A 56,247-nucleotide genomic window follows, 5' to 3' on the forward strand; every position below is an offset into this window, starting at 1 on the left:
CCCCGCCCGCCAGCGACGACCCCGCACACCCAGCGCCACCGAACGACCGTCACACCACCCGCGCCACCGAACGACCGTCACACCACCCGCGTCTCCGGGCGAGCGAGCGACGGTCCCGCCGGTCGGCATTGCGCCCCGCCGTGCTTCCGCCCGCATCGAGCCAGGCGCCACGTCACTCACCCTCATGCGGCACCGACACTGCGGATCCCGGCCCGGAAGGCGGGTCCGCTCTCCCGGCATCGGCCCGGCCCCGGTTCAGCGGCGAGCGGACGGAGCGATGTCCCGACCCATCGAGTGGGTACGGTCGTGGAGTGGGTGCGATGGACGAGACCAGTGACCTCTACCGCGACGCCGTACGGCAGGCTCATGACCTGCTGAGGTGGCGATCGCCGTTGCGGGCCGAACTGTGGGCGAGCCGGCTGGCCGCCGAATGGCACGACGACGAGGAGGCCGCGCGGGCGTTCGTGGAGCGCGCCGCCCACGAAGACACCCCCGAGGCGCGTCTGGTCCTCGCCGCGCTCGCCTCCATCGGCCAGCCCCCGGCCGCCGAGCCCGCCACTGAGGAGACGAGCACCGGGCCCGCGGAGGAGGGGACGAACGCTCGCGACACCTCCGCCGGCGAGCCGCGCGCCGACGATGAGACGAGCGCCGTCGAGGGGGCCGTGAGCGTTGAGACGCGCGTCGGCGAGACCCCCTCCAGCGATGAGACACGCATCGGCGAAACAACCGCGAACATGGAGGAACGCGTCGGCGAAGCGACCGCGAGGGTTGAGACGCGCGTCGGCGAGACCCCCTCCAGCGATGAGACGAGCGTCGGCGAGGCGACCGCCAACATGGAGGAACGCGTCGGCAAGACGACCGCGAGCGAGGGCCCTGCGGTTCGGTGGATGCGGCTCATGGGGCAGGCGCATCCCGAAGGCGCGTGGTACGGCACCGCCGACCCGTACGGCGAGCAGGCCCTCGCGGTCATCTCCTTCGTCTATCCCAACGGCAAGGAGCCCCACCTGGCGGTGGTCGGCATCGACCAGGCGAGCGGCGGGTTCGCCGTCGACGCGATGATCGAGGAGCCGAAGTTCCTCGACGATCTCGACGTCCGCCCGGCCGATCCCGTGAGGGTGGCGGGCCGGGTCATCGACGCGTTCGAGCTCACGGACGCCATCATGGGCGCGCCGGTCGCCGACACCTTCCCGAATGCTCGGGCGATCGTGCTGGCCCGTGCCCGCACCGCCGAGCGCTCCGCCGCTGGTGCAGGAGAAGCGGGGACGGGAGAAGCGGGGACGGGAGAACGAGAAGCGAGGGCGGGAGAAGCGAGAGCGAGGGCGGGAGAAGGGGCTGGCGTGGGAGGTCGGCCGTTCGAGGCAGAAGGTGCTGCGGGGCAGGGAGAGGACTCCTCAAGGGGTTCCGAGAGCCGGCGGCTGTCGCCGGACGACACCGTGGAACGCTTCGACGATCTCCCCGATGTGCCGGGCGCGAGTGAGGCGTTCGCCACTCTTGTGGAGTTCGTGGGCGACCGTCCGTCGTGGTGGAGTCCGGCGCGTGTCACCCAGTTCATCACCTCCTGGCTGCCCAGAGAGGCGATCATGAGCGAGGCCGCCATCGACGCGATGCCCCAGGTTCTGCGGGCCTGGACGCGCCACCTGGGAGATCATCCCGAGCTGCGCGCACGTGTCGAGGCCGACTCTCGGGACCTTCCGCTCCTCATGGCCGACGGGTTGCGGTTCAGTCTGGCCAAGCGGCTCAGGCTCGCCGAAAGGGAGCACCGGGGGACGGACCGCTGACCGGTGCGGCTATGCTGCGCAGTGACCTTTTCTGCGGCCCATTGAGGGAGAGCTACAGCATGTACAAGGAGTTCGCGGCCGAGGCTGTCGTCTGGGTGGTCCCGATCGTCGTCCTCATCGGCCTCGCCCTCATGATCACCGCCTGATCCAGGGTATTCGCTGATCCAGCCCGCGAGACGGCCCTTCCTACAGGAGCCGTCCGTGGGCTTTCGCTCGTTCCCGACACCGCGCTCAGCGGTTCGAGAGCGAGGCGGGCGGCCACCGGTTTCGCACATCGGGGCTCCGACCCGCGACCGAACCGACCCCGGTGGATGGCGGGCGCGGAGTGCCCGGCGAGGTAGACGGCGCTGGCGGGCCAAGAGCGCCGCTGAGGTGGACGGCGGGTGGCTGGCCAGAGTACCGCCGAGATGGACGGCGGGACCAAGAGTGCCGCCGAGATGGACGGGGCGGGTGGCGGGCCAAGAGCGCCCGGCGAGGTGGACGGCGGTGGCGGATGCGGGTGCCCCCCGAGGTGGGCGGGCTAGGACGCCCACGCCAGCAGGGGCCCGCCCTCGCGCAGCCGCCGCAGCGCCTGCCTCTCCAGCTGCCTGATGCGTTCCCTGGTCAGTCCGAGCGTGTCGGCGAGCTCCTGGTGGGTGAGCACCTTGCCGCCCGCCAGGCCGTACCGGCGTCTGATGATGAACGCCTCCCGCACCGGGAGCTCCCGCACCAGCCCGCGCAGTTCGGCGGCGAGGGCGCGCACCTCCGCGAGCTCCTGCACCTGCGGTATGTCGTCGTCGGCGATCAGGTCTCCGACGCTGGCCTCGCCGTTCTCGCCGACGGGGGTGTCGAGGCTGATCGTCTCCTGCGCGAGCCTGCGCAGCCCCGCGATCTGCTCGACGGTACGGCCGGCCGCGTCGGCCAGCTCGTCCTCCGCCGGCTCCCTGCCCAGGTCGGTGGACAGGCGCCGGGCGATTCTGGACAGGCGGGCGACCTCTTCAGCCACGTGGACGGGCAGCCGCACGGTCCTGCTCGTGTCGTTGATGCCGCGCTCGATCGCCTGCCTGATCCACCACATGCCGTAGGTGGAGAACTTGTATCCGCGCTTGTAGTCGAACTTCTCCACCGCTCTGATCAGCCCGAGGTTGCCTTCCTGGATGACGTCGAGCAGGGGAAGGCCCCGGTGGGCGTAGCGTTTGGCCGCGGAGACGACCAGACGCAGGTTCGCCCTGATCAGCCGGTCCCTGGCCCGTCTGCCGTCCCGCACGAGTGCCGGCAGCTCGGGCCGGTCGTCGCCGTGGGCGAGGAGATGCGCGGCGTAGAGACCCACTTCCACCCGCCGGGCGAGGTCGACCTCGTCCTCGGCGGCGAGCAGGGGGATTCTGCCGATCTCCTTGAGGTAGTCGCCTAACAGGTCAGCCATCCCGCCCGACTACCCGGCGAACGGCGGAGAATTCCCTGATTCGGAGAGTTCGGCGATGGCGAGTTCGGCGGTGTTCCTGATGTCGAAGAACTTGTCGAGGGCAGTGATCGCGAACAGGTGCTTGCAGCGTGCGTTGAGCCCCGACAGGAGCAGCCGCCCGCCGGAGGCGGTGACCGCCTTGTGGAGGTAGACCAGCACGGACAGTCCGGAGGAGTCGCAGACGCTGACGGCCTGCATGTCGATGACGATCATCGGAGGCTGGCTGAGATCGAGCGCCTTGGTGACTCGATCTCGCACCTCGGCCGCCGATCCGAAGTCGAAGTCTCCTGTGAGCCTCGCGATGACACAGGGACCTTGCAGTCCGAGGCTGATCGACAAGGCCTGCTCCGCAGTCACCCAGCTCCACCTACCCGTGTAGCACGCTTCGATCCCGCTACCTTACCGAAGGTCGCGGCGAACGCCTCGCCCACCCGGTGGCGCGTGGGCGGGCAGCGGGTCAGGAGAAGTAGCGGGCGGGGGTGCCGACCAGCATCTGATCGAGTTGCTCCTGGGTCACGCCGCGGGCCAGGAGCGCGGGGAGGACGTCGTCGTGGATGTGGTCGTAGCGCCAGTTCGGCGCCACCAGCGGCACCCCTTCGTCCCATTCGCCGGCGAAGTAGTCCATGAAGCAGGCCGCGTCGTGGCTGAGCACCATCCGGTCGGCGTAGCCTTGCTCGCACAGCGCGGCGATGGTGGCGACGCGCTGCCCGGTCGGGTTGTACATGTCGAGCCCGAACCGGTCCATGCCGAGGATGGCTCCGGTGTCGGCGAGCCTGCGCAGGTAGTCGAGATCGTTGCTGTCTCCGGCGTGTCCGACGACGACCTTGCGCAGGTCTACGCCTTCCTTGGCGAACAGGTCGAGCGCCTGCAGCCCGGATCGTGTGGCCGCGTCGGTGTGGACGGTGATGGGCGCGCCGGTGCGCACGTGCGCCTGCGAGGCGGCCCCGCACATGCGCTCGACGCCTTCGGTCAGGCCGCGCTTGTCGACGACGCACTTGATGAAGGCGGCCTTGACGCCGGTGTCGGCGATGCCCTCGGTGAGGTCGCGGACCATGTCGTCGACCATCGGGTCCGGCATGTCCATGAGCAGCCCAGGTCCGCGGTGCTCGTACGGGTGGGGCGGCAGGTCGTAGAAGTACAGTCCGGTGGCGACGATGATGTTGAGCTCGGGCACCTGCTCGGCGACGCGCTGGATGCGCGGGATGTAGCGCCCGAGCCCCCATACCGTCGGGTCGGCGATCGTCCGCACGCCCTTCGCCGCCACCGCCTTGAGCTTGCCGATCGCGTCGGCGACCCTGAACTCCTCGTCCCACCAGCCGCCCGCGCCATGGTTGTCCTTGTGCTCGGTCGAGAGGGCGAAGATGTGCTCGTGCATCAAGGTCTGGCCCAGGTCGCTGACGTCGACCTGGCCGCGGACGGTGGGAACGGTGGGCATGCGGAGCCTCCCATACCAACTGGTCTGTGCGCGCCAACCTACGTCAAAGGATCCGGGGGAACAACGGCGCGGGCGCGGGCAGCCGCTCCCCCTCCACCTGCGCCGCGACCTTCGCCGCCGCTCCCGGCACCAGATCCTCCAGATGGACGGCGAGCGCCCGGCACGCGTGGACGAGCGTCGCCAGCGCGACGTCAGGGTCGGGCTGCTTCCACGGCTGTTCGCGCTCGATGTACCTGTTGGCCTCCTCCACGATCGACCACACCGCCGCGGCGGCCGTCCTGAAGTCGAACTCCTCCAGCGCGGCGTGCACCCGCTTGCCGACGTCGGGCACGAGCGGCGCCACGTCGATGTCGGGCACGTGCCCGTCGCGGAACCTGTGGACCATGGTGACGACCCGCTTGACGAGGTTGCCGAGGCCGTTGGCCAGGTCCTCGTCGTGGCGGGCAGCCAGCCGGGCCTCGGTGAAGTCGGCGTCGCCGACGCGCGGCACCTCGCGCAGCAGCCACCAGCGCACCGCGTCGGTCCCGTAGCGGGCGACGAGCTCGGCGGGGTCGGCGGTCGCGCCGGACGACTTGGAGATCTTGCGGCCGTCGACGGTGAGGTAGTCGTGGACGTAGATCTCGGTCGGCAACGGCTGGCCCGCGGACAGCAGCATCGCGGGCCAGTAGACGGCGTGGAAGCGGATGACGCCCTTGCCCACCAGGTGGATCTTGCGGCCGTTCGACCACCAGCGGTCGTAGTCGTCCAGCGCGGTGACGTAGTTGGCCAGCGCGTCCCACCAGACGTAGACCACCTGCGTGGGGTCGTCAGGGACGGGGATGCCCCAGCCGCGGGCGCGATCCTGCGACCGGGAGATGCTGATGTCCTCCAGACCCGCCTCGATGAACGCCAGCACCTCGTTCCTGCGGGCGGCGGGCTCGATCCGCAGCCGGCCGTCGGCGATGAGCGCCTTCAGCTCGTCCTGGTAGCGGGACAGGCGGAAGAACCAGTTCTTCTCCGCGACCCTCTGCAGCGGGCCGCCGTGCTCGGGACAGGTGTCGTCGGTGGAGAAGGCCTCGCAGCCGACGCAGTACAGCCCGTCGTAGGAGCGCTCGTAGACGTCGTGCGCGGTGGCCCGCCACAGCCGCTCGACCCCCGCCCGGTGGGCGTGGTCGCGGCTGGTGCGGACGAAGGCGTCGAAGGACAGCGCCAGCGGCCCGCGCAGCGCCTCGAAAGCCTCGGCGTTGCGGTCGACGAACTCCTGGACCGGCACGTTCGCCGCCTCGGCCGCCAGGACGTTCTTGAGCGAGTTGTCGTCCGTCCCTGTCTGGAAGCGCACGGGTTCGCGCCTGCGGTAGTGCCTGGCCAGCACGTCCGCCTGGACGATCTCCAACGCGAAGCCCAGATGGGGACGGGCGTTGACGTAGGGGATGGTCGTCGTGATGTACATCGGAACCTCCAAAGGGGCCCCGGACATGCGAAGAGGCCCCGGTCATCAGGGCCTCTGCGAAGACGTCGGCGAGCCCCTAGGGGGCCATCATTCGCCGTGTCGTCATGGGCTCATGATAGCCCGGCGGCCCCGTGCGGCACCAGCGGACCGGCCCCCAGCCCCGCAGGGGCCCAGCGGACCGGCCCCGGCCCCGGCCCCGCGCCGGCTATCCGGGGGCGCGCACGTGGCGGCGCCACACCCACCACAGGCCGCCCAGCGCGAACACCACCAGGCCCGCCACCACCGACTCGGACGGCAGCGTGAACGCTAGCACCAGGCACAGCGCCAGCCCCACCAAGGGAACCGCCCTCGGCGGCGCCCCCTCGTCGGGCCCCAGCCTGAGGGCCGAGGCGTTGGCCACCGCGTAGTAGACGAGCACGCCGAACGACGAGAACCCGATCGCGCCCCGCAGGTCGACCGCCAGCACCAGCACGATCACCACAGCGGCCACCGCCGCCTCCGCCCGGTGCGGCACCCGTCTGACGGGATGGACGGCGTCGAGGAACCCCGGCAGATCCCGTTCCCTGGCCATCGCGAACGTGGTCCTGGACACTCCGAGGATCAGCGCGAGCAGCGCGCCCAGCGCCGCCACCGCCGCCCCCGCCCCGACCACGGGTGCGAGCCATCCCGCGCCCGCCCAGACCACGGTGTCGACGAGCGGGGCGGGCGACAGGCCGAGCCGTGCGGGGCCGAGCACCCGGAGCGTGGCCAGGGCGACGAGCGTGTAGACGGCGAGCGTGATGCCGAGGGCGAGCGGGATGGCCCTGGGGATGGTGCGTTCGGGATCGCGCACCTCCTCACCCAGCGTGGCGATGCGCGCGTATCCGGCGAAGGCGAAGAACAGCAGGCCCGCCGCCTGCAGGACGTCCCACAGGCCGGCGGGGTGGAGCTCGCCGGCGGTCGCCGTCGGCGCCTGGCCGCCGGTGAAGCCCGCGACCGCCACCGCCGCCAGCACGGCCAGGACGAGCGCCACGATGATGCGCGCCGCCATGGCCGAGCGCTGCACGCCGTACAGGTTGAGCACGGTCAGCGCGACGACCGCGCCGACCGCCAGCGGGACGGCCAGGCCGGGCGCGACGTAGGTGCCGAACGTCAGTGCCATCGCCGCGCACGACGCCGTCTTGCCGACCACGAATCCCCAACCGGCCAGGTATCCCCAGAACGGGCCGAGCCGCCGCCGGCCGTAGACGTAGGTGCCGCCGGACTCCGGATGGCGGGCGGCGAGCCTGGCCGAGGAGGTCGCGTTGCAGTAGGCGACGACGGCGGCCAGCGCGAGCGCCGCCGGCAGCCAACGGCCCGCGATGGAGGCGGCGGGCGCGAAGGCGGCGAAGACGCCCGCGCCGATCATCGCGCTGAGCCCCACGACGACGGCGTCGCCGGTGCCCAGCCGCCGCGCCAGACCTGACGCCATTCCGTCTTCCCTTCCGCAGAGCCAGAGATCCGAGAGAGAACCACTGTGCCCCATGGAGATGACATCCCCGGGTCTCCCACCGAAACCCTGGGGTGACACCACTCGGGTCCGCCCCCACGCCCCTGGAGTGGACACCTCGCTGGGTCCGCCGCACGAGACCCCGTCGACCCGCCCGCAGGCCGGGGCCCCGACTACTCCTCGGCTTTCTCGCCCTCCTTGGCCGGCACGATCAGCACGGGGCGTCCCGCGTGGTGCAACACCCGGTCGGACGTGCTCCCGAGCAGGAGCGACTTGACCCCGCCCATCCCCCTGGTCCCCGTCACGATCAATGTGGCGTCGAGCTCGTTCGCCACGTCGACGATCGTCGACCAGACCGCCGGCGAGTCGGACTCCCACCTGGGCGTGGCGTCCAGTCCCGCCTGTACGGCCAGCAGCGCCCCCTGCTCGGCCAGCTCCTTGGTGGCGGCCCGGACGGCCTCGTCCTCGGCCGTGGTGTCGACCGGCGCGATCATTCCCGCCGAGCCCCTGATCGAGGCGAGCGCCAGCCGCTCCCACACGCTGAGCACGACCGTCTCCTGACCCTTCAGCAGGGTTCCCGCATAGGCGATGGCCTCCTTGGCATCGTCCGAACCGTCGTACGCCACCAGAATGGTCATGTCGCTCTCCCCTGACGTCGTGATCTCCCCCCGCTTCTATCCCGCGACGTGCGTTTCATTCGTTTCGGACGCGCTCGGCGGGTAGGGCGAGACCTATGACCGTCACACAGTTCCGTGATCTCCCTCTCGCCGACCGCGACAGGGAGTGGGACGCCGCGGAGGCCGAGCGGCGCGTCCGGTCCTGGGCGAAGGCCGAGGACGCGCCCAACGCGAAGTACCGCGAAGCCCACATCTGGTACGACAGCGACAACGCCGACGAGTTCGGCGGCTACAAGCTGCCGATCGCCGACGTCGTCAACGGCACGCTCAAGGTCGTTCCCCGGGCGATCATGGCGGCGGGTGGCGTCGTGCAGGGCGCGAGGGGCGGGGTGAAGATACCGAAAGACGAGGTGGACCGGGTCAAGGCCCACCTCGCCAAGTACTACGCCAAGCTCGGGGAGACGCCCCCTTGGGAGCGTTGACCGCCTACGCGGCCAGCGACCGAGACGTCCGCACGGGAGCGTTCGCCGCTGGAGCGACGTGCTGGACGGACACCAGCCCGTGACCGCGGTGGGCCCTCCTGTGCGGTAGCCGTACCAGGTGGAGGCTCAGGAACAGCAGCAGCCCGAGCTCGGACACCACCACGAACCGCTGGGTGAGCCCCGCGGGGATGTCGGTGTTGCTCAGCGGGATCCCGAACATCCTGACCACGTAGGGGATCACAACCAGTACCAGCGCGGCCAGCGCGAAGCCGCTGAGCACCTTCATCGCCCGCGCGTAGCCGACCTTCGCCCTGGCCAGCAGCAGGCCCGCCACCGGCATCACCAGGAAGGCGACGAACCCGGCGTAGCGGTGGATGCCGCCCGACAGGGACAGCGGCAGTCCCGGCCTGTCGGTCGGGAAGACGCCGAGGAGGAACATGCACACCCCCCAGGCCGCCACCAGGGCCACGACCTTGCGGTCGGCGCCCGATCTGCGGAGCGCGGCGGCGATGAACGCCGCGCCGGCCGCGAACAGCGTCAGCGAGGCGGGCAGGAGCCACCCGATCGGGTGGAAGGCGTACTCGCTGATCAAGGTGTGCATCGGGTCGAGCCCGGCCTCCGTCTGCAGCGTGAGCATCGCGCCGGCACCCGTGCCGAGCGCCGCGAATCCACCGATGAGCAATCCCTTCATGCCCTCAACGCTCGTGGAACGCGGCGTTCCGGAGTATCGGAGATCGGCCCCACGCGCCCCCTGAACCGACCCTTACGACCTTGGTAGGACCATCCCCTGCGGCACCCCGATGACCTGGCGGAAGTCGACCCTTGGTGGGGCTGGCCCCCTCAGGGTGGGTACAGCCTGCTGCGGCTCCCGCGCCGGTCGACAGCGCCCCATTTGACTTCGAGTGCACTCTAAGGGCGACGCTGGAGACATGACGATCCAGGAGGCCGCGCGCCGGTCGGGGCTGAGCGCGCACACGCTGCGCTACTACGAGCGCATCGGGCTCATCCACTCCGTCGACAGGGATGGCAAGGGCCACCGTGACTACACGGAGCAGGACCTGACCTGGCTGGAGTTCCTGACCAGGCTCCGCAGCACCGGCATGCCGATCGCGGACATGTGCCGCTACGCCGACCTGCGGCGGCAGGGGCCGCACACCGCGCCCGAGCGCCAGCGGATGCTGGAGACCCACAGGGCCCGCGTGGCCGCCAGGATCGCCGAACTGGCACAGGACCTCGAGGTCCTGGACTACAAGATCAATTTCTACAAGGAGATGTCATGACCTCCAGGATCGGGCTCGGGTGCATGGGCATGTCCGAGTTCTACGGCGAAGCCAACGACGCCGAGTCGATTGCCGTCATTCACCGCGCCCTCGACCTTGGTGTGACTTTTCTAGATACCGCCGACATGTACGGCCTGGGGCGCAACGAGGAGCTCGTCGGCCGGGCCGTCAAGGGCCGCCGCGACGAGGTGTTCCTCGGCACCAAGTTCGGCATCAGGCGCGACGGCGGCGTCCGCAGCGTCGACAACGACCCCGCCTACATCCGCCAGGCCTGCGACGCCTCGCTCCAGCGCCTCGGCGTCGACCACATCGACCTCTACTACATGCACCGCCGCAACCCCGACGTCCCGATCGAGGAGTCGGTCGGCGCCATGGCCGAGCTGGTCGAGCAGGGCAAGGTCGGCCACCTCGGCCTGTCGGAGGTCTCGGCCGACACCTTGCGCAGGGCGCACGCCACCCACCCCATCCACGCACTGCAGAGCGAGTACTCCCTGTTCACCAGGGGCATCGAGAAGGAGATCCTGCCCGCGGCGCGGGAGCTGGGCGTCAAGCTGGTGGCCTACTCCCCCATCAGCCGCGGCCTGCTGAGCGGCGCGCTGCCGCCCGCCGACCAGTTGGCAGCCGACGACTTCCGCAGGGTCAACCCCAGGACCTCGGGCGAGGCGGGCGAGCACAACGCGGGGCTGGTCGCCCGCGTCGCCGAAGTCGCCGCCGAGGTGGGCTGCACGCCCGCGCAGCTCTCCCTGGCATGGCTGCTCGCCCAGGGCGAGGACATCGTGCCGATCCCCGGCACCAAGCGGCTGAAGTACCTGGAGGAGAACGCCGCCGCGGCAGGCTTCCCGCTGACCGCGGAGCAGCTGGCCACGCTGTCCGGCCTGGCTGACGCCGTTCAGGGTGCCCGCTATGCCGATATGTCGTCGATAGAGCAGTGATGTCCGTCTAGCGGGTGACTCGCGATCGCCTGGTCACGGCCTACAGTCGGACCCATGAGGCTCGACTGGGCGATCGCCGTGATCGTGGCCGTGTTCTCGCTGGCTGAGGAGATCGGCGGCCGCACCGGCGAGCCCGACCGCGCCCACCCGGCGTTGTGGATCGGGCTCGCCGTGGCGAGCGCCGCTCTGGTGGCCGTACGGCGGCGCGCACCGTTCGCCGTGCTGGCCGTCTACACCGTGTTCGGCGGCCTGGCGATCCCGCTGTCGGAGGAGACGCTGGGCGCATGGCAGTTCTACGTCGAACTGCTCCTGCTCTTCACGCTGATGGCGGAGGTCCCGCCGAGGAGCCGGCGGACGCCCGCGGGCCTGGCCCTCGCGCTCGGCTTCGTGGCCGTGATCGTCTTCACCGAAGCGCCCGTCGGGCCGGGCGACGTCGCCATCGCCCTGGTGATGACCGGCGTCGCGGCCGGCGCGGGCTTCGCCGTCCAGCGCTACAGGGAGGTCGCCGCCCAGGCGCAGGAGCGCGGCGCGCTGCTGGCCAGGGAGGCGGTCAACGAGGAGCGCAACAGGATCGCCCGCGAGCTGCACGACATCGTCGCCCACAGCGTCAGCGTCATGGTCATGCAGTCGGGCGCGGTGCGTCGCTGCCTGGACGAGGAGCAGGCACGCGAGCGGGAGGCGCTGACGGTCGTCGAGGAGGCGGGCCGCGAGGCCGTTCACGAGCTGCGGCGCATGCTGGGCGTGCTGAGATCGGGACACGAGCCGGGAGTCAACGTCCCCCAGCCCAGCCTGGCCCGCCTGGAGGAGCTGGTGGACCAGGTGCGCGTGGCAGGCCTCGACGTGAAGCTCGACGTGCGCGGCGAGCCCTCTCCGCTCTCGGCCGGCCTCGAGCTGTCGGCCTACCGGATCATCCAGGAGGCGCTGACCAACACGCTCAAGCACGCGGGACCGACCAGGGTGACGGTGACGGTGGCGCACCGGCACAGGGAGCTCTGCCTGGAGATCACCGACGAGGGCCCGGCGCCCGGCTCACCGAGCGGCCACGGGCCGCAGGAGCGGCGGGGTCAGGGCGGTCAGGGCCATGGCCTCATCGGCATGCGCGAGCGGGTGGCGCTGTTCGACGGGTGGCTGGAGGCGCGCCCCCTGCCCGGCGGCGGATTCACCGTGCGGGCCACGCTGCCCGCCTGATCAGCGTGGTCACCACCACCAGCGCGGCCACGATCACCGCGATGAGCGGGACGGCCGAAGGGGCGAGCGGGGCCAGGAGCACCAGGACGGCCGCGATGAGGAAAGCGGCGCTGTCGGCCCTGCCGTAGCCGTGCGGGCGGATGTGCAGCACCCACACCGCGACCAGGTAGACCGCGACGGGCACGGCCATCGCCAGTCCGGCCTGCGACCTGGTCAGCGCGCTCTCGCCGGTGACGAAGGCGACGACGACCTCGATGGCCGCGCCGACGGCTCCGATCGACGCGAAGATCACGTAGTGGCCGTACCCCCACGGTATCGCGGCCCTGTTGGAGGTGAGGATCTCGGGGGTCTCGGGTTCGAAGTAGATCCACCACAGCGAGAAGACGATCACCAGCGCGCCGACGGCCAGCACGATCAGCGAGGGCTTGGCGCCCTCGTCGGACAGCGCGCCCCGCACGGAGACGGTGGCGCCGAGGACGTTCTCGCCCATCATGATGATCGTGAACAGCCCGTAGCGCTCGGCGATGTGGTGCGGGTGCCAGGTGGTGGGCCTGCCACGCTCCGCCCACAGGGGCACGCACAGCTCGACCACCACACCCAGCGCGAACGCGGGCACCGCCAGCGGCTCGGGGACCACGAACAGGACCAGCCAGTAGACCATCGCCAGGCAGATGCCGAGCGCGTAGCGCCGCGCCACCCCCCGGTGCGCGGGATCGCTCGCGGCGGCCCGCAGCCACTGGAAGGCCATGGCGAACCGCATGATCAGGTAGCCGAACCAGAAGACCCGGTAGTCGTGGTGTTCGAAGGCCCTGGGCACCCCCGCCGCCAGCACGAGCACGCCCGACATCTGCACCAGTGTCATGACGCGGTAGACCCAGTCGTCGGTGTCGTAGGCGGAGGCGAACCAGGTGAAGTTCATCCACGCCCACCAGATGGCGAAGAACGTGGTGAGGTAGCCGACCAGCGCCTCTCCCAGGTGCCCGGCCGACAGCGCGTGAGCCAGCTGGCTGACCGCGAAGGAGACCGCGACGACGAAGAACAGGTCGAAGAACAGCTCCAGCGCGGTCGCGACGCGGTGCGGCTCGTCCCTCGCGCGCGCCCGCATCGAACGCAGCAGGGTCATGCCGCCGTCCTACCAGCTCATAGCGGCCGGTCGAAGTAGGCGCGCACCACCGTCGAACCCTCGCGCGTGTGGACGCGGACCAGGTCGCTGAGCAGGTTGACGATCAGCAGTCCCCGTGAGCCGGGGACGCGCGGGTCGACGGGGGACCTGCCGACGAGCGGGTCGGTGATGTGGCCGGCGTCGCTGACCTCGCAGACCAGGCGGCCCTCCTCGTACCACAGCCGCAGGACGCCCGAGCCGCCGCCGTGGTCGAGACTGTTGGCGCCCAGCTCGGAGACCGCCAGTTGCACGTCGTCGAGGCGGGTGCCGGTCATACCCGCGGCCATCGCCCACTCGTTGGCCAGGTGCCGTATCTGGGCGAGGTTGGCGCTGTCGAAGCGGAGCGCGACCGACGCGGGCGGCTCGTGGAGCGGCACGTTGTAGCCGTCGACCACCCTCATGGGGGCGTAGCGGACGCTGATCCGCTCGCCGCCGGAGTCCTGGAGGACGGGGTGGGTGAGTTCGGCGTCGTCGAGAACCTCGGGCTCGAGCCGCTTGGCGTCGTAGGGGCACATGATCGTGACATGGCGCCCGTCGAACGCCAGGTTGATCAGCGCCTCGTGCTGGGCGCAGGCGGGGTATTCGGTGCCGGTGCGGCCCGCCCAGACGGGCTCGCCGATCACCCGCACGTGGCGGTCGGGAAAGTGGTCGGCGAAGTCGCGCAGCACGCCGGGGATGATCCGGCCGGGGTTGCGGCCCACGACGGTCATGTCCAGCATCCGCACCTGCCCGGCCGCCTCGTCGAGCTCGTCTCTGATCAGCTCGAGATTGGGGCCAGGAACCGCCACCGCCACCGGTTCACCCGCCGCCAGTCCTGCGCGGATGAACGGGACGGTGCCCGAGAGGTAGTCCACGTCGTCCCTGTAGAAGAACGCCGGGTGCGCGAACGCCATATCAGTGAGGTTACCGCGACGGGGTGAGTTACACCTGATCATCGGGTATTACATAGGTACGTCCCACTGGAAGGATTCCTCTAGGTGAAGAAGCTCCAGCTGGTCCCCCGCCCCCGTCCCCCTCGCCGTCCCGTCCCCCTCGACCTGCGTACCCCCTCCGGCAGACCCCTCCCTTTCTGAGACCCCTTCCGAGACGCCGATGAATGATCGACGGATGCGCGTGTCCGACGCCGATCGCGAGCGGGCCGCGCAGCAGCTCCAGAAGGCCTTCGCCGAGGGCCGGCTGACTCCTGTGGAGCTGGACGAACGGCTGGAGCTGGCCTTCGCGGCCAAGACCTACGGCGATCTCACCGAGCCGCTGTCCGACCTGCCGGGCGCGGGCGCCTTCGTGCCCGCCGTCATCGCCGACGCGCACGCGGACGCGGTGGTGCTGGAGTCGAAGAGCGGCGACGTGAGCCGCTCGGGCGACTGGCTGGTGCCGCAGCGGCTGAAGATCGTGTCCAAGTACGGCAACGCCGGCCTCGACCTGTCGGAGGCGAGCGTCGAGCACCCGGTGGTCGACATCGAGTTCGACCTGAAGTACGGCTCAGCCAAGATCGTCCTGCCCGAGGGCGCCACCGCTAACACGGACGGCTATCAGGCGGGGTGGGGCGGCGAGGCCAAGGTGAGCGTGCCCTCGCGCCCCCGCCACGGCATCCTCCACGTGCGGATCACCGGCCGGATCAAGTACGGCGAGCTGAAGGTCCGCTATCCGAGGCGCTCGGTCGCCGACTGGTGGAGGGACGAGATGTGATCCGTGGCCGCCGCGGGCGGTACGGCGGCGGACGGGTTCAGTCCGGCGGGTTGATCTTGGTGATGTCGATCTCCTCGATGGGCCCGACGAAGATCCGGTTGATGAACCAGAGCACGACGCCGATGCCGACAAGGATCGCGGCCCGCAGGTAGACATCGCCCGAGCGGCCGGTGATCGGCAGAGTCAGGGTCAGGCAGACCACCGCACCGAGAGCGGGCATCCACGTGGGCGCGACGAAGTGCTCGTGGCGGACCCTGTCCTTGCGCAGCAACAGCACGCAGACGTTCACCAGCGCGAACACGAACAGCAGCAGGAGCACGGTCGTGTCGGCCAGCGGTCCGATGTCGCCCGTCGAGACCAGGACGGCGGCGATCGCCACCGTGAAGACGATCGCCACCCATGGCGTGGCCCTGGTGGGATGGACCGCCCCGAAGGCCGCGGGGATGATGCGCTGCCTGGCCATGCCGTACACGAGCCTGGAGGCCATCAGCATGTTGATCAGTGCCGTGTTGCCGACGGCGAGCAGCGCGATCAGCGCGAACAGTTTGGGCGGGAAGGCCAGGCCCGCCACCTTGACGACCTCCAGCAGCGGTCCCGTCGAGCCGACGAGGGTCCTGGTGTCGACCAGCATCGTGGCGGTGAAGGCGACCGCCAGGTAGATCAGCGCGGCGACCACGATCCCGCCGAACAGGGCGCGGGGGTAGTCCCGCTGCGGGTCCTTGGCCTCCTCCGCGAGGTTGACCGAGTCCTCGAAGCCGAGCAGTGCGTAGAACGCGAGCGCCGTGCCGCCGAGGACGCCGAGGAAGGCGCCGTTGGCCGGGTGGAACTCCAGGGCCCTGGCGGGCTCGCCCTGCCCGCTGAAGAGCGCGTAGATTCCGATGGCGACGATCACCAGTAGGCCGAAGGCCTCGATGATCGTCAGTACCACGTTGACCCTCACCGACTCGCTGATCCCCGCGAAGTTCACGACCGTGACCAGGCCGAGGAAGACGAACGCGCCGACGATCACCGGGAGTGTGACGAACTCCGCGAGATAGCGTCCGCCGAAGGCCCTGGCGGCGGTGCTGGCCGAGGTGATGCCGCTCATCATCACGGAGAAGGCCACGATGAACGTCACGAAGGGGATGTGAAACGCCTTGTTGGCGTAGAGGGCGGCGCCGGCGGCTTGGGGGTACTTGCCGACCAGCTCCGCGTAGGCGGTCGCGGTCAGCGCGGCCAGCAGGAAGGCGACGAGGAACGGCAGCCACAGCGCACCGCCGACGTACCCCGCCACCTTGCCCACCAGCGCGTAGATGCCCGCGCCGAGGATGTCGCCCACGACGAACAGAAGGAGCACTTTGCGCCCTATGACCCGTTTCAGCTCGTGACTCACCGTCATGCCATGACTCCTACCCGCGCATGTAACAGGTGATGTAAGCGGGATGTAAGTGAACATCAAGTCTGGCCCCATAATGTCCCTTCTGCTGGACATCCAACGAAGGGCACAGAATGCGTTTCCTCAAGCGGGCCATCACCGTCTCCGCGGCCACGCTGACTCTGGCCGGCCTCACCGCCTGCGGCGCCGTGGGCAACGCCGTCGACTGCAACGCGGTCGGCAACGAAGCCACGAAGATCATGACGGAGTGGTCGGGCAGCCTGTCCGCAGCCATGACCGACCCCGCCGCCATGGAGAAGGCCTCCAACACCGCCGCCGAGAAGTCCAAGGCCCTCGCGGCCAAGTACGACGGCGAGCTCGCCGCGGCCCTGAACGACCTGGCCGCCGGCTTCGAGAGCATCAAGGACCTCAAGGACGCCTCGAAGCTCACCGAGTTCACCGGCAAGATGCAGGGCTTCTCGACCAAGATCCAGAGCGCCTGCACCTGATGAACCGCCTGGCCGCCGCACCGCCTGTGGGGGGCAGCGCGGCGCGGCGGCCAGGGTCAGGCGCCCGGCTTGTCTACCCTTGTCCTCCGTGCGCCTGACGACCTCCCCCCGTCTGTGGGTCTACCTGCTGTCCCTCGCGGCGGCGTTCGCCTACGCCCTGCTCGGCCTGGTCAGGCTCGCCACCTTCCGCGCCACAACCTTCGACCTGGTCATCGTGGATCAGGCGGTGCGCGGCTACGCCCGTTTCGGCATGCCGTACATCCCTTCGGTGGGCGTCTTCCACGGCCGCGGCCTGGACTACCCGCAACTGGCCGATCACTTCTCGCCGATCTACGCGCTGCTCGCGCCGCTCTACTGGATCCATGACGGCCCCGCCACGCTGATCGTCGCCCAGGCCGCCCTGTTCGCGGCCGCCATCCCCTTCCTGTGGGTTCTCACCCGCAGGATCCTCGGTACGGCCCCCGCCTACCTCGTCGCCTTCGCCTACGCCGTGTCGTGGCCGATCTCCCAGGCCGCCGCGTTCGACGCGCACGAGGTGATGTTCGTCCCGCTGCTCACCGCCATCATGATCGAGCGCTACCAGGCGGGCCGCCCGCTGCCCGCGTTCCTGGCCATGCTCGCCCTCCTTCTCGTCAAGGAGGACATGGGTCTGATGGCCATCGGCGCGGGAGCCTGCCTCGTCGTGCTCGGCGACCGGCTGCGCGGCCTGCTGTGCGTCACGATCGGCCTGGCGTGGACCGTCCTGGTGCGCGGCGTGCTGATCAAGCTGGTCGGCGGCGACACCGGCGACTTCTGGGCCTACGGGCACCTCGGCGCGGACGTGCCGAGCGCGCTGCTCCACATGCTCGGCGACCCGCTCGGCACGCTCGCGCTGCCGTTCAGCGAGGAGGCCAAGGTCGACACGCTCTTCCTGCTGGTCTGGCCGACGCTGATGCTCTGCCTGCTGTCGCCTGTCTCGCTCATCGCGCTGCCGCACGTCCTCGAGCGCATGCTGTCCGACAGGTCGTCGTGGTGGCAGGCCGACTTCCAGTACAGCGCGTTCACGGTGGTCATCCTGTTCTGCGCGGGCGTCGACGGGCTCTCCAGGCTGCTGCGCCGGACCAAGGGCCCCAACTCGCTGAAGATCGCGTGGTCGGTCGGCGTCGCCGCCGTCGCCCTCACCCTGCTCCCCCGCTTCGCGCTGGACCAGCTCGCCCATCCCGCCTTCTACCGCGCCGACTCCGCCCGCACGCTGGCCGCGGCCGAGGCGGTCGCCAAGGTGCCCTCGGGTGTCGTCGTCGAGGCCGCCAACTCCGTGGGCCCCGCCCTGACCTCGCGCGCCACGGTGCTGCTGTGGGACCACCAGCCCCGCTACGCGCCGTGGGTCGTGGCCGACGTCGAGCGCTGGGAGTACCCGCACGGCTCGCCCGCCGCCCAGGCCGAGCGCGTCTCGCTGCTGCTGGCCTCGGGCTACGAGAAGGTCTTCGAGCGCAACGGCTACGTCGTGCTGCGCAAGACCGCCGACGGTCAGCCGATGGCCTCCAGGTAGCAGCGGTCGAAGCCCTCCAGGACCAGCGGCCACGAGCCGGCCGCCGGGGGCGTCGCGCGGTTGTGCTCGGCGATGGACTCGCGCAGCGCGGTGTCGGTCGACAGGCGGACCACGGCCGACACCAGGTCGTCGAACGAGCGGCCGAGCAGACCTTCCTTGCCGTGCTTGACGAAGTCGGCGACGCCGCTCTGGCTCCGGGCCACGACGGGCAGCCCCGCCGCGCGCGCCTCGAGAGCGGCGATCCCGAACGACTCGCGGGGCGCGGGGGCGACGAACACGTCGGCGGACGAGAGCACCTTGGCTATCTGCTCGCGGGTGTAGCGGCCCGGCAGCGAGACCCAGGTGGTCATGCCGTTCGCGGTGAGAAAGCGTTCCATCGAGCCGCGCGCGGGGCCGTCGCCGATGACGGTGGCCCGCATCGGGACGCCGGCGGGAACCTTCGCGCGCGCCTCCCGCAACAGCCTCAGCAGGCGGACAGGCTGCTTGCGCGGCGCGAACCTGCCGACCGCGACGATGTGCACCTCCCCGTCGGACGGCGGCTGGGCGCCCGACGGCCGCCAGCCCGAGACGTCGAGCCCGTTGCAGACCACGTGGACGGGCGTGCCCCGGCCCGCGACCGCCCGGATCGGGCCTGCCGCGGCGTTGCTGACCGTGGTGGCGACCAGCCCCCACGTGTGCCACTCGAACACCAGCCTGAGCGCGGTGTAGACCAGCCGGGTGATCGGGTCCCACATGCTGTGCACCGTCACCACGACGGGCAGCCCCGCCCTGACGGCGGCGCGCACCCCCATCCACGCGAACGGCGAGACGGCGCCCGCGTGGACGTGGACCACGTCGGGTCTGCTCAAGGTCATGAGTTTGGTGAGCTTGCCCACACCGCGGGGGTGGACGGGCAGGTCGAACGGCATCCTGGCGACGATCCTGTGGACGCCGGGAAGCGTCCCTCCCCTGGTCGCGGTGGCCACCTCGACGGTGTGGCCGGCCTCGCGCTGCATGCCGACGAGGTCCGCGACCTGCACCTCGATGCCCCCCAGCCGCGGAAGGTAACAGTCACTGACGTGAAGGATCCGCACCCGTCCCACACTAATCTGACCTTGTGCCACCACGTACCGCTGTGTTCTTCCACGCCCACCCCGACGACGAGGCCCTGCTGACGGCGGGCACGATGGCGATGCTCGCGGCCGAGGGCCACCGAGTGGTGCTCGTCGTGGCCACCGCGGGCGAACGCGGCCTGGCCGAGATGGAGAAGGGCGAGGCGCTCGGCGAGAGGCGGATGAGGGAGCTGTACGAGTCCGCAGCGGTGCTGGGCTGCGCGCGCGTGGTGTGTCTCGGGTACGGCGACTCCGGGCTGAGCCCGTCAGGCGGCATCGCCGAGGAGCGGCCCGACAACGCCTTCATCGACGCCGACTCCGAAGAGGCCGCCAAGGCGCTGGCGGCGGTGTTGGAGGAGGAGAAGGCCGACCTGCTGTCGATCTACGACCCGGCGGGCGGCTACGGCCATCCCGACCACGTGCAGGTGCACAGGGTGGGCAGGCGGGCCGCGCAGATCGCGGAGACGCCGATCGTGCTGGAGGCCACGGTCAACAGGGACCCGCTGATCAGGGCGTTGCGGCTGGCCGGCAAGGTCTACACCTTCCCTCCCGAGTTCGACCTCAGGACGTTCGAGAGCGCCTACACGGCGGGCGACCAGATCACCCACAGGATCAACGTCAGGAAGTACGCCAGGCAGAAACGGGCCAGCATGACCGCACACGTCTCCCAGGCCAGCGGTGGCGACGGCGACAGGACGCTGGCCGTCCTGCTGAAGATCCCCGGCCCGCTCTACCGCGTGGTCTTCGGCACCGAGTGGTACGTCCGGCGCGATCTGCCCCCGGGCACCCGCCTCAGGCACCCGTTCGATGAGGCGCCGTGAGTACCAGCCGCCGCCTCCTCCCTCAGGACGACGCTGAACACCCGCGAACCGGGGCAGGGTGGTACCGATGAAGAACAAATGGCTCCAGATCACGTTGTCGGTGGCCTCCCTCGGACTGGCGGTGACGCTCGTCGTCTACCTCCCGCAGATCGTCCAGGCACTCACCGGCAAGCAGGTCTCGTGGGTGGAGATCGGCGCGGTGTTCGCCACGCTGAGCCCCGGGACGATCGCGCTGATGACCGCGGTGTGGCTGAGCAGCCTGATCGCCTACACCTTCGTGTTGACCAACTCGATGCCCGGCCTGAACAACCTGCAGGCCCTCGCCCTCAACGCCGCGGGCAGCGCGGTCAGCAACCTGCTGCCGTTCGGCGGCGCCGCGGGTGTGGCGCTGACCTTCGCCATGGCGAGGAGCTGGGGCTTCACCAACCGCTCCATCGTGGTGATGACGCTGGTCAGCGGGGTGTGGAACACCTTGTTCAGGTTCATCCTGCCCGCCGTCGGCATCATCGCGCTGCTGATGGCTGGCGAGGTGCCCAACCCGACCGTGGCCAACGCCGGGTGGGTCGGCGCCGTCTCGATCCTCGCCCTCGTGGGCGTCGTGGCGGCCGCGCTCTACTGGGACCGCGCCGCCGCGCTGCTCGGCCGCGCCCTCGACGCGCTCGTCCGGCTGGCCCGCCTCAGGTTCTCCGCGTCCGAATCGTTGGAGAAACTCCGTAGAGACACCGTGGGGATCGTCAGAACCCGGTGGCTGGGCCTGTCCAGCAGCATGATCGCCTTCCTGGTGCTGCAGTGGCTGATCATGATCTGCTGTATGCAGGCGACCGGCGCGTATCCTGGTCTTGCACAATCGATCGCAGTCTTCGCCCTGTCCCGGGTGCTCACCGCGGTCCTGGTCACACCTAGTGGCGCGGGGCTCATGGAGGGTGGTGTCGTGTTGCTGCTGACCACCGCTTTCGGTGTGGACACCGCTGCCGCCACGGCCACGGCGTTGTTGTTCGGATTCTGGACCTACACTGTGGAGATCCCTTTCGGCGGGCTGGCTCTGGGCGCCTGGACGCTCCTGGGAAGAAATCGCAGGACTCGTCGCGAGAGCCCACACACGAACATGGAAACGCAGCCGTGACCATCGCGAACCTGACAAAGACCTTGTGCGTGCTTCGGAAGCGCGCATAGCGTGGCGGCTGACATGGTGGCGTTCCGGGTTCTGGGGCCAGTCGAGGCGTACGAAAGCAACAGCGACGACGAACTCGACCTCGGCGGGTTGCGGCAGCGAGCCGTGCTCGCCCGCCTTCTCGTGGCCAGAGGGCAGGTCGTGCCTGTTGACACCCTGCTCTACGACCTGTGGGATGACGACGCGGCCAAGGGCGCGCAGTCGGGCCTGCAGGTCTACATCTCCCGCCTGCGCAGGGTGCTCGAGCCCGGCAGACCGCGTGGCGGGCCCAACAGGCTGTTGGTGACCGTGGCCTCCGGCTACGCGCTGCGGGTCGCGCCCGACCAGGTCGACGCGCTGCGCTTCGAGCAGCTCGTCAGGGCGGCGGGCGAGCATCTCGACGGCGACGACCCGCAGTCGGCCAGGACCAGGCTGGGCAAGGCACTCGGGCTGTGGCGTGGCACGCCGTACTCCGACTTCGCCGACCAGCCATGGGCGGAGGCAGAGGTCAACAGGCTCACCGAGCTGCGGCTCGTGGCGCGCGAGCGCTACGCCGACACCGGGCTGCGCCTGGGAATGCACGCCGAGACGGTGCCCGACCTCGAGGCGATGACGGGCGAGAACCCGCTGCGCGAGGAGGGCTGGCGGCTGCTCGCCCTGGGCCTCTACCGGTGCGGGCGGCAGGGCGACGCGCTGGCCGCGCTGCGAAGGGCGCGCGGCATCCTCGCCGACGAGCTGGGCATCGACCCCGGCCCGGCCTTGCGCAAGCTCGAATCCGACATCCTGGCCCAGGCGCCCGAGCTCGAACTGACCGCGGCGCCGCGCCCGGCTCGCCAGCCCGCCCCGGTCGCCGACACCTGGCCGCCCAGGGCGACCACCCCCGTCGAGCCGCCGCCGCTGGAGCCCGAGCCGTTCATCGGCCGCGACGCCGAGCTGTCCAGGCTGACCGGCGCGGCCGCCAAGACCGCGCGCTTCGAGGTGGCGATCGTCACGGGCGACGCCGGCGCGGGCAAGACGACGCTGCTGCGCCAGCTGGAGGGCAAGCTCACCGCCGACGGCTGGATCGCCTCCTCCGGGGCCTGCCCCGACTCCAGCGCGACCCCGCCTGGCTGGGCCTGGGTGGGCATCCTGCGCACGCTGGTCGAGGTCACAGGCCCGGGCGAGTACGGCCAGCTCCTCGCCCCGCTGCTCGGCGACGGCGAATCCGACCCCGACGAGGACGAGGTGTCGGGCGGCTTCCGCCTGCACCGGGCGGTCGGCGGATACCTCGCGGGTGTGGCCCGCAGGGCGCCCGTCCTGCTCACGGTCGAGGACCTCCACTGGGCCGACGACCAGACGCTCGCGCTGCTGCGCGCGCTGCCCAGCCTGCTGGCCACCAGCAGGGTGCTGCTGGTGGTGACCTGCCGCGACAGCGAGCTCGACGACAGGCAGTCCGACGTTCTCGCCGCGCTGGCCAGGCTCGGGCCCGTCAGGGTGAACCTGTCAGGGCTCGACCCGAAGGCGGTGGCCGAGCTGGTGCGGGCCACCTGCGTGCGCGAGGTGGACGAGGACGCCGTCGAGTCGATCGTCGAGCGCACCAGGGGCAACCCGTTCTTCGTGCGCGAGACCGTGCGGCTGCTCGACGCCGAGGCGGTCGGCGAGCGCGCGACCGCCGCCGAGGTCGCCTCCCAGGTGCCCTCGGGCGTGCGCGACGTGCTGCGGCGGCGCATCTCGCGGCTGCCCGAGCGGGCCCAGCAGATCCTGCTGCAGGCCGCGGTGATCGGCCGCGACGTCGACGTCGACGTGCTCGTCGAGGTGGCGGGCGACGAGGACGCGGTCGTCGACGCGGTCGAGGCCGCCCTGCTGGCGGGCCTGGTGACCGAGCCTGGCCCTGGCCTGCTGCGCTTCGACCACGACCTGGTGCGCGACACGATCTACTCCGACGCCTCCAGGCTGCGCCGTACCAGGCTGCACGCGGCCGTGGCGAACGTCATCGAGCAGCGCAGACCGGCCGAGGTGGCGGCGCTCGCGCACCACTTCTTCGTCGCCGACGTCGCGGAGAAGGCCGTCCACTACGCGGGGCTCGCCGCCGAGCAGGCCGAGCGCCGCTTCGCCCACCGCGAGGCCGCCACGCTGTGGGAGCAGGCCATAGCCGCCTTCGACCGCACGGGCGGCGACACGGCCGAGCGGCTCAAGCTGATGCTCGCCCAGATCAAGGCGCTGGCACTGTGCGGCGACATGACGGCGGCCAGGCTGAGGCGGCGCGAGGCGATGGACCTGGCCCTGCCGCTGAACAGTCCTGTGCTGACCGCGCGGGTGGCCGCGGCGCTGGCCGTACCGCACAAGGGCATGGCCCGCGACTTCACCCAGACCGCGTGGGAGATCGTCGACGTCACCGAGCGGGCGCTGATCGAGCTGCCCGAGGGCGAGCAGACGCTGCGCGCGAGCCTGCTGACCACACTGGCTCTGGAGCTCGAGGGATCGTCCGCGCCCGAGCGTGGACGGCAGGCGTCGCTGGAGGCCCTCGAACTGGCCAGGCAGAGCGGCGACCCGACGCTGCTGGCCGCGGCGCTGAGCGGCAGGTTGCGCCAGTCCTACGACATCCCCGCCGTCGACACCCGCGAGAACATCGGCCGCGAGCTGCTGGACGTCGCCCAGCACTCGGGACAGATGGCGGTGCAGGCGCTGGCCCACCTGGTGCTCCTGGAGTGCGCGGCGGCGCGCGGCGAGTTCTCGGTCTCCGACGAGCACGCGCGAGCCGCCGAGCGGCTGGCCAAGCAGTATGACTTGTCGGCTCCCGCCGCGGTCGTCGCCTGGTACGAGGGGCAGCGGCTGATGATCGCCGGTGACTATTCCGGCGCCGAGCGGGCCTACCGCGAGGCGGCCAGGATGACGGCGAGGGCCGGCATGCTGGAGGGCCGCCAGGACCTGCCGCTGATCACGACGTTCTGCCTGCACTTGGTCGACGGCAGGGCGGCGCAGATGGTCGACCTGCTCGGTGAGGCCCACCAGCGCGGCGCCAAGTGGACTCTGGACGCCTACGCTCTGGCGCTGGCCTCGGCCGGTCACGTCAAGGACGCGAAGGCGGTGGCCGCGACCAGGCCTCCCGTACGGCCCGACTTCCTGTACGAGCTCGCCATGACGTGGCGGGCGCTGGCGGGCATGCTGCTCGACGACCGCGAGCGGATGGTCGACTGCTACGACAAGCTCAAGCCGTTCGCCGACCGCATCGCGGGCGCGGGCACCGGTGTGGTGGCGCTGTGGCCCGTGGCGCTGACCCTCGGCGACCTGGCGATCAGGCTCGACCAGCCCGACGCGGCCCGCGACCACTACCACAAGGCCCTGGAGGTGGCCAGGAGGGTCGGGGTGCCGCGATGGGTGGAGGCGGCTCAGCGGGCGGTCAGCAACTCACCAGGATCCGATCCGACCTGATGGGCTTCTTCGCCCCCTCGACGACCAGCTCGATCCGGTACCAACCGGGATTGTCCTGGATGCGCAGCTCCCACTTGACGTTCCTGCGCGCGCCGGCGAAGCCCGCGTACTCGCTCTGGTAGGTCTTCCACGACCGGCTGACCGAGCTCCATCGGGTCAGCCGCCAGTGGTACATGAGGGTGTCGCCCGCCTCGGGGTTGAGCACGACGGACCTGGCGACGAAGCTCTTGTCGCAGCCGGTGCCCCTGCCGGTGAGCGCGCTGACGGTGATGGTGCCCACGTCGGGCTCGGTCTGCTCGGTGATCGGCAGGATGGTGGCCGAGAGGTTCACGGTCGTCGTCTCCCGCGGAGTGGAGTTCGCGGTGCCGTAGGCCGAGACGCCGACGTAGGCGGCGGTGAAGGCGAGTGCGCCGACCAGCAACCTGGCGGCGGTGGAGGACCCGGTTCCCAGGACCGCCTTGCTTCTCGTCCCCATGATCAACACCCCTTCTCATCCACCCCATTTGTAGGGGTGGAGGGTTGAGGTCCACTTGATGGCGACTTGCAGGTCACGGCTCACCCTTGGCAGGTGGCGGAGCGACCCCCGGGTAGCGTGGGTGGCGAGTAGCGTGGCCGGTCGCGATGACCTAAGGTAAGCCTGGCCTAATATTCTGTTGGGGTGGTGATGTCTGTCATGCGGCACCTTGCGATCGCCATCCCCGACCCGACGCGCGCCTCACTGTTCGGCCTGCCGTACTGGCTGATCGTGGCGGTCGGAGCGGTCGCGCTGTTCGGCGCCTTCCAGGCCTACTACTGGATCGGATACAAGCTCGGCGACAAGCTCTACGAGTCGAAGTTCGGCAGGAAACTGCCCCGCGAACGCATCCGCTCGGTCGAGAGGGTCGTCGAGAAGTGGGGGGCGCTCGCCGTCTACGCATGCTTCTGGGTCCCCGTCCTGCGCCACACCCTGCCGTGGGTGGCGGGAGCGCTGCGCATCTCCTATCCCTGGTACGTCGTGGCCAGCGCGCTCGGCTGCCTGACCTGGGTGCCCGTGACCTCGTTCGCGCTCTATTCGGTGATCTGGGGCTGGCTGGAGCTGGCGGCGCATTCGCCCGTGGCCGCCGCCGTCGCAGCCGTGATCGCGGCGAGCGCCGTCACGGCCTTCGTGGTGTGGCGCAGGCGCCGCAAGAGCGAGAAGGTCCTCGCCGCCTGACGATTCCCGACGAGGACCCTGCCGCTCAGACGGCGGCCATCGTGGTGTCGTCTACCGTCGCGTCGGAAGCGTTCTTGCGGACAGACTCGATCCCGTTCACGCACGCCGCCTTGGTCGTGTAGCCCTCGCTCACCGCGAGAGTCTGACCGTTGCCCGCGACCAGCTTGAAGCGGAACTCTCCGCGCCTGTCCTTGGTAATGACGAACTTGCCTGCCATGTCGATCTCCCCCGATATGACGGTTCTAGGGATCATTTACCCGCGTCCCGGACGACGTTTTCCCGGCATAGGGTCAAGTTCCGCATATCAACGGTTGATCACCTGTCACCATGACTGACATGCGTATTGGGGGCATTCGACTACTAACTGGCATAGCGGCGCTCGCACTGGTCGTGGGGTTCTCCCCGCCGACCCAGGCGAAGACACACACGGCGAGAGCTCCCGAGGTGGGCGCGCGGATCGCGTACATCGTCGACTCGTCAGGGACGGTCCACTTCGGCAAGCGCGAGACCCGCAGAGTGCCGGTCGCCAGCCTCGTCAAGGTCATGACCGCCTACGTCGTCCTGCGCGAGGGCCGCCTCGGCGACGTCGTCACCATCACCAAGGCCGACGTACGGCACGCCGCCGACAACGGCGCCACCAGCGCGGCGCTGCGCACCGGCGAGAAGCTGACGGTCAGCGACCTGCTGTACGGGCTGATGCTCCCCTCAGGAGCCGACGCGGCCAACGCGCTGGCCCGCACCTACGGCCCCGGCAGGACCGCCTTCATCACCAAGATGAACGCCACCGCCCGCAAGCTCGGCCTGGCCGACACCCTCTACACCAACGCCGACGGCCTGCCCGCGCCCCGGCAGGGCGGCCACTCCACGGCCGTCGACCAGGCCAAGCTCGCACAGATCGCGCTGGAGGACCCGACGTTCAGGACCGTGGTGTCCACGAAGACCCACAAGGTCGCCAAGAGCGCCCTGCACCGGGCCCACACCTGGACCAACACCAACAAGCTGCTGGGCTCGTCGGACGGCGTGATCGGGGTGAAGACCGGGTTCACCAGCAAGGCGGGCTTCTGCCTGCTGTTCGCGGCCGACCGTAACGGCAGGCGCGTCATCGGCGTGCTGCTCGGCGACCAGGACTCCCGCCGGTTCACCACCGCCGGCAGGCTGCTCGACTTCGCCGACGAGCAGATCGCCGCCACCGAGCCCTGACGGCGCGCAACCACGTCGGATGTGCTGAAAGTGATTTCCGGGAATTCGCATGTGAGTCATCCTCGCGATGGCTGCCGACCAGCTGCAGCGGCCCTGACCAGCAGCCTTTGCGGCGCCTTTGCATTCTTCGCAGTACCGTTCAGCTATCTCGTGTCAATATATAGCAATCATTGGAGTTCGGGCGAAGAGACACAAGTCAACGCAGATGCGGTCTTGTTTATTCTACTCCTTTCTGGTGCGAGCACTTTGGCCGCCGTCATGGTCATGACGATTCTTCGTCGACATAAGTTCATGCTGCTTGTCGCGGGCATATTCGCGTTGCTCGCCGCATTCCGATTCGCATCCGCGCTTCCTTTCTATGAAGGGTAGCCACACTCGACGGCCGAACGATAAAGTGAACTATGGAGGAGTACGCTACGCATGCCAATCGGAGATAGCGAACTCTGGGACCTTGCACGAGCTAAGACAGTCAAACAGCGTGTGCTCGCCGCCCAGGCTGTCTCTGCACCGGAGAGCGTGATCGCGCTACTTGTGAGCGATCCGTCTCCTGCGGTCAGACGCACCCTCGCGGCTCGCGACGATCTCCATGTGCGAGAGACTCTGCATCGGCTTGCCCACGACCCAGACCTGAAGACTCGTCAAGCCTTGGCGGCCAACCCGATCTGCCCTCCAGAAATTCTCGTCGAGCTGGTGCATGATCCTCATTGGTCGGTCCGATGGGACCTGCCGTCGCACCCGAACACGAACTCGCAGGTCCGTCACGCAATTACCGAATCACCAGATGTCGACCTGCGTCGCCTGATGGCCGAGGATGCGAGCCTCGACTACGAAACAGCCCGACTGTTGCTGTCTGATGACGCCGAAACGGTTCGAGCAGCCTTGGCTGCTCACACAACGTATCCTGACATCCTTGAGACCCTGCTGAGTGAACACGATAACGACGTGCGGGCGGGTGCAGCTCAAAATGGCCTCACCACAGCCGCACAGCGACACTCTCTTGCTCGTGACCGCTCGGCCCTCGTCCGCGCGAACCTACTCAAGTTCGTACCACTCGAAGAAGATGATCTGCGCCTGCTTGCACGCGATCGATCCATTAACGTTCGATGGTGGCTCGCAACCTGGCCTAGCACCCCAACTTCTGTTCTTCAGATCCTTGCCCAGGATTCGAATCTCGAAATAGCAAGCCAAGCTACGGCAACCTTGCGAGAACGTTGACCAGATGACGGACTAGCGGACCCTTGTCGAGCAATCTGCTTTGAAGTCCTCACAGAGCCGCCGATGAGATGGAAGACACAGCAGCCCGTACCAGCAGCGAGGCGCTGCGCTGTGAGACGACGAGCCAGCGTGAGCGCCTCCTCTGGTTACGAGACGGTGGTCAGAACCTGCCCATGCGCCGTCAAGCGAACCTCCTGTCGCACCCGTCGCCCCACCGGCGGCTCACGCACCGCAGTTCCACGTTGGGGTGATCACGAACACCTAGGGCGTTGCTACGGTTGCCGCCGACCTCGATGGATGGACGTGCCTCTCATGAGGCCGTGGCAGGCGATCGCGGCGGCGGCCACCACGTTGAGCGAGTCCACGCCCGCCTCCATCGCGGTTGGGCTCATCGGGATGCACACCTGCTCGTCGGCCTCCCGCAACCAGCGGGAGGACAGCCCGTCCCCCTCCGACCCGAGCAGCAGCGCCACCCGATCACTCATCTCGACCGTGTCCATAGGCGTGGCGTCCTGGGCCGGGGTCAACGCCAGCGTCCGGAAGCCCGCCGCGCGGATCTGCTCCAGCCCGTCGTACCAGTTGTCCATGCGGGCGTAGGGAATCGCGAAGACCGCGCCCATCGACACCTTGACCGACCTTCTGTAGAGGGGGTCGGCGCAACGCGGCGACAGGACGATCGCGTCGACCCCGAGAGCCGCCGCGCACCGGAAGATCGCCCCGACGTTGCCGTGGTCGACCAGGTCCTCCAGGACCACGATGCGTGAGGCGCGTTCGAGTGCCTCGGTCACCGGCGGTACAGGCAGCCTCTCCATGGAGGCCAGCGCTCCCCTGTGCACCTGGAATCCGGCGACGCCGTGCATGACCTCCTCGGAGACCACGTAGACGGTCACGTCGCCGAGCACGTCGGCCAGCGACTGCAGCCACCGCTCTGTCGTGAGGACCGCGCGTACGGGGTAGCCCGCGCCGATCGCCCTCCTGATCACCTTCTCGCCTTCGGCGACGAACAGGCCCTGCTCGGCCTCCATGCTCTTGCGCAGTTCGACGTCGCGCAGGCCGGTGAAGTCGGACAGGCGGGGGTCGTGGGCGTCGGATACGTACTCAGGCACCGTCGAATCCTGCCATGAGCCGCCGGAGCCGCCTGACCTGCCAGGTCGCGGCGTAGACGGTGAGCACGGCGCAGAGCCCGACGATCGTTCCCGCGCCGAGCCTGGTGACCAGTGCGGCGGCGCTCGATCCCGGCGGGTTCAGCACGGGCCAGCAGGCCGCGCCCGCCACGGCGCCGGCAACGCCCGCCCACAGCACGGCTCGCCGTACCCGGCCGGGCAGCAGGAGCTCCCCGGGTGCGGCCACGTCGTCCATCCGGGACAGGCCGCGCCATGCCCACCATGTCACGAACGCCAGGCCGGCCGCCGACGAGATGTACTGCAGCAGCCTGAAGACCGTGATCACGCCGAGCACCTCGTGGTCGAGCCAGGTCCATCCCCACACCTGCGAGCTGTAGGAGTGGGTGAAGGAGTCCCAGAACACGTGGGTGGCGGAACCGGCCGTCGCGCCGGCCAGGAGGGGCAGAACCCGGCGTGAGGGACGCAGTGAGGCGGCCCGTCCCACGAGTCCCGGCGGCAGCAGCGCGACGAGCGGCAGCCTGAAGATCGCCTCGAAGGCGGCGATCAGCACGCACACGACGACCGGGTTGACCGTGACGACCCAGGCGACGGAGTGCCACAGCATGTAGTCGGGCAGGAACGGCAGGAAGATCGGCAGGTCGGGCACCATCGCGCCGAGAGCGAGGGCCCACGGATCAAGCCATCTCACCCGGAACAACGGGACGACGGCGGCGATGTGGCTCGGCGTGAACGGCACAGATTCTCCCCCGGTGATGTTTGACCGAGCTTTGCATAGAAACAGCACGATAACGGTGCGTGATGGATAAGGTACGGAGCGCTGCCGTCGCCTGGAGGGATGTGATCGGGGTCATGGTTCCTGACCAGCGGAGTCGCCCGCATCCGGTCGTGTCGGCCGCCTGGCTCCGCGACGCGGCGAGGGCGCGGACCCTGTCGATGCTCACCCTGGTATGGCTGGGCCTGGAGAGCACGCTCGGCCTGGCGGCGGGGCTGGCCGCGCATTCGGTCGCGCTGATCGGGTGGGGGCTGTCCTCCCTCGTCGAGGCGCTGGCGAGCCTGATCGTGGTGTGGCGCTTCACCGGCGCGCGCACGCTCTCCCCCCACGCGGAGGGGCGGGCCAGGCGCGCGGTGGCGGTGAGCTTCTGGGTGCTGGCGCCCTATCTGGTCGTCCACGTGCTGCACGATCTCGACGAGGGCTACCGCGCGACCCCGACCGTGCTGGGCATCGCGGTGACGGCGGTGAGCCTGGTGAGCATGCCGGCGCTCGGCCTCGCCAAGCGGCGGCTCGGCGCGCGGCTCGGATCGGCGGCCACGCGCGGGGAGGGCGCACAGAACCTCATGTGCGCGGCGGTGGCCGGCGGTGTCCTGGCCGGGCTGTGGCTCAACACGCTCGGCTGGTGGTGGGTCGATCCGGCGGTGGCGGTGGGGCTGGCGGCGGTAGCCGTGCGCGAGGGAGCCCGTGCGTGGCGTGGTCACGACTGCTGCCACTGACAGGCACTCTCGGTAATCGATGCACCAAATCAGTGGTTTTGCCACACCAAGTGCACCCAGTATCGTTCCGTGAGCACCGCGGAGTTTCTCCCGGTATGGTGACCCGAATCTATCGACACCAAAGAGGGCAACGTGGGGCGACACCGTACAGACGAGCTCGATGACGGCTATCGCACCCCCCGCCGACGCCCCGGCAGAGGGCGCGGCAGGGTGCTGGTTCCCCTGGCGGGTGCGGTCGCGCTCGCCGTCCTCCTGGGTGTCGCCGCCTTCGTCATCTTCACCAGGGAGCGCGGCTGCACGGGCGACCCGCTCGCGCTGCGCGTCGTGGCCACTCCTGACATCACGCCCGCGCTGAACAAGGTCGCAGGGTCGTTCAACAAGACGGGCAAGGCCGTGGACGGCCACTGCGTCACCGTGACCGTCGCCAAGGAGTCGGCGGCGAAGTCGGCCAACAGCTACGCCAACGGCAACCTGAACGCCGACATGTGGATCGCCGATTCGAGCCTGCTGGTCGGCATGCTGCGTGAGGCCGAGTCGGGGGTCACGCTGCCCGCGCCGACCGGCTCGGCCGCCACCTCGCCCATCGTGCTGGTCGCCGCCAAGAGCGCCGCCGCGAACCTGGCCAAGAGTCTGAAGCCGAGCTGGCAGAGCCTGATCAGCGTGGCGAACGTGGCCAACGCCGACGGGCCGGGCAAGAACATCCGCGTCCTGGCGCTCGACCCCGCCAAGAACTCCGCGGGGCTGGGCGCCCTCGTCGCCGCCGCGGGCGCGGCCAAGGAGGCGGGTCTGGGCGACGAACAGCTCATCGGCGCGCTGAAGAAGCTCTCCGAGCAGATCGCCGCCGACCCGAGCGCGCTGCTGGCCAGCCTGACCGTCAAGTCGGGCAGCAAGGTGCCGATCGGAGTCGCCTCCGAGCAGAGCGTCTGGGCGCACAACGCCAAGAAGTCCGCCTCGCCCGTCGTGCCGCTGTACCCGGAGGACGGCACGCTGAGCCTGGACTACCCGATCGTCGTGACCGCCAAGGACGCCGCCACCCAGAAGGCCGCCGCCGCGTTCACGCAGGAACTCGCCACCGACTCCGCCAAGTCGACGCTGCGCGAGTTCGGCTTCCGCACCCCCGACGGCAAGGGAGGCGGCGCGCTCGCCGCGGACAAGGGCTTCGAGCAGGACGCCCCCCAGGCGCTGCCCTCGCCCGACACCAAGAACGTGGCGAGCATGCGGCAGACCTGGTCACGTCTCAACCTGGGCACCAGGATGCTGGCGCTGCTGGACGTCTCGGGCACCATGGCGCTGCCCGTCCCCGGCGCGGGCATGACGCGCATGCAGGCCATCAGCAAGATCGCCGGCGAGGGGCTCAGCCTGTTCGAGGCCGACAGCGAGATCGGCGTCTGGAGCTTCTCCACGCTGCTCGACGGCCAGAAGGACTACAAGGAACTGGTCTCGGTCGGCCCGCTGAGCGAGATGGTCAACGGCGTGCCCCGCAAGCAGATCCTCGGCCAGCAGCTGACCACCGTGCAGGCCAAGGCCACCGGCGACACCGGGCTCAACGACACCCTGACGGCCGCCTACAAGGCGATGAAGGACAGCTACGAGCGCGACAAGATCAATACGATCCTGATCCTGACCGACGGCGCGGGCAACGACGACCCCACCGGCAAGATCACCAACGCGCGGATGGTGGAGTTCCTGAAAGAGGAGTACGACCCGAAGCGGCCGGTCAACCTGCTGATCATCGCGTTCGGGCCCGACGCGCCCAAGGGCAGGAAGCAGATGGACGCGCTGGCGGCGGCCAGCGGCGGCGAGGCCTACATCGCGGAGAACATCCTCGATGTCCGCAAGTTCTTCGTGCAGGGCATGAAGCGGCGCCTGTGCGCGCCCGACTGCCGCTGACAAAGGCACCGATACCCGGTCGTTATGCCAAGGCAACCCCCTTCCAGGAGGGGGCGTCCTACCCGCGTGGGGCTGTGAGAACGAGCTCGCCCACGGGGAGGAAGATCCGTGCCCGGATGGCCTACTGTCGACCGCGCCGACGATCACGAACTGGTGGAGGCGCTGCGCCGTGCCGACCCCGACGCCCCCGCCCATCTCTACGACGCCTACGCCGAGCGGCTCCACGACTACGCGTGCTCGCTGACCGGCGACCGCGACGCCGCGGCCGACGCCGTGCACGACGCGCTGGTGACGGCGCAGGGCCGTACCGACCAGCTGAAGGAGAGCGGCAGGCTGCGGGCCTGGCTCTACGCGCTGGCGCGCTTCCAGAGCGTCGCCAAGACCCCCAAGACGACCGGCACCCCTCCGCCCGTCCTGGACGACCCCGAGGACCCCGAGCTGGCCGAGCTGGTGCACGAGGCGCTCGGCGAGCTGAGCAGAGGCGAGCGCGAGGTGCTCGAGCTCTCGCTGCGGCACGGGCTGACCCCTTCCGAGGTGGGCGCGGTGCTCGGGCTCACCTCCAGGCAGGCCGCGACCAGGCTGGGCAGGGCCCGAGACCACCTGGAGAACGCCGCCGCGGCCGTCGTGCTCGCCAGGACCGGGCGCGCGCACTGCCCCGACCTGTCGGCGATGGTCGACTCGTGGGAGGGGCCGCTCACCCCGATCCTGCGCCGCCGCCTGTCAGGGCACATCGGCGGCTGCGAGGTCTGCACCGAGGGCAGGCACCGGCACGTCTCCGCGGGCAGGCTCCTCGACATGGTGCCGGTCGCGTTCCCGCCGATCTCGCTGCGCCGCAGGGTGATCGACACCTGCACCAGCCCCGCGCGGGACCAGACCCGCACACTGATCACCGAGCGCGGTGACAGCTTCGACAGGACGGGCTTCCCCGTGACGGTGGAGCGCCGCTCGCGCCGCAGGCCGCGCCGCCTGGCGCCGGTCTTCACGGTCGGGGCCTGCGTGCTGGCCGCGACGGGGGCGATGGTCGTGATGAACGGCCAGGCCGAGCCCGCCGCGTTGCGCGTCGTCCCTTCCGCTTCGCCTTCGGTCTCCGGCGTGGCGCCGGGCGTGGCCGATCCGTCCGCCGATCCCTCGGGGGAGCTAGCGCTGGAGCCCGAGCCGCAGGACGAAGGCGAGGAGACGGCCGAGCCGACGCCCACGGCAGGCCGTACGGACGGGCAGGTGCCGCAGTCGCGGCCGGCGGCCAGGCCCGCGCCGACCCCCGCCTCGCCCCCGTCGACCAGGCGGCCGAGGCCGACCGCGACCCGCACCAAGCCGCCCGCCCCGGCCGCCAGGCTCTCGGTCACCTGCCCGGGTGCCGTCGAAGGAGCCGGCACCGTACGGCTGGCCGCCCGCAACATGACCGTCACCTGGAGCGCCGGCGCGTCGGACGGTCTCGACGTGTTCCCCGCCGGGGGTTCGATCAAGGCAGGTCAGGCGGCGTCCGTCTGGGTGACGGTCAACGATCCGGGCGCCGCGGGCACGGGCACCGTCACGATCAGGTCCAACGGCGGCGGCGGTTCCTGCGCCGTTTCGTGGAGCGGGCAGGAGGGCAACGAGCCCGAGCCGACCGAGGAACCTCCCACCTCTTCAGCCCCCACCGAAACACCTGCCCCGGGTGTGGCGAGCAGCACATCGACGCATGAGCCGCAAGGTGATTAAGACCTCATTTTGGTGACAAAGACCAACAAACCCGACTTTGGGCGGTGATGATCTCCGTCAATAGGGCAAGCTAGATGGCCTGTGGGGCCACGCAGTGTTGGACGCTCTTGACAGTGTGTTGAACAACACATTGGAATCTCGGCATGTTCGGTAAACCTGGAGCTGCCGTCAGACGTCGGCATTGACGACCCCAAGGCAAGGTTGATCCCATGAATAATGCGATCAATCGTGTCTTAGCCAGCTAGCAGCCAGGAGTGGGGAGATGGTCAGCAAGTGGAGGGCGCTCACATGGGTGCTGGCGGCCGCGTGCATCGCGGGGGCGGTGATCGCGCTCGCCGACATCCAGACGCCACTGCGTCCGCTTCTGATCTCTCTGTTCCTTTTGGTCGTTCCTGGCGCCGCGGTAGTCGGACTGTTGCGTGATCGTGACCCACTTGCCGCACTATCAGTAGGAGCTGCGGCAAGTCTCATTCTTAACGTTCTCCTTGCCCAAGCCATGCTTCTGTTCGACGCATGGTCCCCACGGGCCGGCGTTGCGACAGTCGCCGTGCTCGCTGGGTTCATGTACGTACTGCGCGTGTTGTATCGGGGGAAGAACATGCAGAGCGAACAGGGGGCGAGGTCACGGTGAGAATCTCGATCGTTCGCCCGGGCGAGCTCGGCGAGCCCGAACGGGTTCGATGGCGGGAGTTGCAGAAGGCGGATCCCTCGCTGGACAACCCCTTCCTGTCGGTCGAGTTCGCGCTCGCGATGGATCGCCTGCGCGACTACGTGCGAGTGGCCGTCGTCCACGACGGCGACTCGATCGCGGGGTTCTTCCCCTACGAACGGCACAGCTTCGGCATCGGCAAGCCGCTCGGCGGCTTTCTGACCACGTGTCATGGCCTGATCTCGGCCCCCGGGCTGAAGATCGACACGAAGGCCCTCCTCAGGGCCGCCAAGCTGAGCGTCTTCGACTTCGACCACATGGTGGCGGGTCAGGCGACGTTCGCGCCGTTCGAGACCGACGTCAGACCCGCCCCGATCATGGACTTCACCGAGGGGTTCGACGTCTGGATCGAGCAGGTCAAGGCCAACTCGCCCAAGAACCTGAAGACCGTGCGCTACAAGGAGCGCAAGCTCGGCAGGGAGCAGGGCGAGTTGCGCTTCGAGTACGCCTCGGCCGATCCCGAGGTGCTGCGCGTGCTTCTCAACTGGAAGTCCGACCAGTACCGCAGGACCGGCAGGGTGGACAGGTTCGCCCAGCCGTGGATCGTGGAGCTCATCGATCTGATGCACGCCGAACAATCCGCCGACTTCTCCGGCGTGCTCACCATGCTCTATGCCGGTGACACTCCGGTGGCAGGCCATTTCGGACTGCGCACGGCGACCACTCTGGTCGGCTGGTTCCCCGCCTACGACACCGAGTTCGCCCGCTACTCGCCCGGCATCGTGCACCACTTGCAGATGGCCGAGCACGCGGCGAGGGCGGGAGTCCTCGCCGTGGACATGGGCAAGGGCGGCAAGGAGTACAAGGACTGGCTCAAGAGCGGCGTGCTCTACGTGTCCGAAGGACGCGTGTCCAGGCCCTCCGCCACCGCGGCCGTCCATTGGATCGGCAGGACTCCTGTTAACAAGGCGCGAACAATCGTGCTCGATCGACCGTCTCTCTATAAGGTGGCCGATCGCGTACTGAAGGGATTCGGGCGGGTGCGAACGACTCTGCAGTCCGATTCGTCATCGGAGTCAGTCGTCAAGGAACCCTCGGGAGCGCGTTAAGCGCCCCCAACCCTCGCACCACGGCACCACCAGCACGAGCACCAGCACCACCAGCACCACTGGTAACACCAGCACCTCCATTGGCACCCTCACCCCATGGACCCTTCATGCACCGTTCGTCACTTCTGCCATTCCCGATGATCCATAGGATCGCGGATGGCCCCGGGTCCGTACGGCAGCGACAGGTCCCGGAAGGATTTAGCGCACCATGAGTCCCGAGATCATCAAGACAAACGGCCACAAGGTCCAGGGTGCCGCCCTGCGATCGATGCCGCCGATCGAACGGTTCACGCCCCTCACGCCTCACCTGGCCATTTCCCCGACCGTCAGCGTGGTGGTGCCCGCGATGAACGAGGCGGAGAACCTGCCGCACGTCTTCGCCACCATCCCCCAGTGGATCGACGAGATCGTCCTCGTCGACGGCAACTCGGTCGACGACACGGTGGCGGTGGCCCGCAGGCTCAGGCCGAACGTCAAGATCGTCACCCAGACCGGCAAGGGCAAGGGCGACGCCCTGGCCGCCGGATTCGCCGCCTGCACCAGTGACATCATCGTCATGATCGACGCGGACGGCTCCACGGACGGCCACGAGATCATCTCGTTCGTGGGCGCTCTCGTCACCGGCGCCGACTTCGTCAAGGGCTCGCGCTACATCTCCGGCGGCGGCAGCGACGACCTGACCTTCAGCCGCTACTTCGGCAACAAGGTGCTGACCTCGCTGGTCAACGTCTTCTACCGGACGAAGTACACCGACCTCTGCTACGGCTACAACGCCTTCTGGGCACGTCACCTGCCGGTTCTCAACCTGGACTGCGACGGCTTCGAGGTGGAGACTCTGATGAACGTGCGGGCCGCCAAGGCGGGTCTGCGCGTGCACGAGGTGCCCAGCCACGAGCGCTGCCGTATCCACGGCGAGAGCAACCTGCACGCCGTCCGCGACGGCATCAGGGTGCTCAAGACCATCCTGCGCGAGCGGCGCCGCCGTCCCGCGCAGCCCCTGCCTGAGCCCGCCGCCCGCCCGGCGGCCGACCGGGGCGTCGCGTAAAGGTCCGGTCATGAAGAGTTCGGTCGTCATCTGCGTCTACACCGAAGACCGCTGGGAGGACATCAGGGAAGCGGTCGAGTCCGTCGAGCGCCAGCGGCGCCCAGCGCACGAGCTGATCCTGGTCGTCGACTACAACCCGGATCTGCTGCTCAGGCTGAAGCAGGCCTACCCGCGCGCCGTCGTGGTCGAGAACGTCCACGACAAGGGGCTGTCCGGCGGCAAGAACACCGGGGCCGACGTGGCGACCGGTGACATCGTCGCCTATCTCGACGACGACGCCGTGGCCGACGCCGGGTGGTTGGAAGCTTTGGAGGAGGGCTTCCAGAACCCCGCTGTGGTCGGTGTGGGAGGCAGGACGGATCCGCTCTGGCAAACGGGCGGGCGCCCCGGATGGTTCCCCTACGAGTTCGACTGGACCGTGGGGTGCAGCTACCGGGGCATGCCCGCCGTACGGTCGCCCATCCGCAACGTCATGGGCGGCAACGCCGCGTTCAGGCGCGAGGCCGTCGGCGAGGTCGGCGGCTTCCACAGCGGCATCGGCCGCAGCGTGCAGGGCCGCAAGAGCCGCCCGCTGGGCTGCGAGGAGACCGAGTTCTGCATCAGGCTCTCCCAGCGCAAGCCGGGCTCGATCATGCTGTTCGAGCCCGACGCGGTGATCGGCCACAAGGTGCCGGCCCAGCGCGCCACCTTCGCCTACTTCCGCTCCCGCTGCTACGCGGAGGGCCTGTCCAAGGCCCTGGTCACGCAGAGCGTGGGCACCCAGGACGGGCTGAAGAGCGAGCGGGCGCACGCGCTGAAGGCGCTCCCGCTCGGCGCGCTGCGCGGTCTCGGCGAGGCGGTCCGCGGTGACGTGTCGGGGGCCGGCAGGGCCTTCGCGATCGTGATCGGGCTCGCGTGGACGACCTGGGGCTACGTGGTCGGTTCCGCCCGGCTGAAGGTGGTACGCAAATGATCAGAGTGCCGATCCTGATGTACCACTCGATCACCGAGCGGCCCAACCAGGACACCAGGCCGCACGCCGTGCGGACCAGCGACTTCGCCGAGCAGCTCGACTACCTGTCCACGCGCGGCTTCACCCCCCTGACCGTGGCCGACCTGGTCGCCGCCGTGCACAAGAACAACGGCAGGTCGCTGCCCGACAAGCCGATCGTGCTGACCTTCGACGACGGCTACGCCGACTTCCACACCAACGCGCTGCCGCTCCTGGAGCGGTACGACTTCCCCGCCACGGTCTTCCTGACCAGCGGATGGGTCGCCGACGCCGGCGGTGACGCCGCGGGCAACCCGCTGGACGACATGCTCAGCTGGGGCCAGGCGCGCGAGATCGCGCAGAGCGGCATCGAGATCGGCGGGCACAGTCACAGCCACCCCCAGCTCGACCAGCTGCCCGACGCCGAGCTGCGCCAGGAACTGCGCAGGAACAAGGGCCTGCTCGAAGACAGAATCGGCGCACCTGTCGCCACCATGGCCTACCCTTACGGCTACTCCAGCGCCCGGGTGCGCCGCGAGGTGCGCAGGGCGGGCTACTGGGCCGCGTGCGCGGTGAACAACGCGCTCGCCGCCGACCGCCACGACCTGCTGGCCATCCCGCGCCTCACCGTGGGCCAGCACACGTCGATGACCATGTTCAGGCGGGCGGTCGAGGGCAACTCCATTCCACTGATCTACCTGCGCGAGCGGGTGCTCACCAAGGGCTACGCGGTCGTCAGGAGAACGAGGTACGGACTGCAGCGGGTACGCGGGAATGTCTGACCGTACGGTCCTGCAGAGGCTTCTGCAGGACCTTCGCAACCCGCTCTTCCGCAACGGCTACGCGCTCATGGCCAACACGGCGATCACCGCGACGCTCGGCATGGGCTACTGGCTGCTCGCCACCCAGTTCTACACTCCCGAGGAGTTCGGCAGGGGGCAGGCGCTCATCACGGCGATGCGGCTGTTCGCCTCTCTGACCGCGCTCGGTTTCGTGGGCGCGCTGGCCAGGTACATCCCGATCTCCGGCCGCAGCACCAGCGGCGTCATCCTCCGCGGGTACGGCATGGCGGCCGCCACGGGCGGCGCCGCCGCCGTGGGCTTCCTCATGACGTTGCCCGTGTGGGGCGACATCTACGCGGTGCTCGGCACTCCCGCCATGAGCCTGTTCTTTCTTGGCTCGGTCCTGGTGTGGTCGGTGTTCACCCTCCAGGACGTGGCGCTCACCGGGCTGCGCAAGGCCACATGGGTGCCGGTGAACAACCTGGTGTTCGGCCTGGTCAAAATGGCCCTGCTGGCGGTCCTGGCCAGCCGGCTGCCCTCGGGCGGCATCTTCGTCTCCTGGATGATCCCGACGGCGATCGCGCTGGTGCCCGTCAACTTCCTCATCTTCGGCATCCAGGTGCCCCGGCACATCCGCGCGACCGCGGAGACCGCTCAGCCGCCCAGGCTGCGCGAGATGGGGCGGTTCCTCGCGGGTGACTTCCCCGGCACGCTCTCGATGCTGGCCATCGTCTACCTGGTGCCCGTTCTGGTCGCGGCCAGGGTCGGTGAGGCCACCTTCGGACGCTTCTCCATGGCGCACACTTTGGGCTGCATGATCGAGCTGCTGGCGATGAACATGGCGGTCTCGCTGACCGTGGAGGGCTCGTTCGACCGCTCCATGCTCGCGGCCAACGCCAGAAGGGCGCTGAAGCGCGCGCTGACGATCATCATCCCGATCATCGGGGTGGCGCTGCTCGCCGCCCCACTCATCCTTACGGTCTTCGGCTCCGAATTCGCTGTGGAGGGGACGACGCTTCTGCGCCTGATGGCGCTGGCGGTCCTGCCGAGGGTGCTCATCGAGATCTACCTGAGCTCTCTGCGAGCGCTCGGGCAGGCGCGCAAGCTGGCGTTGGTGCAGATCGGGCTCGCGGTGCTGGTGCTGGCCTCGATGCTCGCCCTCTTCCCCTTCGTGGACGTGAACGCGGTCGGATACGGTCTGCTTTTCAGTGAGATTTTGGTAGCGTTGTTGATCTTCAGAGGCCTTCGTAAAATTCTCAAATACGGCGATACCGGGCAGTCGAGTGTCACCCAAAGGTCGCCCGAGGCCGCATGATGGTCAACGTGAGGCAACCGGCGGGCGATGCGATGACGACGGAGACGACCGGCACGTCCGCGGCTTCCGAGGCCGCGGAGGTGGAGGAGAGCGACGTGTCCGAGGAGCCGGAGTTCGATCCTGACGCCACCGGTGTCATCCCGCGGATCACCGTGCCCAAGAAGGACCCGGCGGCCCCGGACGCGGACGCTCGGCAGGCGGACGAAGCGGCACTGGAGGAGGACGCCGCCGCCGAGACCGACCCCAGCTCGGAGACCGGATCCGTGGAGAGCGATTCCCTCGAGGGTGATTCCCCAGAGACCGGCTCCCCTCGGGCGGACGACGGTCCCCAGGCCGCCGAGGAGGACGAGGCCGCGCAGGAGACCGCGCTCCCCTCGGTGCCGGAGGCGGCACAGGGCGACCCGGAGTCCGCCCACACGGCGCAGAACCACCCTGAAGTCGCCCACACGGCACAGGATGACCCTGAGGCCGCCGACGACGCGGTCACTCAGGAGACCGCCTTCCCTCGATCCGCCGAGGTCGACAGCGACGAGACCAACCCCGCCATCCGGCCCCCAGAGCGGGACGCGGAGGCGGACGACGTCGCCGACGTCACCCAGATCGTGCGTCTGCCCCTGCGACCCCGGCCGGAGGAACAGGCCGAAGCGCACGTGGAGCAGCGGGCGGGGGCCGACCGGAGCGCCGAGCAGCCGGACGACGAGGCCGCAGGACGGTCCGGCGAGGCCGAGGAGGAGACCGAGGCGCTGGTCGGGGAGCAGACCGAGGAGTGGGCCGAGGACACGACCGTCGCCAAGCGCGTCCCCGCCCCCACCTCCGCCCGGGTCGGGCGCGGCCCCGAGGCTCCTGCCTCGACCGAGGATTCCGCCGCCTCCAGACTGACCCCGACGAAGGCCCCTGCCGAGACCGGACGCTCCGCCGCCGAGGCTCCCGCCGAAGCAGCGCGTCCCGCCGCTGAGGCTGCCGCCGAGACCGGGCGCTCCGGCGCCGAGGCGCCTGCCGTACCGGCGAGGAAGCCCGCCGCCCCCGCCCCCGGGTGGGGGGCGCGGCTGACGGCGCTGGTGCAGGGCGCGCCGCGCTGGCTGCCGGTGCTGCTGGTCCTCGAGGGCCTGGTCATGTACGTCCTGGCGCTGCGCGTCTCGCCGGGGCCGCTGCGCGGGGTCGACCCGGCCGACATCGACGGCCTCGGACTGATCTCCGCGATGCCGCTGAGCGCGTTCTTCGCGATCATCCTGATGATCGTCTCGTTCTTCGTGACGGTCACCCAGAGCACCGACCGCAAGTTCCTGCTGCTGTTCCAGATCGCCGCGATCACGTTCGCCCTCCATGGAGCGGGAGCGATCGTGGCCGACGCGCCGCGCTTCCCCACGGCGTACGTGCACGCGGGCCTGGTCGACTTCATCGCCAGAACCGGCGAGTCGGCCATCGGCCTGGACGCGCGCATGGCCTGGCCCGGCTTCTTCGCGCTCTTCGCGTTCGTCGGCAAGGCGGCGGGCATCACCGACTTCACGACGATCCTCAACTGGACGCCGCTGCTGTCGAACCTGCTCTATCTGCTGCCGTTCGTGCTGATCCTGCGCCAGGTGGTCGCGACCACGCGGGCCAGATGGTTCGCGGCGCTGCTGTTCGTCCTGGTGCAGTGGATCGGGCAGGACTACTTCTCGCCGCAGGGCTTCACCTTCGCCCTCTATCTGGCGTTCGTGGCGATCCTGCTGCGCTGGTTCGGCAAGGTCGAAACGCGGAACAAGCCGCTGCCGTCCAAGGGGCGGGTCCGGAGGCTGCTGGCCAAGCTCGACGCGATGCTGCCGGGCGAGCTGGCCTTCACGGGCACGTACAGCGCCGACAAGCTCCTCATGCTGATGATGCTGATCGCGCTGTTCTTCGCCGCGACGGCGTCCCACCAGATCACCCCCTTCATGATGCTGGGCGTGCTGACCGCCTTCCTGCTGGTCAAGCGGACCTCGCTGACGTGGGCGCTGCCGTTCTTCTTCGGCCTGGTGGTGCTGGCGTGGATCAGCTACCAGACGGTCGGGTTCTGGGCCGGCCACATGGACGCGATCTTCGGCGGCATCGGGAGGCTCCTGGAGAACCTCCAGCGCGGCACCGGTGACAGGATCGCGGGCAGCGACCCCGTCCACGCGATGGTGCTCAAGACACGGCTGGGCATCTGCGCGGCCGTCCTCCTGCTGGCGGCCGCGGGCCTGGTCAGACGGCTGCGGCGCGGCGTGTTCGACAGGGCGGCGCTCGTCCTGCTGTGCGTGCCTGTACTGGCCATGGGCCTGCAGAGCTACGGCGGCGAGATGGGCCTGCGGGTCTACATGTTCATGCTGCCGGGCGCCTGCCTGCTGGCCGCCTACGCCTTCTTCCCCAACCTGCCTGCCGACAGCGAGGACGCCTCCGACGAGACGGTGCCCTTCCGCCGGCGCAACGTGAGGTTCAACCCGAGGACCACGAGGATCGTCTCGATCGTCCTGGCCGCGTGCGTGGCGCTCGGCTTCTCGATGGCCTTCCTCATCGCCCGCTACGGCAACGAGAAGTTCGAGCGGACCACCTCGGGCGAGGTCGCAGCGATGCGCTACGTCTACGACCACGACAAGCCGAGCGCCAGGGTGCTGTACCTGGTTCCCAAGCTCGGCCCGGAGGTCACGCCGATCCTGCCGTGGGGCGAGAAGGACTTCGAGAAGGTCGATTACACCCAGCAGGCGCTGGTGCACAAGGACCCGAACGACATCAAGGACGTGGTCGCGAAGCTCAAGAGCAGCGAACGCAACACCTTCCTGGCCGTCACCACCGGGCAGGCCGCCTACCTGCAGCTGAACGAGGGCTATCCGGCCGACTGGTATCCGGCGTTCGTGGCCGCGCTCGACCGGTCCAAGGACCTCAAGAAGGTGTACTCCAACGCGAACGCGGCGCTCTACACGTGGAAGAAGTTCGTCAAGGGCACCGAGATCCCCCTGCCTCGCTACGCGGTCGGCGGGCCGGGTGAGCCCTCCTCGCCGTGGGACCTGGTCGGCGTGCTCGCCCTCGGGCTCACATGGGCGACGCTGCTCTCCTACGAGATGATCCGGCTGCGCGGCACGGACAGAGCTCCGAGGGCGCGCAGGCGGCTGCTGTGGGTCGCGGTGCCCGCGTTCGTGATCGCCGTGGCCGTGGTGGTCTTCCGATTCCTCTACATCGGGCTGAATATGTTCCAGTAATTCAAGAAAAGTCACAGCAAACTCGAAGGTTGCGAGATGATGTCCACTTGATGTGGACATCTGCTCGCGCCCCCGGAGACCGGATCACCGCCGTCGACGCACTGCGTGGTTTCGCTTTGCTCGGCATCCTGGTGGTCAACATCGCCTTCCTGGGTTCCGGCTACCGGATGGCAGGCCTGCCCGAGCCGGGCTTCGACAGCACCCTCGACTGGGGTGTGCGCTGGTTCGTCACCATGTTCATGGAGAACAAGTTCTACCTGCTGTTCTCCTTCCTGTTCGGCTACAGCCTCACCCTGCAGCTCGACTCGGCCGCCAGGCGTGGCACGGCCTTCTCGCCGATGTTCCTGCGCCGGCTGGCGGGGCTGTTCCTGCTCGGGCTGGCGCACGCCGTGCTGCTCTTCCCCGGCGACATCCTCGCCACCTACGCGATGGTCGGCCTGGTGCTGCTGGCGTTGAGGAAGATCCAGCCGAGGACGGCGGTGGTCCTGGCCGTCACGCTGACGTCGCTGCTCGCGGCGGCCTTCGCGCTCGCCGCCGTGGCGGCCACGCTCGGCTTCCATGTGCCAGGCGCGGGCTCGGGCGGGGTCGCGGAGGCACTCAGGGCGGACATGCTGCTGCGCGGCGGGCCCGGCAAGATCATCTCTGAGCACCTGCACGAGCTGTCGATGATCGTCGTGTTGCGGGTGCTGTTCCAGGGCCCGGCCGTGCTGTCCGCCTGCCTGCTCGGGCTCGCCCTCGGCAAGAGGGGCGCGCTGCGCGAGCCGAACCAGGCGATGCTGCCCACGCTCCAGTGGCTGGGCTTCACCGTGGGCGTCGCCGGGCAGGCCTTCCACGCCTACTCGGCCTGGAGCGGCTCGGGGGCCGTGCTGCGGCTGCTCGGCCAGTCCGTCGACCTCGTCACGGCCCCGCTGCTCGCCGCCGCCTACGCCGCCACCCTGCTGCGCCTGCTGCCCCACCTGCCGCGCGTGGCCCGGCTGCTGGCCGCCCCTGGCCGCATGGCGCTGACCAACTACCTCGGGCAGTCGCTGATCTGCTCGCTGATCTTCACCGGGTACGGCCTGGCGCTCGTCGACCGGGTCAGCCCGCCCGCCGAGGTGCTCATCGCGATGGCCGTGTTCGCCCTTCAGGCCGTCGTGAGCCACTGGTGGCTGCGCGGCCGCCGCTACGGCCCCGTCGAGTGGCTCCTGCGCGCGCTCACCTACTGGAGGATTCCGACGACACGGGTGCAACCGTCCTGAGGGTGCCGGTGTTTCAGAGGGTGCAAACGCATTCGATGAAAGGCTCACTCATGGACCTGCAGTTGTCCGGCCGCGTGGCCGTCGTCACCGGCGCCTCCAAGGGCATCGGTCTCGCCACTGTCGCCACCCTTCTGGAGGAGGGCGCGAAGGTGGTGGCGGTCTCGCGCAAGAGCACTCCCGGCCTGGACGCGCTGGCCGGGCCGGACCTGACGCACGCCGCCATCGACCTGATGGACCCCGAAGGGCCCGCGGCCGCGGTGAACCGGGCCGTCGAGGTCTACGGCGGGCTCGACATCCTGGTGAACAACGCCGGCGGTCCGCCGCCCGGCACGAAGCTGCCCCGTTTCGCCTTCCTGGCGCCGACGGACGCGGACTGGCGGGAGATGTTCGAGTTCAACCTGTTCGCGGTCGTGCGTGCGATCAGGGCCGCCATCCCGCACCTGCTGGCGCGCGGCGGCGGCTCGATCGTCAACGTCACCACCGGCGCCGTCAGGCAGCCCGGCCCGATGAACGTCGACTACCAGGCGGCCAAGGCGAGCCTGCTGAACGTGTCGAAGGCGCTGTCGGAGGAGTACGCCCCGCAGGGCATCAGGGTCAACACCGTCGCCCCCGGCCCGGTCAGGACCGCGTGGTGGACGGAGGAGGGCGGCGCGGCCGACATCCTGGCCGGTGCCACGGGCTCCGACCGGGACAGCGTGATGGACACGGTGGCGCCGCAGATGATGAACCTGCTGACGGGCCGGCTCGTCGAGCCGTCGGAGGTCGCCGACGTGATCGCCCTGCTGGCCTCGCCCCGCTCGGCCAGCACGACCGGCGCGGAGTTCGTCGTCGACGGCGGGTTCCTCAAGGCCGTCTAGGAGGTGGTGCCGCGCGGGCTCCACTTGATCTCGTACGGTCCGAAGGTGAACTGCTTGCCGTCCACGGTCGCGGTGAGAGCGGCGTTGGTGGTGTTGACCATCACCATCTGCTCCGGCTGGCCGAGCACGCGCACCTTCGGGTCGCTCGAGGTCGGCTGCTCAACCTTCACGCCCGCGGGGAACCACTTGACGAACCCGCTGAGCAGCCCGGCCATCGGCATCTCGTCCCCACGGCCGGGCACCCACAGGCAGCCGTGGCACTCGCGCTCGTCCTTCTTGTGGGGGTTCCAGTAGAGCGCGGTGGTCACGCCGCTCTTGGCGAACTCCATCATCGCCGTCGCCTGGACCGCGGCGGTCCGCTCCTCGGTCCAGCCGGTGTTCTCCGGCTCCATGTAGTACTCGGCCCACCACACGGGCAGGTCGGGCGCCTGCTGCCGCAGCCACGCGGTGATCGCCGAGAACTTGGCCGTCGCGCTGAACTCGTCGGGGGTGGGCGGCTGGTCCCTGGTCATGGTGGCGCCGTCGACGACGATGAAGTCGGCGCCCTTCTTGTTCTGGATCCAGTACTCGATGGCGCCGAGCACCCGGCGGTCGACCGTGCCCCACGAGCCGCTGACGGGCGAGGTGCCCGCCGTGGGCGCGTGGTGGTCGATCGGCACGTAGGGGCCGCCGACCTTGATCTCGGAGTTCACCTGCTTCAGCGCGTCGTAGACCTTGTTGTAGAGCTCGGTGTAGGACTCGGCGTCCCAGGTGTTGGTGGCCTGGTTCCAGAAGCCCTTGAACTCGTTCCAGACCATGAAGTGCTTGACGGTCGGGTAGCGCCTGGCGACGGTCGCGGCCAGCTTGGCGTAGTCGTCGAAGTGCTCACGCCTGGGAGCGGTGGTCGCGTTCTTCGTCCAGTCGGTACGGCCCGCCGTACCGCCCCTCATCCAGTCGGGCGCGCAGCACAGGGTGATGATCGGGATGCCCCGCGAGTCGGAGACGAGCTTCATGCGCCGGTCGAGATCGCGGAAGTCGTACTTGCCGGGGCTCGGCTCGGGGTTGCCCGCGCCCCAGCCCATGATGTGCTGGTTCTGCAGCATCGGCTCGCGGCCGAGCATGTTCGCGGCGCGGTCCCTGACCTGCTTGACCTCCTGGTCGGCGCTGTACTGCGTGTGGGTGACGCCCCAGCGCGGCCAGTCCTCCGTGACCGGCGGCTGCGCCAGCGTGGGCGCCGCCTGCGACGGCGGGATCGTGTTCTGCTCTCCCGAGGCCTTGGTCCTGGAGCCCGCGTAGATCATGATCCCCGCGACGAGGACCAGCGCGATGACTCCGGCTGCGAGGGCGATCGGCCATGGCGAGCGCCTCTGCGCGTGACGGCCGTTCGTCGGTATCACCGAAGCCTCCTGTAGCGTTCCACACGACGAAGCCGGGTCGTCGCGCCCGGCTCAAACACCAAGGTAACCGGACCGTTTGCAGAACGCTTGAATGTCGCTCTATCGATTAGCTGGGAATCGGTGGCCTTTGTCCCCCTGCCGGCCCCGGCACGCCAGCATATCGGTAGGGCACGGGCGACCGGCCTGGCTGAACGACCAGCAGGGTACCCGGCTCCTCGGTGTAGAAGGCCGACTCCACGGCCCCCGCCACGTCCTCGGCTGTCAGCAGGGGGAAACCCGCGCCGACGAACATCTCCCGCTGCCCGGCGACCAGCGGGGTGTCGGTGAACCCCGGGCACACGGCGCCGATCCTGATCCCGTCCCTGGCCAGCGGCGTGGCCAGACCTCTGACCAGGCCGACGACGGCATGCTTGGTCATCGTGTAGACGGGGTCGCCGTCGTAGCCGACCAGGCCGGCGAGCGAGGCCGTGACGACGATCGCGCCGCCGCCCGAGCGCAGCAGCGCGGGGACCGCGGCGGTGACGCCGAAGACGACGCCGTCCACGTTGACGCCCATGGCGACGCGATACCGCTCGAGGTCGAAGTCGGCGAGGTCGACTCCGCTGGAGATGCCCGCGTTCAGGTGGACGAGGTCGAGCCTGCCGTACGTCGTGACGGCAAGGTCGACCGCGCGCAGGGAGGTCTCGGGGTCGCTGACGTCGCCCGCCAGCCACACGCCGCCCACCTCCTTGGCGACGCGTTCGACGCCCGCCTCGTCACGGTCGACGAGCACGCAACGCGCGCCCCCTGCCGCCATTCTGCGCGCCACCGCGGCGCCGATCCCGCTGGCCGCTCCTGTGATGAGGACGACGCTGCTCATCGGGTCTCCTTCGCTGTCGCTGGTGAGCGCCCCGACCGGTTGCCGGACGAGCTCACGGGGTGCCCCTGTCGAGGGTGCGGTGGGCGCGGGCGAGCAGGACGGGCACGGCGCCGCCGATGCGCTCGAACCCCTCCCCCACGGTCTTACCCTGCCGGAACCTTGCGTGGATACCCTCCACGATGACCGCCAGCTTGAAATTGCCGAACGCCACGTAGAAGTCCAGGTCGGTGAGGTCCCTGCCGGACACCTTGGCGTAGTGGGCGGCGAACTCGGCGGCGTTAAGGAACCCGGGGGCGAGGGTGACGTCGCCCGCCACGGGGATCGAGGCGCGCTCCTCGTCGCCATGGTCGTGCCAGTAGGTCAGGGTCAGGCCCAGGTCGGCCAGCGGGTCGCCGAGCGTCGACATCTCCCAGTCGACGACCGCGCGGATCTCGGGGGGCGCGAGCCTGACCAGCGTGTTGTCGAGCCGGTAGTCGCCGTGCACGAGCGTGGAGGCCGAGGTGGCGGGCAGGCGGTCGCGCAGCCTGGCGACGAGCCGGTCGTAGACGGGCTCCTCGCGGTCGGCCGAGCGCGACCACTGCTGGCACCAGCGGTCGAGCTGCCTGGCCAGGTAGCCCTCTGGGCGGCCGAAGTCGGCCAGGCCCACGGCCGCGTAGTCCACCGCGTGGATCTCGGCCAGCACCTCGGCCAGCCGCTCGGACAGCTTCCTGGTCTCCTCGACGCCGGGCGTGCCCAGCTCGTCCCTGTCGCGGACGGCGGCGCCGTCGACGTGGCCCATGAGGTAGAACGGCGCGCCGATCACCTCGTCGTCGGCGCAGAAGGCGAGGGGCGGGGGGACCGGCACCGGCGTGCCGTACAGGGCGGAGATGACCCGCCACTCGCGGCGCATGTCGTGCGCGGTCGGCAGGACGTGGCCGAGCGGAGGGCGGCGCAGCACCACGCGCTGTTCGGACGCTTCGACCAGATAGGTCAGGTTGGACCTGCCTCCGGAGATCAGCGACACAGAGACGGGTGTGCCCGCCGAGGGCACGTGCTCGCCCATCCACGCGACCAGGCGCGGCCAGTCAATGCCAGGTACCGTCATAGGACCTCATTAGAACTCGATTCGGTTCGCGCAGGCAAAATGAGAGTTCCCTAAATTTGCGCTCGGGCGTCGTCCACCACACTCGCTCATCCCTTAACGTTGCTGTACACCGCCGCGCATGATCTGCTCGTGAGGAGGACTCCCATCCCCCTCGGACCATGTCGGATGGTGGTCGGGGACCGCACACCCCAGTAGGAGCCCATGCGCATCACTCTTGTTCACCCCCGTGACCTGGGGCGCCCGGAAGTGGACCGGTGGCGAGCCTTGCAGGAGGCCGAGCCGACCTTCGACAACCCCTTCCTGTCGCCGGAGTTCACGATCGCGGTAGGCGAGTCGCGCGATCAGACCCGCGTCGCCGTCGTGGAGGACGGCAACGACGTGGTGGCGTTCTTCCCCTTCGAGCGGCACCCGCTCGGCATCGGCAAACCTGTGGCCGCCGGGCTCACCGACGCCCAGGGCATGGTCAAGGACGCCAAGGCGGAGATCGACGCCCAGACGCTGATCAAGGCCTGCGGGCTGGGGGTCTTCGAGTTCGATCACCTGGTGGCCGGCCAGCCCATGCTGGCCGAGCGGCACGAGCTCCACCCTTCGCCGATCATCGACCTGAGCGACGGATGGGCGGCCTACACCGACTATCTCACCGCCAACTCCGGCAAGACGTACAAGAGCACGCTGGCCAAGTCGCGCAAGCTCCAGCGCGACGTCGGGCCGCTGCGCCACGACTACGCCAGCACCGATCCCGCGCCCCTGCGCACGCTGCTGGGCTGGAAGACCGACCAGTACCGCAGGACCGGCCGGACCGACAGGTTCGCCACCCGCTGGATCGTCGAACTGGTCGAACGCCTGCTCGCCACCCAGACGGAGGCGTTCGCGGGCGTGCTCGACATGGTCTACGTCGACGGGGTGCCGATGGCGGGGCACTTCGGCCTGCGCACCAGGAACACGCTCGTGGGCTGGTTCCCCGCCTACGACACCGCCTTCGCCAAGTCGTCGCCCGGCCTGATCCACCATCTCGCGATGGCCGAGGCCGCGGCCGCCGCGGGGATCAAGCTGATCGACATGGGCAGGGGCACGAAGGAGTACAAGGAGAAGCTCAAGACCGGGGAGCTCCACGTCGCCGAGGGCAGGGTCGCGCGCGCCAGCGCGGGGGCCGGCGTCCACTGGATGATCAGGGTTCCCGTACGCAAGGCGCGCGGCGCGGTCATGGCCAATCCCGTCCTGCTCAAGACGGCCGACCGCGCGCTGAAGACCTACGGCCGCCTGCGCACGGCGCTGCAGGCGTGAGCCCCACGCGCGCGCTGGAGCAACGCACCGGCCGCCGCTGCCTCGCGTTGCCCTCCAACAGGCTCGGCCTCTACCTCGCGCTGCGCCACTTCTGCGTCCCCGGGGAGCGGCTGCTCATGTCGCCGATCTCCGCCGACGAGATCCTCTTCCTGGTGCTCGCCGCCGGCCTGCGGCCGGTGATCGCGCCGCTGTCGCGCCGCACGGGCAACATCGACCCCTCACGCGTGAACCTGTCAGAGGTCGACGCCGTGCTGACCACCAATCTGTACGGCCTGCCCGACGACCTGGCCGCCTTCTCCGGCCTGACCCTCATCGAGGACGTCGCCCACGCGATGGAGACCACCGTCGGCGGACGCCCGCTCGGGACGTTCGGCGCCGCGGGCGTCTTCAGCCTCTCCAAGCACGCGGGCGCGGGCTCGGGCGGCGTGCTGGCCGTCGAGAGCGCCGCGGACTTCACGGCGCTGGAGCGGGCTCGCGACGAGCTCCTCCAGCCGGGGTCGTGGCGCGCGGAGGCGCTGGGCGTGGCCAGCTCGATGGCCCGGCAGGCCGCCCTCGCCCTCGACCTGGTCAGGCCCGCGCTGACGCTGATGCGCGCGCTCGGCATGGAGGAGGAGCGCGAGGGCTACCGGATCGCGCTGCGCGCCACCGAGCTGGACCTGGCCATGAAGACGGTGCCCTCGCTGCCGCCCTTCGACCCGTGGGTCCGCGCCGACCTCCACTCCTACAGGGCGAGGCGGGGGCCGCTGTCCCACTGGTACCAGGGGCGCAAGGTGGCGAAGGTGGCGCGACTGCGGCCGCGCCGGCTGGTCGGGGTGCGGCGGCTGGCCGAGCTGCCGAGCGTGGCCGCGGGTGTCCTCGACCACCTGGACCAGCCCCTGTTCAGGGTGCCGCTGCTGGTCGAGGAGCGGGACGAGGCCGTCGCCGCGCTCGAACGCCGCGGGGTGGCCACCGGCTACCTCTACGCCCCTCCCTACGACGACTACGCCCCCTCGTTCACGACGCCGTCCCCTTCTCCCGGCGACGCCCGGTGGTGGGCCGAGCACGTGCTGCCCGTCGACCCCGTCTACGCCCACCGGTCGCTGCCCGTCCTGCGCGAGCTCACTCCAGCCCGCGGATGAGGCCGGCGACGATCTGACAGCCGCGCCGCACGTCCGGCAGCGAGGCGGAGCCGTATCCGATGACCAGGCCGTGCACCTGCGTCTCGCCGTGGTGGTGGCGGGCGGTCGTGTCGAGCAGCACGCCCGCGGAGGCCGCCGAGCCGACGATGCCCCGCACCGCCGAGGCGGGCAGCTCGGCCAGGACGTGGAGTCCCGCGGTGTCGCCGCGCAGGCGGCAGACGGGGCCGAGGATCTCCACCACGGCAGCGCGGCGGCGGGCGTACTCCAGCCGCATCCTGCGCAGGTGCCGGTCGAGGTCGCCGCGCTCCAGCAGGGTGGCGACGGCCTGCTGCACGGGGCCGCTGGTGCGGTCGGACAGGTCGTCCCTGACGGCGGCGATCCTGCCCAGCAGCTCGGGCGGCCCCACCAGCCAGCCCACCCCGACGTCGGGTGCCAGCGACTTCGACAGCGTGCCGAGCAACACCACGTGCGCGGGGTCGAGGCCGTAGAGGGCGGGCAGCGGGGCGACGTCGTAGCGGAACTCGGCGTCGTAGTCGTCCTCCACGACCACCGCCCCCGTACGGCGCGCCCATGCCAGCAGGCGCTCCCTGCGCGGGATGGGGAGCCTGCCGCCCACCGGGTACTGGTGCGCGGGGGTGGTGTAGAGGACGCGCAGGTCGTCGGGAAGGGAGGAGACGATCACGCCGTCCTCGTCCACGGGGCAGGGCACGATCGTGGCGCCCCTGGCGGCGAAGACGTTGCGGGCGACCCGGTAGCCGGGATCCTCGACGCCCGCCCGCACACCGTGGCCGAGCAGGGCCATGGCGACCAGGAGGAGTCCGTTGCCCGTGCCCCTGGTGACCAGGACGTTCTCGGGGCCCACGGCGATCGCCCTCGTCCTGCGCAGGTGCACGGCCAGCAGCTCGCGCAGGTGCGGCAGGCCGTAGGGGTCGGGGTCGTCGCCGGGCGGCAGGTCGGCGGCCTTGCGCCAGGCCCGCTTCCACGCCGACACGTCGTAGTCCTTCACCCACGGGTCGCCAGGGGTGAGGTCGATCAGCGGGACGGACCGCCGTACGGGCCGGGGCGCGACGGCGGCGGGCAAGGGCGCCGCGCGCGGCGCGTCCTCCGACAGGTCGGCCACGTAGGTGCCGGAGCCGTGGCGGCCGTCGAGCCAGCCCTCGGCGTAGAGCTGCTGGTAGGCCTCGGTGACCACCGTACGGCTGACGCCGAGCTGGGCCGCGAGCCCGCGGGAGGAGGGCAGGCGGGCTCCGGCGGTCAGGGCGCCCGCGCGCATGGCGTCGCGCAGCCAGTCGCCGAGCTGCACGGAGAGCGGCACCGCCGAGTCCCTGGTCAGCGAGACGGGCAGGTCAACGAGCGTGCGCAAGGAAGTGGTCTCCAAGAAGCGGTTATTAGTGGACATTAACGACAGGTCCACTATCTCAGTACCGTGGCCGCATGCTCTCCACCACACCTCGCACGACACTCGGCCGAGAGAAGCACCGCGGCAGCACCGACAGGAACGATCTCTACGAGGTGCTCGACTCCGGGCTCATCTGCCATCTGGGCGTGGTGCTGAACGGTCACCCCATGGTCGTGCCCACCGGCTACGGCCGCATCGGCGACACCCTGTACCTGCACGGCTCCACCGGCGCCCGCTCGCTGCGCGCGGGCCAGGGCCGGCAGGTCTGCGTCACCGTCACGCACGTCGACGGCATCGTGCTGGCCCGCTCGGTCTTCAACCACTCCGTCAACTACCGGTCGGCGATCATCTACGGCGAGGCCAGGCTCGTCACCGACGAGGAGGAGCGCATGGCGGGCCTGCGGGCCCTGACCGAGCAGCTCGCGCCCGGCCAGTGGGACTACGCCAGGCGGCCCACCCGCAAGGAGCTCGCGGCCACGGCAGTGCTCGCGCTGTCGCTGGAGGAGGCGTCGGTCAAGGTGCGCGAGGGCGACCCGCAGGACGAGGACGAGGACTACGCGCTGCCGATCTGGGCGGGGGTGCTTCCCCTGGTCACCTCGTGGGCCGCGCCCGTACCCGACCGCGTTCTTCAGGAAGGGACTGCGACACCCGCCCACATCAATGACCGTTGACAGCAAACCAGGGCGCTAGATCATACGTCTCATCAGGTGGGTCAGACTCTGATGGGAGAGCGCCATGGAGTGGAGCGCCCCCGGCTACACCGAGATACGGCAGCTCGGCGCGGGTGGAAGCGGCAGGGTCGTCCTCGCCGTGCACGACGAGACCGGCATCAGCGTCGCCATCAAGTACCTGTCCGACCTGGTACGGCATGAGCCGGGAGCGCTGGCCGCCTTCAGGGCCGAGGCCGAGGTCCTGACCACGCTGGTGGATCCGCACATCGCCAGGATGTGGGAGTACGTCCAGGAGCCGCAGGGCGCGGCGATCGTCATGGAGCTCGTCAACGGCGTCTCGCTGCGCGCGCTGCTGCGCGAGAACGGCACGACGGGTCCCGAGGCGGCGCTGGTCGTGCTCAAGGGCTCGCTCCTCGGCCTGGAGCGGGCGCACCGGGCGCACGTGGTCCACCGGGACTACAAGCCGGAGAACGTGATCGTCAGTGACGACGGGGTCAGCAAGCTGGTCGACTTCGGCATCGCCGTACGGCACGGCACGGCCACGCGGGCCACAGGCACCCCGCCGTACATGGCGCCCGAGCTGTGGTCGGGCGAGCCCGCCTCCCCCGCGACCGACGTCTACGCGGCCACGGTCGTCTTCTTCGAGTGCCTGACGGGGCACAGGCCCTACCGCTCGACCGAGTCGCACGTCCTCGGCTACCAGCACCTGCACGCGCCCATCCCCGTCCATGACGCGCCCGAGGAGATGCACGAGCTGATCGCGCGCGGCCTGGCCAAGGAGCCCGCCGACCGCCCGCCGAGCGCGGCGGCGTTCGTGGCGGACGTGGAGCGGGCCGCCCTCGCCGCCTACGGCGAGGAGTGGGAGGAGAACGGCAGGCGGCGCCTGGCCGCGCTGGTGGCGCTGCTGGCGCTGCTGCTGCCGCATCCCGAGACGCCGCCGCCCGCGACGAGTTCGTCGTTCTTCCAGACGGTCTTCAGGACCGCGGGGCGCACGGCCCGGCGCCACGGCAAACGGCTGCTGGTCGGCACCGCGGCGGTCGTGGTGGCCGCGGGCACGACCGGCTACGTGCTGGCCGGCAGGGAGCGGCCGCCCACGGCGATCGACGTGGTGGCGGCGGTACCGACGACCTCACCCTCGCCCGAGCTGCCGAGCCCCGCGACACTGCCCACCGTCACCCCCGAGACAGGTGGCGGCGACCCGAGTGGCGAGCCCGGCGGCGCGGGATCGAACACCGGCCAGGCCGCGGAGACTCAGCCGCCCTCATCCGCCACCTCCGCTCCCCCGCCGGCCACCTCCACCGGTGCGCCCCCTCCCACGCCGACACCCACCCCGACCCGAACACCCACAGCCACGCCGACCCCGACCCCGACCCCGACGCCCACGCCCACGCCGACGCCGACGCCGACGCCCAGCACTCCCACACCGCCTCCGACGACGGCCGTGTCGGCGCTGAACGTCGGCGGCCTGACGGTCGACGCGGACGGCCTGGCCGCCGCGACCGTCTCGCTGCGCACCACGGGCACGGGAGCCGTCACGATCACCGCCCGCTTCGCGGTCGACGGCCAGGCCGTGCACACCGCCAGACAGCGCGTCAGCGGCTCCGGCGCCCACACCCGCGCCTTCAGCCACGGCCTCGGCGAACGGCGCTGCGGCAGGGTCGTCACGCTCACCGTCTCCACCTCGCCCGCCGCCCCCGGTGGCGCGAAGACCGTCAGGGCGGCGCTGCCCGAGTGCCCGACGGCCGTCACGGGAGTGCGGGTGTCCCTCGACGTGCCCGAGGCGCCGGGGCGGGCCGTACGCGCCCAGCTCGCGGTCGAGACCAGCGGCACCGGCAAGGTGCCCGTGACCGCCACGGTCGCGCTCAACGGCGACCAGGTGGCCTCCAGGTCCCTCTCGCTGTCCGGGCGGACCGCCTACACCCGCGCTTTCAGCCACACCTTCGGTGAGCGGCCGTGCGGCGGGACGGTCGCGGTGACGGTGAAGGCCGGAGACCGGCAGGACACCGCCAGGGCCCAGGTCCCGTGCCCCGCGCGGGTGCGGCAGGTCTCGATCGCCCGCGCCGCCATGAACGCGCGGGGCCGCGTGACGGCCGTCGTCACCGTGAGCACCGAGGGCGTCCAGCCGGTACGGCTGAGCGTCGCCTTCGGCGTCGGCGGCAGGACCCAGCACAGCGAGTCGGCCGAGCTGTCCGGCCAGACCTCCTACAGCAGGACCGTCGCCTTCGCCTTCCCGCGGCTGCCGTGCGGATCGACGTGGGCCGTGACAGCGGCCACCAGCCCGGCCGCGGCGAACGGCACCGACACCGCCGGAGGCAAGACGCCTGCCTGCGAACCCCCGGCCGAGACCGCTACTCCGCGTCCCGGTCATTCCGGACAAGAAGATACTGACAATTCTGTTCCGGGCCAGAGTGGCGGACACTAAGCTACGATCCGTCTGATGTGGGTGGGGGCCCAGAGGGATCAGAGGTGATCTGATGGACCGGTGGGGGGTCCCCGGCTACACCGAGGTGCGCGAGCTGGGCTCCGGCGCCTCGGGCCGGGTGGTACTGGCCACGCGCGACCACGACGGCGTCGAGGTCGCGATCAAGTACCTGTCCGACAGGCTGCGCGACGACGTCGGCTTCGTGGCCAGGTTCAGGCACGAGGCGCGGATGCTCGGCAGCATGCGCAGCCCGTACAACGTCCGGCTGCTCGGCTACGTCGAGGACGGCGAAGGCGCGGCGATCGT

Annotated in this window: 52 protein-coding genes (1 of these 52 only partly in view); 33 read left to right on the top strand and 19 right to left on the bottom strand. The window is 70.0% G+C overall.

Annotated features, from left to right (window positions below; genetic code table 11):
- The first annotated feature begins 320 nt into the window (after window positions 1-320).
- Window positions 321-1,778 carry a hypothetical protein gene (locus ACFSKW_RS30035; protein ID WP_379575839.1) on the top strand — a complete coding sequence of 486 codons (1,458 nt, stop codon included), beginning with the start codon at window positions 321-323 and terminating at the stop codon, window positions 1,776-1,778.
- An 11-nt stretch (window positions 1,779-1,789) separates the two neighbouring features.
- Window positions 1,790-1,924 carry a hypothetical protein gene (locus ACFSKW_RS30040; RefSeq protein WP_358127072.1) on the top strand — a complete coding sequence of 45 codons (135 nt, stop codon included), beginning with the start codon at window positions 1,790-1,792 and terminating at the stop codon, window positions 1,922-1,924.
- A gap of 374 nt (window positions 1,925-2,298) precedes the next feature.
- Here the strand turns inward: ACFSKW_RS30040 and ACFSKW_RS30045 are convergent, their stop codons facing one another.
- From ACFSKW_RS30045 to ACFSKW_RS30070, 6 genes are all read right to left on the bottom strand, one after another.
- Window positions 2,299-3,180 carry a sigma-70 family RNA polymerase sigma factor gene (locus ACFSKW_RS30045; protein WP_379575840.1) on the bottom strand — a complete coding sequence of 294 codons (882 nt, stop codon included), beginning with the start codon at window positions 3,178-3,180 and terminating at the stop codon, window positions 2,299-2,301.
- Window positions 3,181-3,189: 9 nt separating this feature from the next.
- Entirely contained in the window at window positions 3,190-3,576 is a 387-nt protein-coding gene (locus ACFSKW_RS30050) for an STAS domain-containing protein (RefSeq protein WP_379575841.1), read from the bottom strand.
- Between the two features lie 100 nt (window positions 3,577-3,676).
- A complete protein-coding gene (locus tag ACFSKW_RS30055) occupies window positions 3,677-4,654 on the bottom strand; it encodes a phosphotriesterase family protein (RefSeq protein ID WP_379575842.1) in 978 nt (325 codons plus the stop codon).
- 43 nt (window positions 4,655-4,697) lie between these two features.
- The gene (locus ACFSKW_RS30060) at window positions 4,698-6,083 is read right to left on the bottom strand and encodes a methionine--tRNA ligase (protein ID WP_379575843.1); all 1,386 of its coding nucleotides are present in this window, start codon (window positions 6,081-6,083) and stop codon (window positions 4,698-4,700) included.
- 205 nt (window positions 6,084-6,288) lie between these two features.
- Window positions 6,289-7,533 carry an APC family permease gene (locus ACFSKW_RS30065; protein ID WP_379575844.1) on the bottom strand — a complete coding sequence of 415 codons (1,245 nt, stop codon included), beginning with the start codon at window positions 7,531-7,533 and terminating at the stop codon, window positions 6,289-6,291.
- A gap of 191 nt (window positions 7,534-7,724) precedes the next feature.
- Window positions 7,725-8,189, bottom strand: coding sequence for a universal stress protein (locus ACFSKW_RS30070; protein ID WP_379575845.1), 465 nt, complete (start codon window positions 8,187-8,189; stop codon window positions 7,725-7,727).
- A 95-nt stretch (window positions 8,190-8,284) separates the two neighbouring features.
- On the opposite strand from ACFSKW_RS30070, the gene ACFSKW_RS30075 reads away from it, so the two are divergent.
- Window positions 8,285-8,650, top strand: coding sequence for a hypothetical protein (locus ACFSKW_RS30075; protein WP_379575846.1), 366 nt, complete (start codon window positions 8,285-8,287; stop codon window positions 8,648-8,650).
- 4 nt (window positions 8,651-8,654) lie between these two features.
- Here the strand turns inward: ACFSKW_RS30075 and ACFSKW_RS30080 are convergent, their stop codons facing one another.
- The gene (locus tag ACFSKW_RS30080) at window positions 8,655-9,341 is read right to left on the bottom strand and encodes a DUF998 domain-containing protein (protein ID WP_379575847.1); all 687 of its coding nucleotides are present in this window, start codon (window positions 9,339-9,341) and stop codon (window positions 8,655-8,657) included.
- Between the two features lie 238 nt (window positions 9,342-9,579).
- Here ACFSKW_RS30080 and ACFSKW_RS30085 point away from each other — a divergent pair, with 238 nt between their 5' ends.
- The 3 genes from ACFSKW_RS30085 to ACFSKW_RS30095 are packed head-to-tail and all read left to right on the top strand — an operon-like array spanning window position 9,580 to window position 12,050.
- Window positions 9,580-9,930 (top strand): MerR family transcriptional regulator, encoded by a 351-nt coding sequence (locus tag ACFSKW_RS30085; protein ID WP_379575848.1) that lies wholly within the window; start codon window positions 9,580-9,582, stop codon window positions 9,928-9,930.
- Window positions 9,927-10,862: an aldo/keto reductase gene (locus ACFSKW_RS30090; protein ID WP_379575849.1), complete on the top strand. Its 936-nt coding sequence runs from the start codon at window positions 9,927-9,929 to the stop codon at window positions 10,860-10,862. Before ACFSKW_RS30085 ends, ACFSKW_RS30090 begins: the two co-directional genes overlap by 4 nt.
- A 54-nt stretch (window positions 10,863-10,916) precedes the next feature.
- Window positions 10,917-12,050: a sensor histidine kinase gene (locus ACFSKW_RS30095; protein ID WP_379575850.1), complete on the top strand. Its 1,134-nt coding sequence runs from the start codon at window positions 10,917-10,919 to the stop codon at window positions 12,048-12,050.
- On the opposite strand, the gene ACFSKW_RS30100 is transcribed toward ACFSKW_RS30095, so the two are convergent.
- Window positions 12,022-13,173 (bottom strand): low temperature requirement protein A, encoded by a 1,152-nt coding sequence (locus tag ACFSKW_RS30100; protein ID WP_379575851.1) that lies wholly within the window; start codon window positions 13,171-13,173, stop codon window positions 12,022-12,024. The two genes, ACFSKW_RS30095 and ACFSKW_RS30100, sit on opposite strands and share 29 nt — an antisense overlap.
- A 17-nt stretch (window positions 13,174-13,190) precedes the next feature.
- Entirely contained in the window at window positions 13,191-14,105 is a 915-nt protein-coding gene (locus tag ACFSKW_RS30105; RefSeq protein ID WP_379575852.1) for an anti-sigma factor RsbA family regulatory protein, read from the bottom strand.
- A 214-nt stretch (window positions 14,106-14,319) separates the two neighbouring features.
- On the opposite strand from ACFSKW_RS30105, the gene ACFSKW_RS30110 reads away from it, so the two are divergent.
- Window positions 14,320-14,898: a DUF1707 domain-containing protein gene (locus ACFSKW_RS30110; RefSeq protein ID WP_379575853.1), complete on the top strand. Its 579-nt coding sequence runs from the start codon at window positions 14,320-14,322 to the stop codon at window positions 14,896-14,898.
- A gap of 37 nt (window positions 14,899-14,935) precedes the next feature.
- Here the strand turns inward: ACFSKW_RS30110 and ACFSKW_RS30115 are convergent, their stop codons facing one another.
- Window positions 14,936-16,276, bottom strand: a complete 1,341-nt coding sequence (locus ACFSKW_RS30115; RefSeq protein ID WP_379575854.1) for an APC family permease — start codon at window positions 16,274-16,276, stop codon at window positions 14,936-14,938.
- 110 nt (window positions 16,277-16,386) lie between these two features.
- Here ACFSKW_RS30115 and ACFSKW_RS30120 point away from each other — a divergent pair, with 110 nt between their 5' ends.
- Both ACFSKW_RS30120 and ACFSKW_RS30125 read left to right on the top strand, forming a co-directional pair.
- A complete protein-coding gene (locus ACFSKW_RS30120) occupies window positions 16,387-16,761 on the top strand; it encodes a hypothetical protein (protein ID WP_379575855.1) in 375 nt (124 codons plus the stop codon).
- Between the two features lie 88 nt (window positions 16,762-16,849).
- Window positions 16,850-18,289, top strand: a complete 1,440-nt coding sequence (locus ACFSKW_RS30125) for a DUF2079 domain-containing protein (RefSeq protein ID WP_379575856.1) — start codon at window positions 16,850-16,852, stop codon at window positions 18,287-18,289.
- Here ACFSKW_RS30125 and ACFSKW_RS30130 read toward each other — a convergent pair.
- A complete protein-coding gene (locus ACFSKW_RS30130; protein WP_379575857.1) occupies window positions 18,268-19,362 on the bottom strand; it encodes a glycosyltransferase family 4 protein in 1,095 nt (364 codons plus the stop codon). The two genes, ACFSKW_RS30125 and ACFSKW_RS30130, sit on opposite strands and share 22 nt — an antisense overlap.
- A gap of 23 nt (window positions 19,363-19,385) precedes the next feature.
- Here ACFSKW_RS30130 and ACFSKW_RS30135 point away from each other — a divergent pair, with 23 nt between their 5' ends.
- From ACFSKW_RS30135 to ACFSKW_RS30145, 3 genes are all read left to right on the top strand, one after another.
- On the top strand, window positions 19,386-20,201 hold the full coding sequence (locus ACFSKW_RS30135; RefSeq protein WP_379575858.1) for a PIG-L family deacetylase: 816 nt from the start codon (window positions 19,386-19,388) through the stop codon (window positions 20,199-20,201).
- Between the two features lie 67 nt (window positions 20,202-20,268).
- Complete coding sequence (locus ACFSKW_RS30140; protein ID WP_379575859.1) at window positions 20,269-21,324, top strand: lysylphosphatidylglycerol synthase domain-containing protein; 1,056 nt, start codon at window positions 20,269-20,271, stop codon at window positions 21,322-21,324.
- A 63-nt stretch (window positions 21,325-21,387) separates the two neighbouring features.
- Window positions 21,388-24,762 carry a BTAD domain-containing putative transcriptional regulator gene (locus ACFSKW_RS30145; RefSeq protein WP_379575860.1) on the top strand — a complete coding sequence of 1,125 codons (3,375 nt, stop codon included), beginning with the start codon at window positions 21,388-21,390 and terminating at the stop codon, window positions 24,760-24,762.
- Here the strand turns inward: ACFSKW_RS30145 and ACFSKW_RS30150 are convergent.
- A complete protein-coding gene (locus tag ACFSKW_RS30150) occupies window positions 24,731-25,237 on the bottom strand; it encodes a hypothetical protein (RefSeq protein ID WP_379575861.1) in 507 nt (168 codons plus the stop codon). The genes ACFSKW_RS30145 and ACFSKW_RS30150 overlap by 32 nt on opposite strands.
- A 198-nt stretch (window positions 25,238-25,435) precedes the next feature.
- Between ACFSKW_RS30150 and ACFSKW_RS30155 the strand changes: the two genes are divergently transcribed.
- Window positions 25,436-25,954, top strand: coding sequence for a DedA family protein (locus tag ACFSKW_RS30155; protein ID WP_379575862.1), 519 nt, complete (start codon window positions 25,436-25,438; stop codon window positions 25,952-25,954).
- Window positions 25,955-25,979: 25 nt separating this feature from the next.
- Here ACFSKW_RS30155 and ACFSKW_RS30160 read toward each other — a convergent pair whose 3' ends face one another.
- The gene (locus ACFSKW_RS30160; protein WP_379575863.1) at window positions 25,980-26,171 is read right to left on the bottom strand and encodes a YegP family protein; all 192 of its coding nucleotides are present in this window, start codon (window positions 26,169-26,171) and stop codon (window positions 25,980-25,982) included.
- 119 nt (window positions 26,172-26,290) lie between these two features.
- Between ACFSKW_RS30160 and ACFSKW_RS30165 the strand changes: the two genes are divergently transcribed.
- From ACFSKW_RS30165 to ACFSKW_RS30175, 3 genes are read left to right on the top strand one after another with little or no spacing between them, the layout of a single operon-like run.
- A complete protein-coding gene (locus ACFSKW_RS30165) occupies window positions 26,291-27,154 on the top strand; it encodes a D-alanyl-D-alanine carboxypeptidase family protein (RefSeq protein ID WP_379575864.1) in 864 nt (287 codons plus the stop codon).
- 21 nt (window positions 27,155-27,175) lie between these two features.
- Window positions 27,176-27,523, top strand: coding sequence for a hypothetical protein (locus tag ACFSKW_RS30170; RefSeq protein ID WP_379575865.1), 348 nt, complete (start codon window positions 27,176-27,178; stop codon window positions 27,521-27,523).
- 51 nt (window positions 27,524-27,574) lie between these two features.
- Window positions 27,575-28,369 (top strand): hypothetical protein, encoded by a 795-nt coding sequence (locus tag ACFSKW_RS30175; protein WP_379575866.1) that lies wholly within the window; start codon window positions 27,575-27,577, stop codon window positions 28,367-28,369.
- A 272-nt stretch (window positions 28,370-28,641) separates the two neighbouring features.
- Here ACFSKW_RS30175 and ACFSKW_RS30180 read toward each other — a convergent pair whose 3' ends face one another.
- Window positions 28,642-29,475, bottom strand: a complete 834-nt coding sequence (locus ACFSKW_RS30180; protein ID WP_379575867.1) for a TrmH family RNA methyltransferase — start codon at window positions 29,473-29,475, stop codon at window positions 28,642-28,644.
- Window positions 29,468-30,229: a DUF4184 family protein gene (locus ACFSKW_RS30185; RefSeq protein ID WP_379575868.1), complete on the bottom strand. Its 762-nt coding sequence runs from the start codon at window positions 30,227-30,229 to the stop codon at window positions 29,468-29,470. Before ACFSKW_RS30185 ends, ACFSKW_RS30180 begins: the two co-directional genes overlap by 8 nt.
- A gap of 113 nt (window positions 30,230-30,342) precedes the next feature.
- Between ACFSKW_RS30185 and ACFSKW_RS30190 the strand changes: the two genes are divergently transcribed.
- From ACFSKW_RS30190 to ACFSKW_RS30245, 12 genes are all read left to right on the top strand, one after another.
- A complete protein-coding gene (locus ACFSKW_RS30190; protein ID WP_379575869.1) occupies window positions 30,343-30,981 on the top strand; it encodes a cation efflux transmembrane domain-containing protein in 639 nt (212 codons plus the stop codon).
- A gap of 132 nt (window positions 30,982-31,113) precedes the next feature.
- Window positions 31,114-32,871 carry a substrate-binding domain-containing protein gene (locus tag ACFSKW_RS30195; protein WP_379575870.1) on the top strand — a complete coding sequence of 586 codons (1,758 nt, stop codon included), beginning with the start codon at window positions 31,114-31,116 and terminating at the stop codon, window positions 32,869-32,871.
- A gap of 108 nt (window positions 32,872-32,979) precedes the next feature.
- Window positions 32,980-34,569 (top strand): RNA polymerase sigma factor, encoded by a 1,590-nt coding sequence (locus tag ACFSKW_RS30200; protein WP_379575871.1) that lies wholly within the window; start codon window positions 32,980-32,982, stop codon window positions 34,567-34,569.
- Between the two features lie 262 nt (window positions 34,570-34,831).
- Entirely contained in the window at window positions 34,832-35,200 is a 369-nt protein-coding gene (locus tag ACFSKW_RS30205) for a hypothetical protein (RefSeq protein WP_379575872.1), read from the top strand.
- The gene (locus tag ACFSKW_RS30210; RefSeq protein WP_379575873.1) at window positions 35,197-36,327 is read left to right on the top strand and encodes a GNAT family N-acetyltransferase; all 1,131 of its coding nucleotides are present in this window, start codon (window positions 35,197-35,199) and stop codon (window positions 36,325-36,327) included. Before ACFSKW_RS30205 ends, ACFSKW_RS30210 begins: the two co-directional genes overlap by 4 nt.
- A gap of 208 nt (window positions 36,328-36,535) precedes the next feature.
- The gene (locus ACFSKW_RS30215; protein WP_379575874.1) at window positions 36,536-37,372 is read left to right on the top strand and encodes a glycosyltransferase family 2 protein; all 837 of its coding nucleotides are present in this window, start codon (window positions 36,536-36,538) and stop codon (window positions 37,370-37,372) included.
- A gap of 10 nt (window positions 37,373-37,382) precedes the next feature.
- The gene (locus ACFSKW_RS30220) at window positions 37,383-38,324 is read left to right on the top strand and encodes a glycosyltransferase family 2 protein (protein ID WP_379575875.1); all 942 of its coding nucleotides are present in this window, start codon (window positions 37,383-37,385) and stop codon (window positions 38,322-38,324) included.
- A complete protein-coding gene (locus tag ACFSKW_RS30225; protein ID WP_379575876.1) occupies window positions 38,321-39,124 on the top strand; it encodes a polysaccharide deacetylase family protein in 804 nt (267 codons plus the stop codon). Before ACFSKW_RS30220 ends, ACFSKW_RS30225 begins: the two co-directional genes overlap by 4 nt.
- On the top strand, window positions 39,117-40,439 hold the full coding sequence (locus tag ACFSKW_RS30230; protein WP_379575877.1) for a lipopolysaccharide biosynthesis protein: 1,323 nt from the start codon (window positions 39,117-39,119) through the stop codon (window positions 40,437-40,439). The genes ACFSKW_RS30225 and ACFSKW_RS30230 overlap by 8 nt, the downstream gene beginning before the upstream one ends.
- Before the next feature lie 8 nt (window positions 40,440-40,447).
- Entirely contained in the window at window positions 40,448-43,633 is a 3,186-nt protein-coding gene (locus ACFSKW_RS30235) for an ICP22 family protein (protein ID WP_379575878.1), read from the top strand.
- A gap of 50 nt (window positions 43,634-43,683) precedes the next feature.
- On the top strand, window positions 43,684-44,871 hold the full coding sequence (locus tag ACFSKW_RS30240; RefSeq protein WP_379576321.1) for a DUF418 domain-containing protein: 1,188 nt from the start codon (window positions 43,684-43,686) through the stop codon (window positions 44,869-44,871).
- Between the two features lie 35 nt (window positions 44,872-44,906).
- A complete protein-coding gene (locus ACFSKW_RS30245; protein ID WP_379575879.1) occupies window positions 44,907-45,728 on the top strand; it encodes an SDR family NAD(P)-dependent oxidoreductase in 822 nt (273 codons plus the stop codon).
- On the opposite strand, the gene ACFSKW_RS30250 is transcribed toward ACFSKW_RS30245, so the two are convergent.
- The 3 genes from ACFSKW_RS30250 to ACFSKW_RS30260 form a co-directional block, all read right to left on the bottom strand.
- Window positions 45,725-47,104: a GH39 family glycosyl hydrolase gene (locus ACFSKW_RS30250; protein WP_379575880.1), complete on the bottom strand. Its 1,380-nt coding sequence runs from the start codon at window positions 47,102-47,104 to the stop codon at window positions 45,725-45,727. The genes ACFSKW_RS30245 and ACFSKW_RS30250 overlap by 4 nt on opposite strands.
- 106 nt (window positions 47,105-47,210) lie before the next feature.
- On the bottom strand, window positions 47,211-47,963 hold the full coding sequence (locus ACFSKW_RS30255; RefSeq protein ID WP_379575881.1) for an SDR family oxidoreductase: 753 nt from the start codon (window positions 47,961-47,963) through the stop codon (window positions 47,211-47,213).
- A gap of 52 nt (window positions 47,964-48,015) precedes the next feature.
- Window positions 48,016-49,047 (bottom strand): phosphotransferase family protein, encoded by a 1,032-nt coding sequence (locus ACFSKW_RS30260; protein ID WP_379575882.1) that lies wholly within the window; start codon window positions 49,045-49,047, stop codon window positions 48,016-48,018.
- 201 nt (window positions 49,048-49,248) lie between these two features.
- Between ACFSKW_RS30260 and ACFSKW_RS30265 the strand changes: the two genes are divergently transcribed.
- Complete coding sequence (locus ACFSKW_RS30265; RefSeq protein WP_379575883.1) at window positions 49,249-50,331, top strand: GNAT family N-acetyltransferase; 1,083 nt, start codon at window positions 49,249-49,251, stop codon at window positions 50,329-50,331.
- Window positions 50,328-51,449 (top strand): DegT/DnrJ/EryC1/StrS family aminotransferase, encoded by a 1,122-nt coding sequence (locus tag ACFSKW_RS30270; protein ID WP_379575884.1) that lies wholly within the window; start codon window positions 50,328-50,330, stop codon window positions 51,447-51,449. Before ACFSKW_RS30265 ends, ACFSKW_RS30270 begins: the two co-directional genes overlap by 4 nt.
- On the opposite strand, the gene pdxR is transcribed toward ACFSKW_RS30270, so the two are convergent.
- Window positions 51,430-52,848, bottom strand: coding sequence for a MocR-like pyridoxine biosynthesis transcription factor PdxR (gene pdxR / locus ACFSKW_RS30275; protein ID WP_379575885.1), 1,419 nt, complete (start codon window positions 52,846-52,848; stop codon window positions 51,430-51,432). The genes ACFSKW_RS30270 and pdxR overlap by 20 nt on opposite strands.
- Window positions 52,849-52,883: 35 nt before the next feature.
- On the opposite strand from pdxR, the gene ACFSKW_RS30280 reads away from it, so the two are divergent.
- The 3 genes from ACFSKW_RS30280 to ACFSKW_RS30290 all read left to right on the top strand — a co-directional run.
- Complete coding sequence (locus tag ACFSKW_RS30280; RefSeq protein WP_379575886.1) at window positions 52,884-53,519, top strand: pyridoxamine 5'-phosphate oxidase family protein; 636 nt, start codon at window positions 52,884-52,886, stop codon at window positions 53,517-53,519.
- A gap of 64 nt (window positions 53,520-53,583) precedes the next feature.
- Window positions 53,584-55,941 carry a serine/threonine-protein kinase gene (locus ACFSKW_RS30285; RefSeq protein ID WP_379575887.1) on the top strand — a complete coding sequence of 786 codons (2,358 nt, stop codon included), beginning with the start codon at window positions 53,584-53,586 and terminating at the stop codon, window positions 55,939-55,941.
- A gap of 52 nt (window positions 55,942-55,993) precedes the next feature.
- Window positions 55,994-56,247, top strand: partial view of a serine/threonine-protein kinase gene (locus ACFSKW_RS30290; RefSeq protein WP_379575888.1) — the beginning only. It continues 1,390 nt past the right edge of the window; only the first 254 of its 1,644 coding nucleotides appear in the window; its start codon is at window positions 55,994-55,996; its stop codon lies off the right edge, out of view.

This window comes from Nonomuraea mangrovi (assembly GCF_042681425.1).
Lineage (GTDB): Bacteria > Actinomycetota > Actinomycetes > Streptosporangiales > Streptosporangiaceae > Nonomuraea > Nonomuraea mangrovi.

Bases quoted from the DNA above. Each gene is read 5' to 3' on its own strand.
- ACFSKW_RS30095 (WP_379575850.1), top strand. From the start codon at position 10,917: ATGAGGCTCGACTGGGCGATCGCCGTGATCGTGGCCGTGTTCTCGCTG.
- ACFSKW_RS30175 (WP_379575866.1), top strand. From the start codon at position 27,575: ATGCCAATCGGAGATAGCGAACTCTGGGACCTTGCACGAGCTAAGACA.
- ACFSKW_RS30105 (WP_379575852.1), bottom strand. From the start codon at position 14,105: ATGGCGTTCGCGCACCCGGCGTTCTTCTACAGGGACGACGTGGACTAC.
- ACFSKW_RS30245 (WP_379575879.1), top strand. From the start codon at position 44,907: ATGAAAGGCTCACTCATGGACCTGCAGTTGTCCGGCCGCGTGGCCGTC.
- ACFSKW_RS30215 (WP_379575874.1), top strand. From the start codon at position 36,536: ATGAGTCCCGAGATCATCAAGACAAACGGCCACAAGGTCCAGGGTGCC.
- ACFSKW_RS30115 (WP_379575854.1), bottom strand. From the start codon at position 16,276: ATGACGGTGAGTCACGAGCTGAAACGGGTCATAGGGCGCAAAGTGCTC.
- ACFSKW_RS30120 (WP_379575855.1), top strand. From the start codon at position 16,387: ATGCGTTTCCTCAAGCGGGCCATCACCGTCTCCGCGGCCACGCTGACT.
- ACFSKW_RS30280 (WP_379575886.1), top strand. From the start codon at position 52,884: ATGCTCTCCACCACACCTCGCACGACACTCGGCCGAGAGAAGCACCGC.
- ACFSKW_RS30055 (WP_379575842.1), bottom strand. From the start codon at position 4,654: ATGCCCACCGTTCCCACCGTCCGCGGCCAGGTCGACGTCAGCGACCTG.
- ACFSKW_RS30225 (WP_379575876.1), top strand. From the start codon at position 38,321: ATGATCAGAGTGCCGATCCTGATGTACCACTCGATCACCGAGCGGCCC.
- ACFSKW_RS30205 (WP_379575872.1), top strand. From the start codon at position 34,832: ATGGTCAGCAAGTGGAGGGCGCTCACATGGGTGCTGGCGGCCGCGTGC.
- ACFSKW_RS30110 (WP_379575853.1), top strand. From the start codon at position 14,320: ATGCGCGTGTCCGACGCCGATCGCGAGCGGGCCGCGCAGCAGCTCCAG.
- ACFSKW_RS30080 (WP_379575847.1), bottom strand. From the start codon at position 9,341: ATGAAGGGATTGCTCATCGGTGGATTCGCGGCGCTCGGCACGGGTGCC.
- ACFSKW_RS30160 (WP_379575863.1), bottom strand. From the start codon at position 26,171: ATGGCAGGCAAGTTCGTCATTACCAAGGACAGGCGCGGAGAGTTCCGC.
- ACFSKW_RS30285 (WP_379575887.1), top strand. From the start codon at position 53,584: ATGGAGTGGAGCGCCCCCGGCTACACCGAGATACGGCAGCTCGGCGCG.
- ACFSKW_RS30075 (WP_379575846.1), top strand. From the start codon at position 8,285: ATGACCGTCACACAGTTCCGTGATCTCCCTCTCGCCGACCGCGACAGG.
- ACFSKW_RS30040 (WP_358127072.1), top strand. From the start codon at position 1,790: ATGCTGCGCAGTGACCTTTTCTGCGGCCCATTGAGGGAGAGCTACAGC.
- ACFSKW_RS30230 (WP_379575877.1), top strand. From the start codon at position 39,117: ATGTCTGACCGTACGGTCCTGCAGAGGCTTCTGCAGGACCTTCGCAAC.
- ACFSKW_RS30140 (WP_379575859.1), top strand. From the start codon at position 20,269: ATGAAGAACAAATGGCTCCAGATCACGTTGTCGGTGGCCTCCCTCGGA.
- ACFSKW_RS30155 (WP_379575862.1), top strand. From the start codon at position 25,436: ATGCGGCACCTTGCGATCGCCATCCCCGACCCGACGCGCGCCTCACTG.
- ACFSKW_RS30060 (WP_379575843.1), bottom strand. From the start codon at position 6,083: ATGTACATCACGACGACCATCCCCTACGTCAACGCCCGTCCCCATCTG.
- ACFSKW_RS30070 (WP_379575845.1), bottom strand. From the start codon at position 8,189: ATGACCATTCTGGTGGCGTACGACGGTTCGGACGATGCCAAGGAGGCC.
- ACFSKW_RS30165 (WP_379575864.1), top strand. From the start codon at position 26,291: ATGCGTATTGGGGGCATTCGACTACTAACTGGCATAGCGGCGCTCGCA.
- ACFSKW_RS30090 (WP_379575849.1), top strand. From the start codon at position 9,927: ATGACCTCCAGGATCGGGCTCGGGTGCATGGGCATGTCCGAGTTCTAC.
- ACFSKW_RS30265 (WP_379575883.1), top strand. From the start codon at position 49,249: ATGCGCATCACTCTTGTTCACCCCCGTGACCTGGGGCGCCCGGAAGTG.
- ACFSKW_RS30085 (WP_379575848.1), top strand. From the start codon at position 9,580: ATGACGATCCAGGAGGCCGCGCGCCGGTCGGGGCTGAGCGCGCACACG.
- ACFSKW_RS30145 (WP_379575860.1), top strand. From the start codon at position 21,388: ATGGTGGCGTTCCGGGTTCTGGGGCCAGTCGAGGCGTACGAAAGCAAC.
- ACFSKW_RS30255 (WP_379575881.1), bottom strand. From the start codon at position 47,963: ATGAGCAGCGTCGTCCTCATCACAGGAGCGGCCAGCGGGATCGGCGCC.
- ACFSKW_RS30045 (WP_379575840.1), bottom strand. From the start codon at position 3,180: ATGGCTGACCTGTTAGGCGACTACCTCAAGGAGATCGGCAGAATCCCC.
- ACFSKW_RS30240 (WP_379576321.1), top strand. From the start codon at position 43,684: ATGTGGACATCTGCTCGCGCCCCCGGAGACCGGATCACCGCCGTCGAC.
- ACFSKW_RS30035 (WP_379575839.1), top strand. From the start codon at position 321: ATGGACGAGACCAGTGACCTCTACCGCGACGCCGTACGGCAGGCTCAT.
- ACFSKW_RS30260 (WP_379575882.1), bottom strand. From the start codon at position 49,047: ATGACGGTACCTGGCATTGACTGGCCGCGCCTGGTCGCGTGGATGGGC.
- ACFSKW_RS30065 (WP_379575844.1), bottom strand. From the start codon at position 7,533: ATGGCGTCAGGTCTGGCGCGGCGGCTGGGCACCGGCGACGCCGTCGTC.
- ACFSKW_RS30190 (WP_379575869.1), top strand. From the start codon at position 30,343: ATGGTTCCTGACCAGCGGAGTCGCCCGCATCCGGTCGTGTCGGCCGCC.
- pdxR (WP_379575885.1), bottom strand. From the start codon at position 52,848: ATGTCCACTAATAACCGCTTCTTGGAGACCACTTCCTTGCGCACGCTC.
- ACFSKW_RS30100 (WP_379575851.1), bottom strand. From the start codon at position 13,173: ATGACCCTGCTGCGTTCGATGCGGGCGCGCGCGAGGGACGAGCCGCAC.
- ACFSKW_RS30150 (WP_379575861.1), bottom strand. From the start codon at position 25,237: ATGGGGACGAGAAGCAAGGCGGTCCTGGGAACCGGGTCCTCCACCGCC.
- ACFSKW_RS30220 (WP_379575875.1), top strand. From the start codon at position 37,383: ATGAAGAGTTCGGTCGTCATCTGCGTCTACACCGAAGACCGCTGGGAG.